Annotated in this window: 42 protein-coding genes (1 of these 42 cut by a window edge); 30 read left to right on the plus strand and 12 right to left on the minus strand. The window is 42.9% G+C overall.

Annotated features, from left to right (window positions below; translation table 11 throughout):
* The 13 genes from BLS28_RS04165 to BLS28_RS04225 all read left to right on the plus strand — a co-directional run.
* Positions 1-723 carry the end of an ABC transporter permease gene (locus BLS28_RS04165; RefSeq protein ID WP_091163043.1) on the plus strand. 1695 nt of this gene lie to the left of the window's left edge, so only the last 723 of its 2418 coding nucleotides appear in the window; its start codon lies off the left edge, out of view; the stop codon is at positions 721-723.
* Positions 724-924: 201 nt separating this feature from the next.
* Positions 925-1830: a helix-turn-helix domain-containing protein gene (locus tag BLS28_RS04170; RefSeq protein WP_091163044.1), complete on the plus strand. Its 906-nt coding sequence runs from the start codon at positions 925-927 to the stop codon at positions 1828-1830.
* A gap of 51 nt (positions 1831-1881) precedes the next feature.
* On the plus strand, positions 1882-2607 hold the full coding sequence (locus tag BLS28_RS04175) for an SDR family oxidoreductase (RefSeq protein ID WP_091163045.1): 726 nt from the start codon (positions 1882-1884) through the stop codon (positions 2605-2607).
* A gap of 208 nt (positions 2608-2815) precedes the next feature.
* Entirely contained in the window at positions 2816-3367 is a 552-nt protein-coding gene (locus tag BLS28_RS04180) for an acyl-CoA thioesterase (RefSeq protein WP_091163046.1), read from the plus strand.
* Positions 3368-3417: 50 nt separating this feature from the next.
* Entirely contained in the window at positions 3418-3618 is a 201-nt protein-coding gene (locus tag BLS28_RS31675) for a YqaE/Pmp3 family membrane protein (protein ID WP_090531506.1), read from the plus strand.
* Positions 3619-3740: 122 nt separating this feature from the next.
* Entirely contained in the window at positions 3741-5087 is a 1347-nt protein-coding gene (locus tag BLS28_RS04190) for a sigma-54-dependent transcriptional regulator (RefSeq protein ID WP_091163047.1), read from the plus strand.
* Between the two features lie 465 nt (positions 5088-5552).
* Positions 5553-5630, plus strand: a complete 78-nt coding sequence (gene kdpF, locus BLS28_RS31535) for a K(+)-transporting ATPase subunit F (protein ID WP_083879072.1) — start codon at positions 5553-5555, stop codon at positions 5628-5630.
* Positions 5631-5639: 9 nt separating this feature from the next.
* Positions 5640-7355: a potassium-transporting ATPase subunit KdpA gene (gene kdpA, locus BLS28_RS04200; protein ID WP_091163048.1), complete on the plus strand. Its 1716-nt coding sequence runs from the start codon at positions 5640-5642 to the stop codon at positions 7353-7355.
* 2 nt (positions 7356-7357) lie between these two features.
* On the plus strand, positions 7358-9388 hold the full coding sequence (kdpB, locus tag BLS28_RS04205) for a potassium-transporting ATPase subunit KdpB (protein WP_091163049.1): 2031 nt from the start codon (positions 7358-7360) through the stop codon (positions 9386-9388).
* A gap of 109 nt (positions 9389-9497) precedes the next feature.
* The gene (locus BLS28_RS04210) at positions 9498-10064 is read left to right on the plus strand and encodes a K(+)-transporting ATPase subunit C (protein WP_091163499.1); all 567 of its coding nucleotides are present in this window, start codon (positions 9498-9500) and stop codon (positions 10062-10064) included.
* A 128-nt stretch (positions 10065-10192) separates the two neighbouring features.
* Positions 10193-11239 (plus strand): outer membrane beta-barrel protein, encoded by a 1047-nt coding sequence (locus BLS28_RS04215; protein WP_091163050.1) that lies wholly within the window; start codon positions 10193-10195, stop codon positions 11237-11239.
* A gap of 125 nt (positions 11240-11364) precedes the next feature.
* Positions 11365-12495, plus strand: coding sequence for a histidine kinase (locus BLS28_RS04220; protein ID WP_091163051.1), 1131 nt, complete (start codon positions 11365-11367; stop codon positions 12493-12495).
* A 2-nt stretch (positions 12496-12497) separates the two neighbouring features.
* Positions 12498-14219, plus strand: a complete 1722-nt coding sequence (locus BLS28_RS04225) for a HAMP domain-containing sensor histidine kinase (RefSeq protein ID WP_091163052.1) — start codon at positions 12498-12500, stop codon at positions 14217-14219.
* Positions 14220-14240: 21 nt separating this feature from the next.
* Here the strand turns inward: BLS28_RS04225 and BLS28_RS04230 are convergent, their stop codons facing one another.
* Entirely contained in the window at positions 14241-15002 is a 762-nt protein-coding gene (locus BLS28_RS04230) for an NUDIX hydrolase (RefSeq protein ID WP_091163053.1), read from the minus strand.
* A gap of 189 nt (positions 15003-15191) precedes the next feature.
* Here BLS28_RS04230 and bglX point away from each other — a divergent pair, with 189 nt between their 5' ends.
* The 9 genes from bglX (at position 15192) to BLS28_RS04280 (ending at position 36145) form a co-directional block, all read left to right on the plus strand.
* Positions 15192-17498: a beta-glucosidase BglX gene (gene bglX / locus BLS28_RS04235; protein ID WP_218134350.1), complete on the plus strand. Its 2307-nt coding sequence runs from the start codon at positions 15192-15194 to the stop codon at positions 17496-17498.
* 936 nt (positions 17499-18434) lie between these two features.
* A complete protein-coding gene (locus tag BLS28_RS04245; protein ID WP_091163055.1) occupies positions 18435-21683 on the plus strand; it encodes a SusC/RagA family TonB-linked outer membrane protein in 3249 nt (1082 codons plus the stop codon).
* A gap of 27 nt (positions 21684-21710) precedes the next feature.
* Positions 21711-23480: a RagB/SusD family nutrient uptake outer membrane protein gene (locus tag BLS28_RS04250; RefSeq protein WP_091163056.1), complete on the plus strand. Its 1770-nt coding sequence runs from the start codon at positions 21711-21713 to the stop codon at positions 23478-23480.
* 77 nt (positions 23481-23557) lie between these two features.
* Positions 23558-27172 carry a VCBS repeat-containing protein gene (locus BLS28_RS04255; RefSeq protein WP_091163057.1) on the plus strand — a complete coding sequence of 1205 codons (3615 nt, stop codon included), beginning with the start codon at positions 23558-23560 and terminating at the stop codon, positions 27170-27172.
* Between the two features lie 10 nt (positions 27173-27182).
* Entirely contained in the window at positions 27183-28505 is a 1323-nt protein-coding gene (locus BLS28_RS04260) for a vanadium-dependent haloperoxidase (protein ID WP_091163058.1), read from the plus strand.
* 15 nt (positions 28506-28520) lie between these two features.
* On the plus strand, positions 28521-30086 hold the full coding sequence (locus BLS28_RS04265; RefSeq protein ID WP_091163059.1) for an FG-GAP repeat domain-containing protein: 1566 nt from the start codon (positions 28521-28523) through the stop codon (positions 30084-30086).
* A gap of 16 nt (positions 30087-30102) precedes the next feature.
* Complete coding sequence (locus BLS28_RS04270) at positions 30103-31656, plus strand: FG-GAP repeat domain-containing protein (RefSeq protein WP_091163505.1); 1554 nt, start codon at positions 30103-30105, stop codon at positions 31654-31656.
* A gap of 169 nt (positions 31657-31825) precedes the next feature.
* Positions 31826-34615: a glycoside hydrolase family 2 protein gene (locus tag BLS28_RS04275; protein WP_091163060.1), complete on the plus strand. Its 2790-nt coding sequence runs from the start codon at positions 31826-31828 to the stop codon at positions 34613-34615.
* Positions 34616-34825: 210 nt separating this feature from the next.
* Positions 34826-36145 carry a flavin monoamine oxidase family protein gene (locus BLS28_RS04280; protein ID WP_369596619.1) on the plus strand — a complete coding sequence of 440 codons (1320 nt, stop codon included), beginning with the start codon at positions 34826-34828 and terminating at the stop codon, positions 36143-36145.
* A 28-nt stretch (positions 36146-36173) separates the two neighbouring features.
* On the opposite strand, the gene BLS28_RS04285 is transcribed toward BLS28_RS04280, so the two are convergent.
* Both BLS28_RS04285 and BLS28_RS04290 read right to left on the minus strand, forming a co-directional pair.
* Positions 36174-37424 (minus strand): family 8 glycosyl hydrolase, encoded by a 1251-nt coding sequence (locus BLS28_RS04285; protein ID WP_091163062.1) that lies wholly within the window; start codon positions 37422-37424, stop codon positions 36174-36176.
* A complete protein-coding gene (locus tag BLS28_RS04290) occupies positions 37378-38328 on the minus strand; it encodes a LysR family transcriptional regulator (RefSeq protein ID WP_176844368.1) in 951 nt (316 codons plus the stop codon). The genes BLS28_RS04285 and BLS28_RS04290 overlap by 47 nt, the downstream gene beginning before the upstream one ends.
* An 89-nt stretch (positions 38329-38417) precedes the next feature.
* On the opposite strand from BLS28_RS04290, the gene BLS28_RS04295 reads away from it, so the two are divergent.
* The 3 genes from BLS28_RS04295 to BLS28_RS04305 are packed head-to-tail and all read left to right on the plus strand — an operon-like array spanning position 38418 to position 44205.
* Entirely contained in the window at positions 38418-39821 is a 1404-nt protein-coding gene (locus BLS28_RS04295) for a TolC family protein (RefSeq protein WP_091163507.1), read from the plus strand.
* Between the two features lie 18 nt (positions 39822-39839).
* Positions 39840-43085 carry an efflux RND transporter permease subunit gene (locus BLS28_RS04300; protein ID WP_091163064.1) on the plus strand — a complete coding sequence of 1082 codons (3246 nt, stop codon included), beginning with the start codon at positions 39840-39842 and terminating at the stop codon, positions 43083-43085.
* Complete coding sequence (locus BLS28_RS04305) at positions 43078-44205, plus strand: efflux RND transporter periplasmic adaptor subunit (protein WP_091163065.1); 1128 nt, start codon at positions 43078-43080, stop codon at positions 44203-44205. Before BLS28_RS04300 ends, BLS28_RS04305 begins: the two co-directional genes overlap by 8 nt.
* 224 nt (positions 44206-44429) lie before the next feature.
* On the opposite strand, the gene BLS28_RS04310 is transcribed toward BLS28_RS04305, so the two are convergent.
* From BLS28_RS04310 to BLS28_RS04345, 8 genes are all read right to left on the minus strand, one after another.
* Entirely contained in the window at positions 44430-45860 is a 1431-nt protein-coding gene (locus tag BLS28_RS04310; RefSeq protein ID WP_091163066.1) for a serine hydrolase domain-containing protein, read from the minus strand.
* Between the two features lie 75 nt (positions 45861-45935).
* Positions 45936-46475 carry a hypothetical protein gene (locus BLS28_RS04315; RefSeq protein WP_143020688.1) on the minus strand — a complete coding sequence of 180 codons (540 nt, stop codon included), beginning with the start codon at positions 46473-46475 and terminating at the stop codon, positions 45936-45938.
* A 15-nt stretch (positions 46476-46490) separates the two neighbouring features.
* Positions 46491-47423, minus strand: coding sequence for an aspartate carbamoyltransferase catalytic subunit (locus BLS28_RS04320; RefSeq protein WP_091163068.1), 933 nt, complete (start codon positions 47421-47423; stop codon positions 46491-46493).
* A 147-nt stretch (positions 47424-47570) separates the two neighbouring features.
* Positions 47571-48119: a bifunctional pyr operon transcriptional regulator/uracil phosphoribosyltransferase PyrR gene (pyrR, locus tag BLS28_RS04325; RefSeq protein WP_090531558.1), complete on the minus strand. Its 549-nt coding sequence runs from the start codon at positions 48117-48119 to the stop codon at positions 47571-47573.
* A gap of 360 nt (positions 48120-48479) precedes the next feature.
* Positions 48480-48875 carry an ACT domain-containing protein gene (locus tag BLS28_RS04330; RefSeq protein ID WP_091163069.1) on the minus strand — a complete coding sequence of 132 codons (396 nt, stop codon included), beginning with the start codon at positions 48873-48875 and terminating at the stop codon, positions 48480-48482.
* Between the two features lie 11 nt (positions 48876-48886).
* Positions 48887-49219 carry a hypothetical protein gene (locus BLS28_RS04335; protein ID WP_091163070.1) on the minus strand — a complete coding sequence of 111 codons (333 nt, stop codon included), beginning with the start codon at positions 49217-49219 and terminating at the stop codon, positions 48887-48889.
* A gap of 77 nt (positions 49220-49296) precedes the next feature.
* On the minus strand, positions 49297-51264 hold the full coding sequence (rpsA, locus tag BLS28_RS04340) for a 30S ribosomal protein S1 (protein WP_091163071.1): 1968 nt from the start codon (positions 51262-51264) through the stop codon (positions 49297-49299).
* A 243-nt stretch (positions 51265-51507) separates the two neighbouring features.
* The gene (locus tag BLS28_RS04345; RefSeq protein WP_091163072.1) at positions 51508-52182 is read right to left on the minus strand and encodes a hypothetical protein; all 675 of its coding nucleotides are present in this window, start codon (positions 52180-52182) and stop codon (positions 51508-51510) included.
* 210 nt (positions 52183-52392) lie between these two features.
* Between BLS28_RS04345 and tyrS the strand changes: the two genes are divergently transcribed.
* The 3 genes from tyrS to BLS28_RS04360 all read left to right on the plus strand — a co-directional run bounded on the left by tyrS (position 52393) and on the right by BLS28_RS04360 (position 54791).
* Entirely contained in the window at positions 52393-53676 is a 1284-nt protein-coding gene (tyrS, locus tag BLS28_RS04350) for a tyrosine--tRNA ligase (protein WP_091163073.1), read from the plus strand.
* Between the two features lie 168 nt (positions 53677-53844).
* Positions 53845-54339 (plus strand): Xre family toxin-antitoxin system antitoxin, encoded by a 495-nt coding sequence (locus BLS28_RS04355; RefSeq protein ID WP_223266164.1) that lies wholly within the window; start codon positions 53845-53847, stop codon positions 54337-54339.
* Positions 54339-54791 (plus strand): RES family NAD+ phosphorylase, encoded by a 453-nt coding sequence (locus BLS28_RS04360; protein ID WP_091163074.1) that lies wholly within the window; start codon positions 54339-54341, stop codon positions 54789-54791. Before BLS28_RS04355 ends, BLS28_RS04360 begins: the two co-directional genes overlap by 1 nt.
* Before the next feature lie 130 nt (positions 54792-54921).
* Here the strand turns inward: BLS28_RS04360 and BLS28_RS04365 are convergent, their stop codons facing one another.
* A complete protein-coding gene (locus BLS28_RS04365; RefSeq protein WP_090466905.1) occupies positions 54922-55782 on the minus strand; it encodes a sigma-70 family RNA polymerase sigma factor in 861 nt (286 codons plus the stop codon).
* A gap of 228 nt (positions 55783-56010) precedes the next feature.
* Between BLS28_RS04365 and BLS28_RS04370 the strand changes: the two genes are divergently transcribed.
* Both BLS28_RS04370 and BLS28_RS04375 read left to right on the plus strand, forming a co-directional pair.
* Positions 56011-56658, plus strand: coding sequence for a DUF2975 domain-containing protein (locus BLS28_RS04370; RefSeq protein ID WP_091163075.1), 648 nt, complete (start codon positions 56011-56013; stop codon positions 56656-56658).
* Positions 56659-56661: 3 nt separating this feature from the next.
* A complete protein-coding gene (locus tag BLS28_RS04375) occupies positions 56662-56862 on the plus strand; it encodes a helix-turn-helix domain-containing protein (RefSeq protein WP_091163076.1) in 201 nt (66 codons plus the stop codon).
* Positions 56863-56915 lie beyond the last annotated feature (53 nt).

The raw sequence follows: 56915 nt of genomic DNA on the forward strand, positions 1-56915 counted from the left end.
CATAAAGTGATATTCACCAAAAAAGGGGTTGAACAGTTAGGCTTTAGCAAACCTGCCGATGCCCTTGGCAAACGCATCGATTTTTGGGGACAGGTTTATGAGATAATAGGAGTGGCCGATAATTTTCACCAGCAATCCTTACATGATGCCTACGATTCCATGATCTTCCGTTGTATCCCCGATGTTCGGGGACCGGTATCTGTGAAAATCAGCACCACCAATTTGCCGCAAACCATTGCGGAATTAAAGAAAACCTGGGCTGCCTTTTTCCCCGGCGACCAGTTTGATTATTTCTTTTTAGATCAGCATTTTAACGAGCAATACAAAACCGATCAACGCTTTGGGCAGGTGTTTGGCGTATTTACGGGCATCGCCATTTTTGTGGCCTGTTTGGGATTATTTGGCCTCGTATCGTACACCATTGTACAGCGCACTAAGGAAATTGGCATCCGCAAGGTACTGGGAGCTTCGGTAAACAGTATTTTAAGATTGTTGTATAAAGACTTTGCCCTGCTTGTAGCGGTATCGTTTGTGATTTCGGCACCAATAGGCTGGTACGCTATTCATCAATGGCTGCAAACATATGCTTTCAGGATGGATATCAACCCCTTCCTGTTTGTTGTTCCATTCTTCCTGGTATTGCTGGTTGCCTTTGCAACGGTTTCGTTTTTGAGCGTGAAAGCAGCGCTGATGAACCCTGTAAAGAGCTTAAAGACGGAGTAGTAAACAAGAAACACGTCATTGTAAGGTACGAAGCAATCGTACGAAAGTACGGTCACGCTGTATAGCGTGCGATTGCTTCGTCGTTCTTCTTATAATGACATATTTTTATTTCAAGGCGAGGGATTTTGGCGGGGCAAAACATTTACAATCCGCTGTTGGTAGGCTATTTACACAGTATCAATTAATTGCGTACTTTGCCCTATGCCTGTTTTAACTGTAGCCGAAAAAACTCTTATCCCAACTTTTACCTTGCAGCAAAATAACGAGCGGGGTAATACTATGATAGATGTGCGCGAGGCCGGCGGGCAATGCGGCGAGTTTAGGCTTGACCCTGCTTTTCTGCAGCCTCACCGTAAGGATTACTACTTTTTTGTACTGGTTAAAGGCGGTGCTAACCGCCACTGGATAGATTTTGTACCCTATACCGTAAAGCCCGATACCTTTTACTTTACTATTCCTCAGCAGGTGCACCTCAAAGAGCATTCGGCCCCAATGGAGGGCTTAATGATGAGCTTTACCAACGAATTTTTGCAGCTGGAAGATAATCGCATACTTCAACAACTTCCCATTATTCAAAACCCTGCCGCCGCGCATGAAATAAAACTTAGCCCTGTCGATCTGGCTTTTATAGAGGATACCATGCGCAAAATGCTGACTGAGTTTAATGCCGATGGTACCTGGCGCAACCAAATGCTTACCTCGTGGCTGCGGGTGCTGGTGATATACCTGAGCAGGCTGTACAGCGAGCAGTACAATGAAACCTGCGTTACACTAAACTATTGCCTTCTTAAAAGTTTTCAGGCACTTATTGGCGAGCATTATGCCAGCCAGCATGACGTTGCCGCCTATGCCGAACAGCTGAATCTTACACCCGGGCATTTTACGGAAGTTATTAAACAACAAAGCGGTAAAACAGCTATCACCCACATCCATGAACGATTGATTGTTGAGGCCAAACGTCGTCTGCTGCATACCGAACTATCGGTAAAACAAATTGCCGATGAGCTTGGCTTTGAAGATGCGGCTTACTTTAACCGCTTTTTTAAACGCCTTGCCGATACCACGCCTATAGCTTTCAGAATGCAAATCCGGGAAATGTACAGTTAATGCCCTGCTATGTGCAGCGACAAAAATATAGCACCTCCGTAGCTTTGTATTATGGAAAAACAAACAGTTTTAATAACAGGGGCCAATAAGGGTATTGGCCTGGAAACCGCCCGCCAGTTGGCTACCGCTGGCTACTATATTTACCTTGGCAGCCGTGATCAGGAGAGAGGCGAAAAAGCCGTTGGGCAACTTAAAGCTGAGGGCTTAAACGATGTAGAACTATTGCTGATAGACGTAACCAGTCAGGCATCTGTACAAGCCGCTCATGACGAGGTGGCTGCCAAAATCGACCATTTGGATGTATTGATCAATAATGCCGGTATCCCGGGTCCGTTTCCCCAACCAGCTCCCAATTTGAGCGATGATGCCGTGAAAGAGGTGTTTGAGGTAAACTTTTTCGGCGTTGTCCGTACAACACGTACTTTCCTCGATCTGGTTAAAAAATCACCAAACCCAAGGATAGTAAACGTAACATCCGACCTCGGTTCATTAACTTATCATAACGATCCAAACTGGGAGCATTACCAGGTTAAGACAGGTGCTTACGGTCCGTCGAAATCAGCATTGAACGCCTATACAGTTGCTCTGGCTTATGACCTTAAAGACCAGGTTAAAGTAAACATGGTGAACCCCGGCTACACCAACACCGAATTTAATGGTAACCGCGGGCCCAAACCCGTTGAAGATGGTGCAGCACCAATTGTAGCGTACGCCATGATAGGTGCTGATGGCCCGACAGGTAAATATGTGAGCGATTATGGCGAAACGCCCTGGTGATTAAGGAGTAAGATTTAAGAAGTCAAGAATCAAGATCCGGGAAGTTAAGATTTAAGATAACAGGCCGGAGATTTTCCAGCTTTTTTCTGTTTTATTAATATCACCACCCTCGTAGCTGCAAGGTACTAATCAATTAGCCTCAGCCAACCCCCCAAAAGAGAGGTTGGCTGAGGTTTTTTCCTATCTTTGCCCCAAAAGCAGACTGAATATGACCGGAAAATCGCCGCAGGAATCATACACCATCATGAACGAACTGGTATTGCCCAATGATACCAACACTTTAAACAACCTGATGGGTGGTCGTCTGTTGCATTGGATGGATATTGCCGCTGCTATTTCGGCACAAAAGCACTGTAACAGGATAGTGGTGACCGCTTCAGTAGATAACGTATCGTTCCAGTCGCCGATAAAGTTGGGTGATGTGATCAGCATTGAAGCAAAGGTTACCCGCGCATTCACTACGTCGGTTGAGGTAAGGATGGATGTATGGGCGCAAAACATTCCATCAGGCACTAAAGTAAAAAGTAATGAGGCCTATTACACCTTTGTTGCTTTGGATAAAGATGGGCAAAAGACAGCTGTGCCCGAGCTGGTACCTGAAACGGATAAAGAGCGCGCATTGTATGAGGGTGCGCTTCGCCGCCGCCAATTGAGGTTAATATTAGGCGGAAAAATGAACCCCAATGATGCTACTGAACTGAAAGCCTTGTTTTTTGGGGATCAATTGCCACCCAATCTTGGTGAAGAAATAAAGCAGTAACAAATTTCCAGGTGTATCGTCTAAATGGTTTAAACATTAAAACTACTGCGATGCGATATTTTCTGTGCTTTTTACTGCCACCGCTTGCCATACTTACTACTGGCAGAATAGGTGCATTTATATTGAATATATTTTTAACCCTTTTCTTCTGGATCCCGGGGGTGATCCATTCCATCCTGGTAACCAGCGATTATTATGAGGCTAAACGCCACAGGCAACTGATGCGGGCGACAAGGCGTTACCGTTGGTAGCCTTGATTCGCATGATTATGGGATTCCCTGAGGTTTTGAATGAGATTATTTAGGACTATTCTATCAAGAAATCCTTAAATCCTAAAAATCAAGGTTCAAAATAAATTACCATATTTGCCACGATGCAAAAAGGTAAGCTATTAATTATCGACGACGAAGAACGCCTCCGTAACTTGCTGGCGCGCATTCTGCAGTTGGAAGGTCATGAGGTAATAACCGCAGGTTCCGGCAAAGAGGGCCTTAAAAAATTACAGCAGGATACTATACATGTGGTATTAAGCGATGTAAAGCTACCTGATATTGATGGCATCACCCTTTCTGAAACCATCAAAAAAAACTATCCCAGCACCGAAATCATCGTATTAACGGCTTACGGGACTATCAATGATGGCGTAAAGGCAATAAAAGCCGGTGCGTTTGACTATATCACCAAGGGCGATGATAACGAAAAGATCATCCCGCTGGTAAGCAAGGCCATGGATAAAGCCCTGCTGCAGCAAAAGGTTGCCGAATTGGAAAGCAAGCTGAATGATAAGTTTGGTTTTGACAGGCTCATCGGTAAATCAACGGCTATCAGCGATGTAATTAAGCTTGCCCAAAAGGTTGCCCTTACCGATACAACTGTATTATTATTGGGCGAAACCGGCACAGGTAAGGAGATTTTTGCCGAAGCCATTCACCAGGCCAGTAACCGCAGCGCTAAATCATTTGTGGCTGTAAACTGCAGCGCTTTCACAAAAGAATTATTGGAAAGCGAATTGTTCGGTCATAAAGCCGGTTCGTTCACGGGAGCAGTTAAAGATAAAAAAGGCCTGTTTGAAGAAGCCAACGGTGGCACCATATTTTTGGATGAGATAGGGGAGCTTGATCATGATCTACAGGCCAAGCTGCTTCGTGTGCTTGAATCGCAGCAGTTTATTAAAATAGGAGATACCAAACCCACCCAGGTTAATGTACGGATTCTGGCAGCTACCAACCGTAATTTGCTCAACGAAATCAATGACGGCCATTTCCGGTCTGATTTATATTATCGCCTTTCAGTATTCCAGATCACGCTGCCAGCCTTACGCGAGCGTAAAAAAGATATCAAACTGCTGGCCGAATACTTTATGCAGCATTTTGCCCTTAAAGTAAAAAAGCAGGTAAATACCCTCAGCGACGAGTTCATAGAAAAACTGGAAGCCTACCCTTGGCCCGGGAACATCCGTGAGTTGAAAAATATTGTAGAACGGGCTGTTATTCTAACCGATAGCAATGTGCTTGATGAAAGCCTGCTGCCTTATGAAGTTCAGCAGCAACAGGTGAAAAGCGGTGCACCTATTTCGGCATTTGATCTTTCATCTGTAGAGAAACTGCATATTCAACGGGTATTAAACCATACCCACGGTAACCGTGCAGAAGCAGCGCACCTGCTTAATATTGGCGTGGCTACGCTGTATAGAAAGCTGAAGGAGTATAATTTGGAATGATTTCGGATTTCGGAATTTCGATTTCGGATTTAGTGAATAAAAAGTTCTTTCTACGCTGACGCCCGGCTCCAGCCGGGTGTCTACTATCAAGCGGCCTCAGGCCGCCGTACACAAGCCGGAGGCCTGGAGATATTTGCCACTCTTGAGATCATGCCTATCTGCCAAAGGTTACGTTATCGCTACTTCCTGCAGCTAAGACCTTCTTCAATCCCACTTTGATAATCAGCTATCAAAATGATAGCCCAATTCTCCTTAAATAAATAAAATAATGTTTCTGTTGTTATATAAATAATTAATAATCAGTTATTTGTATTGATAATAATTTTCTTGGCATCTGCTTGGCAAAGCCCTTTGCAAAAACACATAAAATGGATGCTTTACTCACAATCGCTTACCTGGCCACATTTGTAGTGGTATTCTGGATCTTTTTTAAATCTGTAACGTACTTCGAAAAAATCTAAAATCATGGCAGCATTATTCATCGTAGCAATAGCCGTGTTCATTTACATGGTATACGTACTTCTCAAACCCGAAAAATTTTAAAATTAAACTATGAACACTGAACTAACGGGTGTGATTTTCACCTACCTGCTCACCTTAGCCATCGCCATTCCCCTTGGCCGCTACATAGCTAAGGTATTTAAGGGCGAAAAAACCTGGCTCGATTTCCTCGCCCCGCTTGATCGCTTTATTTTCCGTTTCAGCGGCATCGACACCAAACGCGAAATGAACTGGAAACAACACCTGCTGGCCCTGCTTACCATTAACAGCGTTTGGTTAATATATGCCTTTGTTTGTTTGATGGCCCAGGGCCATTTGCCGCTTAATCCCGATGCGAATCCGGGCCAGTCGCCTGATACAGCTTTCAATACTGCCATCAGTTTTTTGGTAAACTGTAACCTGCAGCATTACTCGGGCGAAAGCGGTGCTACTTACTTTACACAGCACTTCGTATTCATGTTCCTGCACTTTGTATCGGCTGCTACAGGTATTGCTGCGCTGGTGGTTGTTTTCAGGGCCATGAAAGATAAGGTTACCGATAAGCTGGGCAACTTTTGGGAGTATTTTGTAAAATCAATCACCCGCATATTATTACCTATCTCATTTGTGATAGCTGTGATCTTCGCTTTTAACGGCATGACTACAAGCTATGCAGGTAAAGATACTTTCATAAGTATGCAAGGCGACACAGTTCACGTCTCCCGTGGACCGGTTGCTGCCATGGTTGCCATTAAACACTTAGGCACTAATGGTGGTGGTTGGTTTGGCGCAAACTCTGCACACCCTATTGAAAATCCTAATTACCTAACTAATACTGTTGAGCTGGTGGCCCAGTTGATCATCCCTATCGGTTTGGTATTTGCATTGGGCTTTTATCTCAACAAAAAGAGATTTGCCTATGTAATTTTTGGCGTAATGACGCTGGGGATGCTTTTGCTGATGATCCCGACCATCAACGCCGAGCTTAATGGTAACCCTGCCATTGCTCATATGGGCATTAGCCAGCCAACAGGAGCTATGGAGGGTAAAGAGGTACGTTTTGGGCCGCTTAACTCTGCATACTGGAGTATCATGACAACCATAACTTCTACCGGTTCAGTAAACTCCATGCATGACAGTGCTATGCCGGTATCCGGATTGTCAATGCTTTTAGGTATGATGATCAACTGCTTTTACGGTGGTTGCGGGGTTGGTATCCTTAACTTTTACATATTTGTGGTAGTAGCCGTGTTTATATCCGGTTTAATGGTAGGCCGTACACCCGAGTTTCTGGGTCGTAAGATAGAGGCGAGGGAAATGAAGATTGCTTCGTTGATTGCACTGCTGCACCCTTTTATTATATTGGTAGGCCTTGCAATTTCGTCCTACTTTATTGTACATGTTCCCGGTACCGACTGGGCTGTCAAGCCATCGGCCTGGTTAAATAATCCCGGCAACCACGGTTTTTCCGAAATGCTGTATGAATATTCATCGGCAGCAGCCAACAACGGTTCGGGCTTTGAAGGTTTGGGCGATGGTAATATTTTTTGGAACTATACAACAGGTATCGTCATGATATTGGGTAGGTTCCTCCCAATTATTGGTCCGCTGGCTATTGCAGGCTTATTGGCTAATAAAAAGAATATTCCTGAATCGGCTGGTACTTTAAAAAGCGACACCTCAACTTTTGGGTTGATGATTTTCGCGGTGATCATAATTATCGCTGCCCTGTCATTCTTCCCGGCACTTGCTTTAGGTCCTATCGCTGAATACTTTTCACTTAAATAATCATGAACTCAACTCAAAATACATTGTTCCAGGGCGATCAGATGAGGGATGCTTTAAAACAATCTTTTATCAAACTAAACCCTCGCGTCCTGTTCCGTAACCCGGTGATGTTCACCGTGGAGATAGGTACGGTTGTGATGCTCATTGTGAGCATATTTTCACTGGCCAATAAAGGCCAGGGCAGTTTTGCCTACAACTTTACAGTATTTGTTATATTGTTGTTAACCGTTTTGTTTGCCAATTTTGCCGAAGCTATAGCCGAAGCACGCGGCAAGGCCCAGGCCGAGAGCCTCCGTAAAACCCGTGAGGAAACACCTGCACGCTTACTGGTTAACGGCAAGGAAGAAAGGGTGATGTCATCACAGTTAAAAAAAGGCGACGTATTCATTTGCGAAGCCGGTGATAATATCCCAACCGATGGCGAAATCATTGAAGGTATCGCTACCATTGATGAATCGGCTATTACCGGCGAATCTGCCCCGGTAATCCGTGAAGCCGGTGGTGATAAATCATCTGTTACCGGTGGTACCAAAGTATTATCCGACAGGATCAAAGTATTGGTAACCACCCAGCCGGGCGAAAGCTTTTTGGATAAGATGATTGCGCTGGTAGAAGGCGCATCCCGCCAGAAAACCCCTAACGAAATTGCCTTAACTATTTTGCTGGCCGGTTTTACGCTGATCTTCGTTATCGTGTGCGTTACCCTGAAGCCATTTGGTGATTATTCAAATACGCCCATCACTATAGCCGCTTTTATATCGTTGTTTGTTTGTTTGATCCCTACAACTATCGGTGGCCTTTTATCGGCCATCGGTATTGCCGGGATGGACAGGGCTTTACGCGCCAACGTGATCACCAAAAGCGGTAAAGCTGTTGAAACAGCAGGCGACTTAGACACTTTATTACTGGATAAAACTGGTACCATAACCATTGGTAACCGTAAAGCAACCAGCTTTTACCCAACAGCAGGCGTAAACGAGCAGGATTTTGTAATGGCATGTGTGTTAAGTTCACTGGCCGATGAAACTCCCGAAGGTAAGTCGATTGTAGAACTTGCAGAGCAGGGCCCGCACAAATTAAAAATCTACGCTCCTACCGATTCGGTGTTTATTAAGTTTACTGCCGAAACCCGTTCAAGCGGTTTGGATACACCCGATGGCCTACGCATCCGCAAAGGTGCTTTCGATTCTATCCGCAACATGGCCATTAAAGCCGGTAACCAATTCCCTGCGGATGTGGAAGAGAATGTTAAAAAGATCTCCTCAAACGGTGGTACCCCATTGGTTGTATCACAAAATGAAAAGATCATGGGTGTAATCGAGCTGCAAGATATCATCAAAACCGGTATTGCCGAACGTTTTGAGCGCTTGCGTAAAATGGGGGTTAAAACAGTGATGGTTACCGGCGATAACCCGCTTACTGCCAAATTTATTGCCGAAAAAGCCGGTGTAGATGATTTTATTGCCGAGGCGAAGCCTGAGGATAAAATGAACTACATTAAAAAGGAACAGCGGGGCGGTAAACTGGTAGCCATGATGGGCGATGGAACAAACGATGCCCCCGCACTGGCCCAGGCCGATGTTGGCGTAGCCATGAACAGCGGTACACAAGCCGCCAAAGAAGCGGGCAATATGGTTGACCTGGACAATGATCCAACCAAACTGATCGAGATAGTTGAAATAGGTAAGCAATTATTAATGACCCGCGGTACATTGACAACCTTTAGTATAGCAAATGATGTGGCTAAATATTTTGCCATTGTTCCGGCTTTATTCATGGTATCAATGCCTGCTTTAAAAGCTTTAAATATCATGGACCTGCACAGTCCGCAATCGGCTATACTTTCGGCGGTGATATTTAACGCCATTATTATTCCGCTACTGATTCCGCTGGCTTTACGTGGTGTTGAGTACAAGCCGATTGGTGCAAGCGCGTTGTTACGCCGTAACCTGCTCATTTATGGGTTAGGCGGTATTATTATACCTTTTATAGGCATTAAATTAATTGATTTAGCTGTTTCAATTTTTATATAGATGTGAGATGTTAGATATGAGATTTGAGACTTTTTGAGTTATAAGTCACGCATTTCGTATTTAACAAAATCTCATGTCTCAAATCTCATATCTCAAATCTAAAAAAGAAATGAAAACATATTTGTTGCCATCCATCAAGCTTACCTTAATACTGATAGTATTAACAGCAGGCATCTATCCTTTAGCTATAGCCGGTATGGGTAAATTTACCCCGGGTAAAGGTGATGGTGAAACCATTACATACAAAGGCCGTGTAGTTGGCTACGCCAACATTGGTCAAAAGTTTACTAAAGACGAGTATTTCTGGGGCCGTCCATCAGCAGTTGATTACAATGCTGCCGGCTCAGGCGGTTCAAACAAAGGCCCGTCAAATCCTGATTACCTGAAACAGGTTGAAGGCAGAATAGATGATTTTCTGAAACACAACCCAGGGGTAACACGCTCACAGATTCCTGCCGAACTGGTTACGGCTTCAGGTAGCGGTTTGGATCCTGATCTTTCACCAGCAGGCGCAAAAGTTCAGGTTGCCCGTGTAGCTAAAGTTCGCGGTTTATCAGTTGATGCCGTAAACAAACTGGTTGATGAGCATACTGAACAACCTTTGTTAGGTTTGTTTGGCCCTGCTAAAGTGAATGTATTGAAGTTGAATGTGGCTTTGGATAGGGTGAAGAAGTAAAAACCAGGCTACCGCAGTTTTAGCGGAGCTCAAATCCTCGCCGGGGTTGGCAATAATTAGCAACGGCGAGGATACAAACACAATTTGGGTTACCAATAAGGAACCCGGAAATTTTAATACCTACTTAAATGAAATTTTTCCTGCTATTGATATTTTCGATGTTAACCTGTGCTTTTATAGTTAAGGCTCAGGATACGGTCAAAACCACATCCGATGCACCTTTGGTGGTTTACGGCTCGGTTGATACCTATTTTAAATATGATTTCGCAAACAGGGGATCGCAGATCCCGACGAGTTTTGCAACGGATCACAATTCAATTTCTATCGGGATGATAGATCTGGGTTTAAAGAAAAAGGTTGGCAGGGCCGCTTTTGTAGGCGAGTTATCATTTGGTCCGAGAGGACAAAGCCAGTCGATACCAAACGGATCTGATGGCGAGTCGTATCATATTCAAAACTTGTATGTGGCTTATGATGTAACAGATAAATTTGTACTTACTGCCGGATATATGGCTACTTTTATAGGTTATGAAGTTGTGAGCCCGGTTGGCAATTTTAACTACTCAACCTCTTACCTGTTTACCAATGGCCCGTTTCAAAACGCGGGTTTTAAAGCCGCATATTCGTTTTCGGATAAAGTGAACGTGATGGCCGGTGTGTTTAATGATAATTGGAATTATTACCGGTCGTCAAATCAAGTAAACAGTTTTGGCGCTCAGCTAATATTAAACCCTGTTAAGGGCTGGACCGCCTACTTAAACGTAATTACCGGAGGGATTGTAGGCACCGAGTTTGATTTAACAACTGCGTATCAAATAACAAACGCGTTTAAGCTGGGCCTGAACGCGGCCGACTTTTCGGCAAACAAAGGTGTTACCGGCGGTTTTTCGGGCGTAGCTTTGTATCCGCAACTGGCAGTTTCAAAATACGTTACACTTGGTTTAAGGGGCGAATATTTTAAGCATAAAACAGGTATTTATACCGCAATTGCAGGGCCGGCAAATGGTAAATCGGTTACAGCGGCAACGCTTACGGCTAACGTTAAAGCAGGCCCGTTAACATTAATACCCGAGGTGAGATTGGATCACGGATCGGTAGAGCAGTTTAAAGCACGCAATGGTGATTTGACAAGGTCTGCATCACAGTTTGTGCTGGCAGCTGTTTATGGGTTTTAGCAGCAATTAAATGCTTAGGTATTACAGCAGATCCAGGCATCGTGGCTAAAGCATGTGCAAAGTGAGCGGAAAGCCTGACCGGCATGGAACACCATAAAAACTAAAGGAAAATTCAAAGGCGACTTATGAATGAGGACACTAAAGAGCAATCTGTAGAGCACTTCCTGGAGCTGATCAAAAAATCGCGCCGGGGAAAGTTCAAGGTATATATAGGCATGAGCGCCGGTGTTGGGAAAACCTACCGGATGCTGCAGGAGGCCCAAACCCTGCTGCGCAATGGTATCGACGTGAAAATTGGTTACATCGAAACCCACAACCGTAAAGAAACCCATGCCTTGCTGGAAGGTTTGCCTGTAATACCCCGCCGTAAACTGTTTTACAAAGGGAAGGAGCTGGAGGAGATGGACCTGAAAGCTGTGATAAGCCTGCGCCCCGAGGTGGTTATAGTTGACGAGCTTGCCCACACCAACATTGAGGGCAGCAGCAATGAAAAACGATGGCAGGATGTACTGGAGATCCTGAATGCAGGCATTAACGTGATCAGTGCGGTGAATATACAGCACATGGAGAGCCTTAATGAAGAAGTGCAGCGGATAACCGGAGCTACCATCAATGAACGCGTACCCGATAAAGTTTTGCAGTTGGCCGATGAAGTGGTAAACATCGACCTTACCGCCGACGAACTGATTGAGCGCTTGAAGGAAGGTAAGATCTATGATGAAAAAAAGATCCCGACGGCGTTAAGTAACTTTTTCCAGGCAGAGCGGATTTTGCAGCTGCGCGAGTTGGCCCTGCGTGAGGTGGCCCACCAGGTAGAGCGGAAAATTGATATTGAGGTGCCTAAGACAATTAAGCTAAGGCCCGAGCTTTTTTTGGCTTGCATCAGTACCAATGATGAGTCGGCTAAGATTATTATCCGTAAAACGGCAAGGCTATCATCATACTATCGCTCCAAATGGTATTTACTATATGTGCAAACCTCGCGCGAGAGCAGCGATAAGATTAACTTAGCCGCGCAAAGGCACCTTATCAATAATATGAAGCTGGCCACGCAACTGGGAGGGGAAGTGCTGAAGGTAAAAGATGATAATGTGGCCCGTACCATTTGGGAAACGGCCGAAAAATATGATATCACCACGATTTGCATTGGCAAGCCGCGGTTTAAATTTTACCAGCTTATCATGAAAACAGCGGTGTTTACACAGCTACTAAATAAAATGTCGAAAACTGATATTGACCTTGTAATACTTTCATAGCCATGACAATAAAAAATAAACTCCGGGCAGGGATAGGTTTCCTGTTTGTACTGGCAATAATTTGCTGCGGAATGTCGATATATTTCCTAAACCGGTTATCTGCCGATGCAGGAGCCATATTGAAAGATAACTATAAAACAGTAAAGTATATGCAAAATATACTTACCGCTATTGATTCGCGTACCGACAAACTATCGGCCGACCAACAAAAAACGATAAATGACAATTTGGTATTGCAGGAGCACAATATCACTGAGGCAGGTGAGCTGCAACTTACAGATTCCTTGCGGGCTGTTTTTGAGAGTTTAAAGCACGGGAGCGATAATAAAATAGCCGAAAGCGACTTACGTAATCGCTTGCACAAGCAGGTGTATGGAATAATGAAGCTCAACATGGATGCTATCGCACGGAAGAATGATAAAGCTAACACAACTTCAAAAAGAGGGTCGTTGCTGGTGGCATTTTTAGGCGCGTTTTTGTTTTTAGTAGCATTCAGTTTCGCAGTTAATTTCCCGGGATACATTGCCAACCCAATTAAGGAGCTTACTGCCCGCATTAAAGAGGTATCAAACAAAAATTATCACCAGCAAATTCATTTTGAATCGGACGATGAATTTGGCGAACTGGGCCAGGCTTTTAATAACATGACGCGCAAGCTTGATGAATTTGAAAATAGTAACCTGGCCAGCATCCTGTTTGAGAAAAAGCGAATTGAAACTATTATCAACTCCATGCATGATGCCATTATTGGCCTTGATGAAAAAGGTGTTATCATTTTCGCCAACCAAGTGGCCTGCAACCTGATTGGTATGAAAGCCGACCAGCTTAATGGTAAATATGCGCCAGATATTGCTATTGAAAATGATCTGATGCGTAAATTGCTTGTTAATGACCAGGCAAAGCTTCGGATCTTTGCTGATGAGCGCGAAGGTTTTTATTCGCGCGAATCCTTATCGGTAAGCAGCAGGGATAAAGTGATAGGTAAAGTGATTATTCTGAAAAACATTACCGAATATCAGCAACTGGATGAGGCCAAAACCAATTTCATTGCTACCATATCGCACGAGTTGAAAACCCCCATCTCATCTATAAAAATGAGCTTGAAGTTATTGGAAGATGAGCGCATAGGCGAAGTAAATGCCGAACAACGCCAGCTGATAGGTAATATTGACGACGATACTCGTCGCCTGTTGCTCATCACAGGCGAACTGCTTGACATGGCACAGGTTGAAACCGGCAAGCTACAGCTTAACTTCGGCAGTACGCACCCTCAAAATATTGTGGATTATGCCGTAAAAGCCATTAAGTTTATAGCCGACCAAAAGCATGTGGAAATTAAAGTAAAATGTGATGAAAGTTTGCCAAAGGTACATGCCGACCTGGATAAAACTACCTGGGTACTCATCAACCTGCTCTCCAATGCCATAAAATACAGCCACGAAAAATCAACAGTTGAGCTGGTGGTTAAAAAACGTAAGAACGATGAGATAGAGTTTTCGGTAACCGATCATGGTAAGGGGATAGAAGAGCAATATCTGCCCCGTTTATTTGAGCGTTATTTTAAGGTGCCTAATGCTACATCCGAGCAAAGCGGAACGGGTTTAGGCCTTGCCATAGCCAAGGATTTTATTGAGGCACAGGCTGGAAAGATTAGCGTGGACAGCGAAATAGGTTCGGGCAGTACATTTTATTTTACATTAAAACGGGCGATAGCTGCGGCGTAAGCCATCGCCATTTTAACATAATTACCATCCGCCTTTAAACCCTTCGGTTAAGGCGTTTTGGTAATTTTTCATATCAAATGAGTATAGGTACGGCGCCTTATGCGCGCCGCCTTTACGTGGCTCTTCAGATCGGTTCAGGATGCCGAATGCTAAGATCCTGCGTTGAAAGTTACGCCTGTCTAACTTTTTACCTAAAATTGCTTCATACAATTTTTGCAACTCGGGCATGGTGAATTCTCCCGGCATCAGGTTGTAACCTATCGGTTGATAGTTAAGCTGCAGGCGTAAGGCATCTAATGCACTTTTATAAATATTTTCATGGTCGAGTTGCATTTCGGGCATGTCATCCAGGTCGCGCCAGGCACAAAGCTCCGAAAACTGATCGGGGTGGGGTATAACGCCAAAAAAGTCGACCAGCGCATAATAGCCTATAGATATAAACCGGCCTGAAAACCAGTTTTGTTCTTTTGGCAGCATATCGGCATACATATCGTTATGAACTTTTGAACGGTCGGGATCGCCAAATACACGAAACTGCTGTAGAAATATTTTATCTAAACCGGTACGTTCCTGCAAGATCCTTACAGCGGCGTTATCTATCGGTTCTTCCTTAAGTACAAAACCGCCGGGCAGGTACCACTTCTCTTCGTCATTGGTTTTTAATAGCAGCACTTTCATTTGCCCTTCGTGAAATCCAAATACAACACAATCAATAGAAATGTGGTTTACATAGTTTTTGCGGGCATCCTCGCTGTACTGAATAAGTTGCTGTTTGCTTAACATTTGTGCTATTGTACAAATAAAGTTTGATTTTTTAATTATAATATTTACAATTGTGTACTTAATACACTATGCGGAATGCCATAGCATATCGCTTTAAAAATCATCAAAAATATTTAAGGGTACAATGAAATACCCTGATTATTAGTCATATTTGTTAACCAATTATTTACTACCCATATAACTTAAAAAATGAAGAAGTATTTTTCAAGCCGGCTTGTCATAGCCGTGATGCCATTTTGCGTGGCATTGACACCCTTTAACAAGGTGCTGGCACAGGCTAAAACCGAAGATGCGAAAATGAACGCCTATGTAAAAGGCCTGATGAGTAAAATGACCCTTGATGAAAAAATAGGGCAGCTAAACCTGGTAACCATCGGAGCAGCAACAACAGGATCGGTAGTAAATAAAGGGGTTGAAGAAAATATTAAAAATGGATCAATTGGTGGAGTGTTTGGTGTTTGGGGTACAACGCAAACCCGCCAGATCCAGGATATAGCCGTTAAAAACTCAAGGCTGCACATTCCGCTTATTTTTGGTTTGGACGTGATCCACGGTCACCGTACTATTTTCCCTATCCCGTTGGGCATGTCGGCAACGTGGGATATGGGCTTGATCAAACAATCGGCACAAATTGCAGCTAAAGAAGCAACCGGCGAAGGTTTGAACTGGGTGTTTTCGCCAATGGTTGATATTGCCCGCGACCCGCGCTGGGGCCGTATTTCTGAAGGTTCGGGCGAAGACCCGTGGTATGGCTCACAGGTGGCAAAAGCTATGGTGCAGGGTTATCAGGGTACCAATATGAAAGATGCCGATGCCGTGATGGCCTGTGTTAAACACTTTGCACTTTACGGTGGTGCAGAAGCCGGCCGTGAGTATAACACAGTGGATATGAGCCGCATTAAAATGTACCAGGATTATCTGCCGCCATATAAAGCAGCGGTTGATGCCGGTGCGGGCAGCTTTATGAGTTCATTTAATACAGTTGATGGTGTGCCTGCAACGGTTAACCAATGGTTGTTAACCGATTTGTTAAGAAAACAATGGGGTTTTAAAGGTTTCGTGGTATCTGATTATACCGCAGTAAACGAAGTGACAGATCACGGCCTTGGCGATTTGCAAACGGTATCTGCCCTTGCCCTGAAAGCCGGTTTGGATATGGATATGGTAGGAGAGGGGTTCCTGAAAACATTGAAAAACTCGCTTACACAAAAGAAAATAACCCAGCAGGAAATTGATCTGGCCTGCCGGCGTGTATTGGAAGCTAAGTACAAATTAGGTTTGTTTGATAACCCTTACAAATCAATGGATGCCGGTAAAGAAGCTAAAGAAGAGTTATCGACTGCGAACCGCGCTGCTGCACGGGAGATCACTAAACACTCCTTTGTATTGCTAAAGAACGATAATCAGACACTTCCGCTTAAAAAAGGCGGCAGTATTGCCCTGGTAGGTCCGTTGGCTGATAATCACCGCGATATGCTGGGCACCTGGGTTATTGCCGGCGAATGGCAAAAATCGGTAAGCGTAATGGAAGGCATCAAAAATGTGGTAGGTAACAATGTTGCCATTAACTATGCCAAAGGTGCCAATATAACCGAAGACAGTTTGTTTATTAAAAGGCTGAACTTTGGTCCCGGAATGGTTTCTTTAGATGCTAAGCCGGCCGACGAATTGTTGAAGGAAGCAGTTGATGCCGCCAAAAAATCGGATGTGATTGTGGCTGTGGTTGGCGAATCGCAAAGTATGTCGGGTGAATCGTCAAGCCGCTCGGATATTGATATTCCCGAAAGCCAGAAAAACATGCTGAAGGAACTTTCAAAATTGGGCAAACCAATGGTGATTGTGCTGTTTAACGGTCGTCCGCTTACCTTAACCTGGGAAGATAAACATGCTAACGCGATACTTGACGTTTGGGCGCCCGGCACCGAGGCCGGTAACGCCATCGCCGATGTATTATTTGGCGACTATAACCCGGCCGGTAAATTGACTGCTACATTTCCGCGCAGCGTAGGGCAAATACCTATTTATTATAACCACAAAAACACGGGTAGGCCATACAAAGGCGGTCCTTCAAAATTCAGGTCCAATTACCTTGATATTTCAAACGATCCGCTTTATCCGTTTGGTTACGGCTTAAGCTATACCACCTTTAACTATAGCGCTGTTAGCGTAAGCAAAACCAAATTAAAAGGTAATGAAACTTTAAAGGCTACTGTTACGGTTACCAATACCGGTAAATATGCAGGCGAAGAAGTAGTACAATTGTATATAAGTGACCCTGTGGCAAGCATCAGCCGTTCGGTAAAAGAACTTAAAGGTTATCAAAAAATAAGCCTTCAGCCGGGAGCATCAAAGCAGGTTAGTTTTACTATTACTCCAGAGCAACTGAAGTTTTATAATACGCAGCTTAAGTATGACTGGGAAGCAGGCGAATTTGTAGTTGAAATAGGAACCAACTCGGCCGATACGCATAATGCATCGGTTTGGTGGGCTAAATAGTGCCATTTAAAGTGTAATACATTTTTAGCACTTTGTTAAAAATGGTAAAGGTATTTTTTGACGCACGAAAATATCTGAACGGCACCGGTAAGTAAAATTCACCGGTGCCGTTTTGTTTTGGAAAAAATGTGTAAAATGTTGTATAAAGGCGTGAAATCGATTGTAATAAATGTAATCTGAACATTTATTGTTTGGAAAGTACTGCTTTGGTAAATGTATATTTAACATTTATTATTGCATAATTAATAATAAATGTTGACCTGACAGTATTTTCAAAGTATAATGATATTTTAACACTTTGGTAAATTATGGCAGGGAGGGCCCGCACATTAAACTAAGGGCAAAATATTTAAGATAACAGCTCGGTTGCGTTAATATTTATTGTTTTAACAACTTTTTTGCACCGGTTACAGAATAATAGCAACATTTTTACAATACGATATTTTTAAAAAAGTATGACATGTGTTAGCAATGTATTAATGAAAGATTCTCAATTTGTAATTTTAGTGGATAAATCGACCTATAAATAATTAATTTGTAAATCTACCTATTTTACTTGTGTATACAGTACACACTAATTACATTAGTTCCATAGCCAATATAAATTTCTGTTTTGGCAGAAATCGTTCAAAATCTAATATTATTATAACATTTTAACTTTAATGTTGCTTCATTAGCAGGAGCATAAAAAAGGTGATTACACGGATAAAAAAGTTAAAAAAAATATACGAGAGAAGTTCATATGATAAAACTTTTACATTTTTTACTTTCCAACACTTCATCTCCCATTAATCTGTTTAACAGAGCTTATCTCACAGTCGCTCGGTTAAAACAGGCTACCTGTAAGTGTGCAATTTTCTATTTTAAAACTTAGCAACACCAATTATCGACTTAAAAGCTTAAATCAAATATATTAATCAACTAAATCTCAATCTCATGTTTAAAAGTTTACTCCTAAAAGGAAGATACTTGGGTTTGCTGCTATGCTGCCTGGTATCTTCATTGGTAGTTACAGCCCAAACAAAGTACAAAGGTAAGGTTATCGGCTCGGACGATAAGTTACCTGTTGTTGGCGCTTCCATACGCGTCAAAGGTACAAGCACTGGTACTGTAACTGATGTTAATGGTGAATTCACCTTAAGCCTTAGCCCGGGCAATACGCTGGTAGTATCTTACATCGGCTATCAAAGTACCGAAGTTAAGGTAGGTACTGATGTAAACCTTCGGGTTACACTACAATCAGGTAGCAGTACACTGAATGAGGTGGTGGTAACCGGTTATACCGCTCAGCGTAAAAAAGATATTACCGGTTCGGTATCGGTGGTTAACGTTGCAACCATGAAAACAGTACCTGCATCAAACACAGCCAGCTTACTTCAGGGTACTGCAGCAGGTGTTACTGTAGTTAACTCAGGTAACCCTGGTGCTAATACTACAGTTAACGTACGTGGTGTGGGCTCTATCTTCAGTACAGCGCCCCTTATTGTAATTGACGGTGTTCAGGGCTCATTGAACGATATCAACCCTAACGATATCGAATCAATGCAGGTATTGAAAGACGGTCAGGCATCAATTTACGGTGTGCGTGGTTCAAACGGTGTTGTGGTAGTAACAACCAAAAAAGGAAAAAGTGGTGCTGCAACTATTAGCTATGATGCTTACTATGGTACGCAAAGGCCATTAAAAGATGGTTTTAAACTGGCCGATACCAAAACGTATGTAGAGGCCATTTATCAATCATACAAAAACAGCCCCAACGCTGACGGTTCAAGCCCTCTGGCAGGAGGTAACCCACAATATGATCCTGGAAAAACAGGTACCTGGACAATTCCAGACTATATTACACCAGCCGGAGCTCACGTAGGTGACCCAAAAACCGATCCATCAACTTATCTCTTAAATCCGTTTACTACAGATAACCAGATCACCCGTGCCAACAAACAAGGTACCGACTGGTTTCATGAGGTGTTTAAGCCAGCTCCGATACAGAGCCATAATATTACAGCAAGCGGCGGTAACGATAAATCAACTTACCTGATGTCAATAAGCTATCTTAATCAACAAGGTACTTTAATTGATACCTACTTCAAAAGGTATGCTGCCAGGATTAATACAAATTTTGCTGTTGGACCTCATATCCGTGTAGGTGAAAATGCTTATATTTTTTATAAAAGAAGCCCTAACCTTAGCAACAACCAAAACGAAGGTAACGCTATTTCATACATCTATCGTGAACCACCTATTATCCCGGTTTATGATATTATGGGCAACTTTGCGGGCACTCGTTCTGGCAGTTTAGGTAACTCAAGTAACCCGGTTGCAGTTCAGGAGCGTTCAAAAGATAACAGGAACAATAACTGGGATATAACAGGCAACGTTTATGCCGAAGCTGATTTTCTGAAACATTTCACCATCCGCACCCAATTTGGTGGTACGGTCGATAATTACTACTACTACTACTTTACTAAACCTGCATATGAAAACTCAGAAGGTAATACTTCAACCAACGGTTTTACTGAAGTAGCAGGCTACAACAGCCAGTACACCTGGACTAATACCTTAAACTATAAACAGCAGTTTGGTAAACATAGCGTTAATCTATTAGCTGGTTCTGAGGCTATAACTACTTACAGACGCGGTATCCGTGCAGGTGGAGGTAACTACAATATCTCATTTGACCCTAACTATGTAACCGTAGCCAACGGTGCTAACCCACCGAGCAACGGTGTTGATCAGCTTTTTGATTCAGGTTTGCTTTCGTATTTCGCAAAATTGGACTACCAGTTTAACGATAAGTATATCTTAGGTGCAACAGTTCGTCGTGACGGTTCTTCATATTTTTCTCCAGGTCATCAATGGGGTACTTTCCCTTCAGTAACCGCTGGTTGGAGGATTTCCAAAGAGGCATTTCTGAAAGATGTTAGCTGGCTTAATGACATGAAGATCCGCGCAAGCTATGGTAGTCTTGGCTCACTTGCCGGCGTTGAAACCCGCTTAAGTAATGCTTACAGCTTATACGCCCAGTCAAACGGTAATGCCAATTATGACATCACTGGAACTGGTAACTCAACTGTTACAGGTTTGTACAGGATACAACAAGGTAACTTAGCTACGTCATGGGAAACTGATAAGATCAAGAATATTGGTTTTGACGCTACTTTGTTTAACAATAAATTCGATTTCACATTTGAATATTTCCAGAAATCGGTTACAGGTTTGTTATTCCAATCAGGCGATCCTTCAATAGCACTTGCTCCCGCTGCCGTTGCAAACTTACCTTATGTTAATGGTGGTAACATTAAAAATAAAGGTTTTGAAATTGTTGCCAGCTATCATGGCAATGTCGGCAGCGACTGGAAATATGATCTGAGCCTGAATGCAAGCCATTACTCAAACCTTGTTACCGATTTGAATGGCCTTAAATACCAGGATCGTAACAGCGATGGCTCAACACGTATCCAAAACTTTGTAAGGTTACAGCCAGGGCAGCCTGTGGGCGAATTTTACGGATATAAAGTTATCGGCTTATATCGTGATGCTGCTGATATAGCTGCTTCGCCAACCGATGTTAACGCAAGGCCGGGTTTATTTAAATATGCCGACGTTAACGGTGATGGAAAGATCACCTCTGATGACAAAACATTTATAGGTAACCCTAACCCCAAATTTACAGGTGGCTTTACATTCAACGTTAGTTACAAAAACTTCGATCTGAATGCCTTTCTTTATGGTTCATTTGGTGGCAAGATCTTTAATTACATTAAATACTGGACTTATTTCCCACAAGTATTTACCGGTAACGTAAGTGCTGATATATTAGGCCCTAAAGTTTGGAAACCAGGTGCTGATAACAGCCAGGCAACTATCCCTGTATTAACCCGTACAGCTAACGCTGATAACACGGGTGATCCAAATTCATGGTACCTTGAAAGCGGTACCTATGTTAGGTTGAAATCATTGACATTAGGTTATACCGTTCCAAATTCGCAAATCAAGGCTTTGGGTATTAAGAGATTAAGGTTTTATTTGTTGGCTAACAACTTGTTCACTATTACGAAGTACACTGGTTTAGATCCTGAGTTACAGCCATCAAACCTAAATAACAATACCAGTTTTGGTATCGACTTTGGTAACTACCCTGCCGGGCAGAAGATATATAACATTGGTGTTAACGCCTCTTTCTAATATTGAGAAATTTTTAATATAAAAGTTATGAAAAAAATTCAAATAAAACTGATCATACCAATAGCGTCGCTGTTGGTGTGCCTGGTGTATGCGTGCCGTAAGGATATGCTAAACAGGCCCATCCTGCAAAGCTTAAGCCCGAACATCGTTGCTAACAAAACTGGTGTTGAAAGCTTACTAATTGGTACTTATTCACTGTTGGACGGTGTAGGTGGTAATGGCGGCGGTATAAACGCAGCCGGTTCAAACTGGTTATTTGGTAGTGTTACTGCTGGTGATGCCTATAAAGGTTCAGAGCCATCGGATGGTGGTAACGATATCTTGCCGGTAGGTAATTTTACTTATTCTACCTCGAATCCGTACATCAGAGACAAATACCGACTTTGTTTTAACGGTGTTAGCCGGGCTAATGACGTTTTGCGCACACTTCCGTTAGCAAAAGATATCAGTGCCGATGATGTAAAAAGGATTACCGGTGAAGCTCGTTTCTTAAGAGGATATTACTACATGGAACTTAAGAAAATGTACAACATGATCCCTTACATTGACGAAACGCAAACAGATGCCAACCAGCCTAATGATAAGGATATCTGGCCGAATATAGAAGCTGACTTACAGGCAGGTATAGATAATATTCCTGCCCTTCAATCGCAAAAAGGCCGCGCGAACAAATGGATAGCTATGGCATATCTCGCCAAAGCAAAAATGTTTCAACACAAATTTGCCGAAGCTAAAGCGTTATATGATAACCTTATACCTAATGGTACCAAACCAAGCGGCGACCACTTTGCATTGAACGATAACATGCAGAAGAACTTTAGCCCTCAGGCTGGTCAAAAAAACAGTGTAGAATCGGTATTTGCTGCACAATCATCAGTTAATGATAACTCAGGCGGTAACAACGGTAACACCGGCGATGAGTTGAACTTCCCTTACAACAGTGGGCCTGGTGCTTGCTGCGGTTTCTTCAACCCATCGCAATCATTAGGTAACTCATTTAAAACAGATGGTGACGGCTTACCATTGTTTACCACTTTCAATTCGGGTAAAAAAGTAAGCGGTAAAACTGATCCTTACACTGGTACTTTAGATCCTCGTATTGATATCACCATGGGGCGTCCTAACATTCCTTATCTTGACTGGGGCAATCCTCCGGCAAGTTGGATCCGTGACCCTACAGATGGTGTTTTCAATCCACGTAAAAACGTTTATTCATCTGCCGAAAAAGGTACTAATTCAAGTACTGAAAACTACTGGGCAGCCAATGAGGTTACCTCAAACAACATTAACTTAATGCGTTGGAGCGATGTCTTACTGATGGCTGCAGAAGCTGAAGTAGAAGTTGGAAGTACTGATAAGGCTTTAGAATATGTAAATATGGTTCGTAACCGTGCTGCAAATCCTGTTTGGTGGGTATATAAAAATTCAGCATACGATCCGTCAAAATCGGAGTATACTACAAAGACAACCCCTGCTGATAATTATTTGGTTAAACCATATCCTGCCGGTGCATTTGCCAATAAAACTTATGCCCGTACAGCTATCCATTTCGAGCGTAAACTTGAATTGGCGATGGAAGGTCAGCGTTTCTTCGATTTACAACGCTGGGATCAAGGTACAGGCAGCATGGCTGATGAAATCAACGCTTTCTTCGCATACGATATTAACGTTAACTCACAGCTGAACGGTGCTCACTTTACTAAAGGTAAAAACGAATATTACGCTATACCTCAAAGCGAGATCGACCTTTCTGGTTCAAAAGGGGCCTCAAAACTTAAACAAAACCCTGGTTATTAATTAACCATTGATTTTAAATATTTAACTTTAGGTGGAGATAATTATCTCCACCTTTTTTTATAGTTTACTAACCAATAATGAAGTATACCCTTGCCCTTATATACCTGGTTGCCGTTTTACTTAGTGCCTGTAAAAAAGCTACACTTTTTGAACAGGTTCCTTCTTCGCACTCGGGTATTACCTTCAATAATAAAATTGTTGAAAATGATGCCATAAACCCGCTTACCAAACTTAATCTGTACAATGGCGGCGGTGTGGGCATAGGCGATTTTAATAATGATGGCTTGCAGGATATCTACTTTGTTGCCAATACCACATCAAACAAACTTTACCTTAACAAAGGTGATATGAAGTTTGATGATGTTACTTCAACTGCGGGGGTTGGCGGCAGCGGCGGATGGGGCCGGGGAGTGGCTGTTGTTGATATTAACAACGATGGCCTTATGGATCTTTATATATGTTATACTTTACTTGATGATGCGGTTAAGCGAACTAACCTGCTTTATGTAAACCAGGGAGTGGGTAAAGATGGTATACCGCACTTTAAAGAAATGGCCAAGGAGTATGGTCTTAATGTAAGGCTCCACTCAACTATGGCATCGTTTTTTGATTATGATAACGATGGTGACCTGGATATGTACCTTACCGTTAATGAGGCTGTTGCCGGCGATAATCAAAGTACTTTCAGGCCGATAATAACTAATGGAAGTCACCGGAGTACCGGGCAGCTTTACCGCTGCGATTGGGATCCGGCGCTAAAACACCCGGTTTATACCAACGTATCCAAACAGGCAGGCATTGGGACCGAAGGCTATGGACATGCTGCCACCATTGTAGATATTAACCGAGATGGCTGGAAAGACATTTACGTAACCAACGATTTTTTAACCGATAACATTTTATACATCAATAACGGCGACGGCACTTTTACAGATAAAGTGAAGGAGTATTTTAAGCACACCGCCTTCAGCTCCATGGGGCAGGATATTGAGGATGTAAACAACGATGGTCTTGCCGATGTTTTCGAGGTCGACATGAACCCCGAGGATAACTACCGTAAAAAGATGTTCATGCCGCCCAACAATTACCAGATATTTCAAAATTTCGACAGGTATCAATATCAATATCAATACACCCGTAATACTTTACAATTAAACAACGGCCCGCGAATTGGCGGTAATGATTCTATTGGCGACCCCTCATTTAGCGATGTGGCTTTTTTAAGTGGTGTTGGACAAACAGACTGGAGCTGGGGACCCATGATAACCGATTTTGATAATGACGGGTATCGCGATATTGTAATAACCAATGGCTATCCGCGCGATGTAACCGATCATGATTTTATAACTTTCAGGCAAATGGCCTATTCGGTAGCGTCAACCCAACAGGTGCTTGACCAAATCCCGATTGTGAAAATACCCAACTATGCTTTCCGCAATACCAATGGTGTGCAGTTTGAAGATGTAACCCAAAGCTGGGGGCTTGGTGCTCCTTCGTTTTCAAACGGATGTGCCTATGCCGATCTGGATAACGACGGCACCATGGATATGGTTATTAACAATATTAATGATGAGGCATTCATCTACAAAAATACTTCCCGTAAAAGCGCTATAAACAGTAGTAACTACTTCCACATACAATTTCATGGCGGCCCCAAAAACCTGAACGGTCTTGGTGCTTTTGCCGATATTTATTACGATCACGGCAAACATCAATATTATGAAAATACACCTTACCGTGGTTATTTATCAACTATACAGGATATTGCCCACTTTGGCCTGGGTAACATATCTCTGCTCGATTCGGTAGTTATCCGCTGGGATAACGATAAAAAACAGGTGCTTACCCATGTTAAAACTAATCAAACACTCCAGGTTAAAATTAGCGATGCGAAGCTTGATTATACCAATAAACAGCCCTCTGTTGATAATACCGCATTGTTCAAAGAGGTCACTCAATCGGCAGGAATAACCTATAAACATAATGATCAGGATTATATCGATTTTAATGTTCAGAAACTGCTTCCGCATAAACTGTCGGAATATACGCCGGCCATAGCGGTTGGCGATGTAGATGGCAATGGTTTGGACGATATGGTGGTTGGGGGTACTACAATGTATCCCGCTCAATTACTATTGCAGCAGGCCAATGGCAAATTTATTCAGCGCGATTTAGTGCCTCAGCCTAAAACTATAGTCCCGGTTGGAAATCCCAACGATATGGCACATATGATATCCCCTGTAAGAGTGAAGGACGAAGGCATGCTGCTTTTTGATGCCGACGGCGATGGCGACCTTGATCTGTACGTTGCCAGCGGCGGTTATGAAAGCGAGCCCGGTTCATCAAATTACCAGGACAGGCTTTATGTTAACGATGGTAAAGGCAACTTCAAACTGCAACCCGATGCCCTGCCTAAAAACTTTACCAGCAAACTGTGTGTAAAAGCAGCTGATGTAAACCGCGATGGCAAAATGGACTTGTTTATATCCGGCCGTGTGGATCCCTGGAACTATCCTAAGCCGGTTTCAAGTTTTATTTTGCGTAACGATAGCAAGAACGGCGTTATCAAATTTACCGACGTATCCTCATCATCGGCAAAAGAGCTGAATAATATAGGCCTGGTTTGCGACGCCACCTTTACCGATTTTAATAATGACGGATGGCCCGACCTGATTCTTACCGGCGAATGGATGCCGATCACATTCCTTAAAAACGATCGTGGCATATACAAAAATGTAACGCAAAGCACCGGAGTTGAAAATAAGCTTGGTTGGTGGAATACAATTGCCTCCGGCGATTTTGACCACGACGGCGATACAGATTACATTGTAGGCAATACCGGTCTCAATACTTTTTATAAAGCAACCGATCAATACCCGATTTATATTACTGCCAAAGATTTTGATAAGAATGGCAGCTACGATGCTTTCCCTTCTGTTTTTCTGAAAGATCAGCAGGGCCAATTGCAGGAATTTCCGGCTTTCGGGCGCGACGATATTGTGAAGCAAATGATCAGCATGCGTATCAGATTCCAGAATTATAGGTCATTTGCAACAGCGACAATGGATTCGGTGATAACCCCAAAAATGCGTGAGGGGGCATTGCGTTTAAAAGTGAATTACCTGCAATCGGTATACTTACGCAATGACGGGGGAGGGAAGTTTACGGCTATTCCGCTGCCGGTTGAAGCGCAAATGTCTGAACTATGCGGCATTACTATTGATGATTTTGATGGAGATGGCAACCTTGATGTTGCACTTAACGGCAATGACTACGGCACTGAGGTTGCAACCGGCCGTTACGATGCTTTTAATGGTTTATTACTAAAGGGAGATGGCAAGGGAGGCTTTAAACCGCTCAGCATTATGCAAAGCGGTATTTATATTCCGGGCGATGGCAAGGCTTTGGTGAAGCTTAAAGGAGCCCGTGGTAACTACCTGTTGGCAGCTACTCAAAATCGTGACAGTATGAAATTGTTTGAGCTGAAACGGCCAGTTAAAACCTATAATCTGGAGCCGCTTGATGCATTTGCAACCATAAAATACAAAAATGGTAAAACTGCTAAACAGGAGTTTTATAATGGTAATTCTTTCTTGTCGCAATCGGGCAGATTCATTAATATTGATGATAACATGGCATCGATAACTGTAACCGATAGTTATGGCCATCAACGTAATGTACCAATTAAATAAACTATTATAAATGAGATGCTTTAAAATATTTATAGCCGTTGCGGGTTGTGCCCTTGTTTTAGGTTGCGGTAGTAAGCCTAAAAAAACACCGATGATGAAAGATGCTGATGTTATACATAACAACATTGATCAGCTTACGCAGGTTATTATTTATGATGTGTTCAGCCCTCCCGTAGCAAGCCGTATTTATGGATATACCTCGCTGGCTGCTTATGAGGCAATACGTTATTCTAATCCCGGATACAATTCAATTACAGCTCAGCTGTGGGGCTTTGGTAAACCTCCCGAACCAAAGGCAGGGGTAAAGTATAATTATACGCTTGCGGCTACATCAGCGTTTTTTGCAGTAGCTCATAAGGTTACCTTCTCTATCGATTCGCTCAAAAAATATGAGGCCAAGGTTTACGCCATGTATAAAGACAACATGGATGATTCAACCTATGCCCGCTCAATGGCATTTGGCGAAAAAATTGGCAAGTACATATTAAAAAGAGCAGCAGTTGATAATTATCCGCAAACCCGTGGCAAGCCAAGGTTTTTAGGGAACGATAATCCGGGTAACTGGCATCCCACTCCTCCCGATTACCTGGATGGTGTTGAGTTTTGCTGGGGTACTATGCATACTTTCGCAGTTGACACCTCAACCATGTTTCCTTTGCCGCCGCCACCTGCTTTTAGTGAGGATAAAAACAGCGAGTATTTTAGACAAACAATGGAGGTGTATAACCAAAGCAAAAACATTACGCCAGAGCAAAAAACTATTGCAAAGTTTTGGGACGATAATCCTTTTGTTATTGAGCATAATGGCCACATGATGTTTGCCAACAAAAAAATCACCCCTGGTGGTCACTGGATCGGCATAACCGCAATTGCCTGCAAGCAAACCCATGCCGATGTTGTAAAAACTGCGCAGGCTTATGCGCTTACCTCAATAGCTTTGTTTGATGCTTTTATTTGCGGCTGGCAGGTTAAATATGAAACTAATTATATAAGACCGGTAACCATTATCAATGATAAAATTGACCACGACTGGCTGCCAATGCTGCAAACACCACCATTTCCTGAGTATCCGAGCGGCCACAGCGATATCAGCGGTGCATCTGCAGTGGTGCTTACTCATTTATTTGGAGATAATTTTGCCTATCAGGATACCAGCGACCTGCGTTATATAGGTATGCAGCGCCATTTCGATTCATTTTTGAAAGCTGCCGACGAAACTTCAATAAGCAGGTTTTACGGCGGTATCCACTTCCTCAACAGCGTTAATCAGGGCGCTGTACAAGGAAAACAGGTAGGCGAATACATTTGGAAAAAATTAAAACTTAAAAATTAAGGGCTGAGCTATTTTATGAATTTTAAAAAAAGCTTATTAACCATATCATACCTTTTTTCATTTTCTGCAATATTAGCTGGTTTAACGCTCATTAATAGCTGCAAGCGTAAACCGGCATATCAACCTTATAAGTTTACCGGCGATGTGATAGTTGATGGTAAAAAACTGGTACAATTAAAGTGTACCCGCTGCCACTCGTTAGTGCCTGTTGATGCATTACCGAAAGATGTGTGGCTTAACCATACACTGGTGAATATGGCGCCGTTACTGCACATTTCAACATATGGAGGTTCATCGTACTATAAAAATGATCCGCTTGATACTACCGGCGCTACTATTGCCGAATGGACAGCCATTTTGGAATATTATAAAAAAGCTGCACCCGATACATTGATGCCGGCTAAAAAACCAATCCCATTAATAAATGATTGGGCTGGTTTTACACTTAGAAAGCCTGCACGGGTAGGTTATACCGCTTTTACTACTATGCTTGCTGCCAATGTAACTACAGGGCGTATGTACAGTGCCGACGCCGTGGATGAAAAATTGTATGCCTGGGACAGTAATTTAAAAATGGACTCCCTCGCCAAATTTCCATCAGCCGCGGTTGGGGTTAGTTTTGACAAAGATAGTGCCGGGAATAATATAGGCTTTTTCGCCTGTATTGGGCGTATGGCACCAGTTGATTTTCCGAATGGCAAAGTAGTTAAAGTAAACCTTGATGCGCAGCACGTTAACAACGAACAAACTTATATTGCATCTGATTTGCCCCGGCCTGTTGGCACAATAACAGGCGATTTTAACAAGGACGGTTTGCAGGATGTTGTAGTTTGCGGTCAGGGCAAGTTTAAAGGAGGTGTTTACCTGCTTAAGCAAAATAAGGATCATACGTATGAGCAACAAACCATTTATGACAAGCCGGGCGCTGCACAAGCTTTAGCCGGCGATTTTAACAACGATGGCTGGACAGATGTAATGCTGTTAACCGGAAGCGGCGATGAAGGCCTTTGGTTGTTGTTGAATGATCAAAAAGGAGGATTTACAACCCGGAACCTGCTGCATTTTCCGCCGGTTTATGGTTCAAGCAGTTTTCAATTGGTTGATATGGATCATGACGGCAAACTTGATCTGGTACTAACCTGCGGCTACAACTACCGTGATTCGAGGATCCTGAAACCTTACCACGGCTTATACATTTTTACCAACACGGGCGACTGGAACTTTAAACAACGCTGGTTTTACCCTATAAATGGTTGTACTAAAGCCATTGCCACCGATTTTGACGGTGATGGAGATATCGATATTGCTACGATAGCTTTCTTTGCCGATATGAAAAATACGCCTGCCGAAGAGTTTGTTTACTTTGAACAGGCTAAACCTTTAGATTTTAAACCTCATGCTTTGCCGATTAGTAACCTTGGCCATTGGATGTGTATGGAAATGACCGACCTGAACAAGGACGGCAAACCCGACATTGTATTAGGTAATTATGCAGATGGTTTTATGTTCCAGGATGGTTTTAAACCTAATTGGGACCAGCACCTGCCATTGATAATGCTTGAAAATCACACCAAAAAGTAAAGCGATACCGAACTGTATGAGTAAAGCAGGAGGGGTGAGCATAATAAAACGAAACGTATTGTTGCTGATTATAATATTCGCAGCTGTTGTTATTGCCGCATTGAATAGTTGCGGCGATAATGAACCGAGCGACGAAGAGCTTTTGGCCGACGCTAAAAAAACGGCGTTCAAACATTGCGGCAGCTGTCATGAACCGCCCGATGCTTCTGTACTGGATAGTGCCACCTGGGACAAGCACATATTACCAGCCATGGGAGCAAAACTTGGCATGCGCCCTTTTATGGACCAGTATATAGCCGGTCCAGGGGCCGAGCTCTCTCTTGCCGATTGGACAAAGATTGTTGTTTACTATAGGTACGCCTCGCCCAAAAAACTAAAAATTCCTAAACCGGATGCCCTGCTCGATTCGGCTATATTTTCGGTGAAAAGGCCTGCTAATGTTGATACTACATCTGGGGAGGCCATGACCACCATGATTAAGTTTAATGACGTTGATAAGCACTTTTATACAGGAGATGCCGGCAATAAGCTTTACCGCTGGAGTAGTGATCTTACAGCTACCCTGGTCAAAAAATTCCATTCGCCAATAACCGATGCTACCTTTTATCAGTCGGCAACCGAACCTAACAGCGCCGTAGTTACCTGCATCGGGATCCTTCCGCCTAATGATCAACTCAAAGGAACCTTAACACATATTAATCTCGACAAAAAATCAAAAGATACCACCCTAATGGCCGATAGTCTGCCACGCCCGGTTAAAAGTGCGGCGGCCGACTTTAACAAAGATGGCCTGATGGATTATATTAGTTGCGGTTTTGGCCGCGACCGGGGTGGTTTGTTCCTATTACAGCAACAAACTAATCATACATTCAAAAGAAAGATCATCCGTGCAGTTCCTGGTCCTGAAATAGTTTGTACCGGCGATTTTAACGGCGATGGCTGGCCTGATATTGCCTGCCTGTTTGCCCAGGCCGATGAAGGGATCTGGCTGTTTCTGAACGATAAAAAGGGAGGATTTACTACCCAAAATATCATACGTTTTCCATCGGTTTACGGGTCGAGCAGTTTCCAGTTGATGGATGTTAACCACGATGGTAAACTTGATATAGTTTACACCTGCGGAGATAACAATGATTACTCGCCTATATTTAAGCCCTATCATGGAGTTTATATATTTACCAATCAAGGCAACTGGAAATTTATACAAACCTACTTTTACCATATCAACGGCTGCTCCAAAGCAATAGCCGCCGATTTTGATAAGGACGGAGATCTTGATCTTGCTGTAATAGCTTTCTTTCCTGATTATAAATATCATCCTACCGAAGGTTTTACCTATCACGAGCAGGTTAGCCCGGGCAAGTTTGAAGTACACGAGGTTCCCGTTAATTTATTAGGTCGTTGGATTTCGATGGAAGCCGGTGATATTGATGGCGATGGCGATACTGATCTGGTTTTGGGCAATTTTTCGGTAGGGGCCCAGGGCCTCATGAACCAAAAGGATTATAAACCTAATTGGGACATGTACGAGCCGATTATTGTACTGCAGAATAAAACGATTAAAAAGTAGGGTTTCATTAACCGTTTTAATAAGGACAGAGGTTGTCTTGATAAGAAACTGGTAAATTGATTACTAAAGCCCCAAAACGTATCATTTGTACAACAAATTGATAAATAAGTACCGCTGTATCTGGTTGTATGTTAAGTAGTTTTACCATACTTATTTATTGATATACTAAATGAACAAAAGTATCTGCTCAGCTTTAGGTGTTATAGCTGCCTGTATTTTACCTGCCTTTGTTTTGGCACAATCAGGAGTTGTAAAACAAGTTAAATTAAGCAATTTCGATTTGCAATCATCGGCCTTGGTAAATGCAACAGGCACTGAACTTTCCAATACACAATACCACTCGCCGGTGTATTGGTTTCCCGTAAAAGTACCATCAACAGTACTTACCGGACTGGTGGCCAATCACATCTATCCAGATCCATACCAGGGTCTTAATAATATGCTGATCCCCGATGCCTCCGATCAGTTTAATAAAGAATATAACCTGGAACAATATAGTCATCTGCCTAATGACCCTAACCCATGGAAAAAGCCTTATTGGTACCGCACTACCTTTAAAGTGCCGGCTGCAGATAAAGGCCGTCGTTTTCAATTGATCTTTAAAGGTATTAACTACCGGGCAGCTGTATGGCTTAACGGCAAGCAAATTGCCGACAGTACCCAGATGGCTGGTATGTTTGCTGAACATAACCTTGATGTAAGCAATATAATTAAAGCTGGGGCTGAAAATGCCCTCGCCGTGAAAATTTACCCGCTTGATTATCCGGGATATCCTGCAAAGGAGCAGTTGAAAGCCCTCGGCCCGTTTTATGAAAATGGCGGCCCAACGGGTGATATCGGCAAAAACGTAACTATGCTTTGTTCATCAGGATGGGATTGGATCCCGCCCGTGCGCGACCGTAATATGGGGATCTGGCAGCCAGTGTTTTTACGCACAAGTGGCGCGGTAACTATCGGCAGGCCAAAGCTGATTACGGATTTGCCAAGCCTGCCTGATACCGGTACAGCCAAGCTTTCATTAAACCTGACATTAACCAATAATACAACTGCAACACATGGCGGTAAACTAACCGTCAGCATAAAGCCCGAAAATTTTGCAGGCGCACCGGTTCAGTTTAGTCAGCCAGTCGTTGTACTTGCTGGTGCCGAAAAAGCGGTTGAGTTAAACGCTGATAAGATTAGCCAGCTGATAATCCATCAGCCTAAATTATGGTGGCCAAACGGTTACGGTAAGGCAAACCTGTACCGGATCCGTATGCAGTATGCTGAAGGGAATACTGTAAGTGACGATACCACTTTTGTTTTTGGCATCCGCAAGGTGGCTTCAAAAGCCGAAACTACAGCCAATGGTTTTGTGCGCCGTAAGTTTTATGTTAATGGGAAGGAAGTGCATTTGGTAGGTGGCGCCTGGGTACCGGATATGATGGTGAACCGCGATTCGGCCCGTTACGATTATGAGATGCACCTGTGCCGTAACGCCAACGTAAACCTGGTACGTATCTGGGGAGGTGGTGTTACCGAGCCGGATGCTTTCTGGAATGCTGCCGATAAATACGGGCAGATGGTATGGTCAGACTTTTGGATTACCGGCGATACCCAGGGTGAATTTAAAGGTTCGCCTGATTGGCCGCTGGAGGGTAACGTATTCATCAAAAACGTAGAAAGTACCATCTACCGCATCCGCAACCATCCAAGCTTATTGGTATGGACAGGTGGCAACGAAGGCCATGCCCGTAAAGAGCTATATGATATAATGCGTAATGATATTATCACTTTAGATGGTACACGTCCCTTCATTCCAAGTTCGTCGGGCTTTGCCAAACTGCCGGAAGGCTGGAAGGGTTCGTGGCCTGATGATATGCCGTCGGGCGTTTATAGTGGTGGCCCTTATGAATGGAAAGACCCCAAAGACTATTATAAACTGGCCGATGCTGCTAAAGACTGGGTGTTTAAAGACGAAACCGGCCTACCGTCACAACCACCATATACAACTCTGCCGAAGATCATCCCTAATTTGGTTTGGGATACCAACTTGCCTTTTCCGCTTAATAATTCATGGGGCTACCATGACGCGGCAACCGGAGCCGGTAAATATGATAAGTATTATGAAGAAATGACCAAAAGGTATGGCAAGCCAAGTAGTATCGTTAATTTTTCGGACAAGATGCAGCTCATGAACGCCTTAGGTTACCAGGGTATTTTTGAAGCTGATGGCCATAAACTGAACGAAACCGGCGGCGTAATGCTCTGGAAGTTAAATGCGGCTTTACCAAGTGTAATATGGCAAATTTACGACTGGTACCTTGAACCTAATGCCGGCTACTATACTATGCAAAATGCCTGCGAGCCTATCCACATCCAGTATAATTATGATAATTCATCAATAGCAATCATCAACCGTACACACCATGCCACCGGAAGCTTAACTGCTACGGCCGATATTTATGATATCAACAGTAAGCTGATTAAATCAGAAAAGGTTGGCAATGTAGGATTGGCGCAAACTGGTGTTAAGGAAGTGATTCAGCTCAAAGATGCACTTGCCGCTACCAAAGGCGTAAGTTTTGTAGTGTTGAACCTGACTAATGCGGCAGGTAAAACCGTATCACATAATGTTTACTGGCTATCGGCCACTGATGACTTTAAGTCATTGAACGATATGAAACATGCACAGGTACAGGGAAAAGTGATCAAAGCTGAAAAAGGATTAAGCGAAAATAAGTGGACTATGCAGTTTACCAATAACTCCAATCAACTGGCATTCTTTGTCCGCCCGCAATTGATGAAAAACGGCGAGGAGGTTATGCCAAGTTATTGGACTGGTAATTACTTTAGCTTGGCACCACATGAAAGGATTATAGTATCGGTAAGCGCCCCGGTAGCCAAATTAGGCGCGGCAAAATCAACCGTATTACTCGAAGGCTGGAATCTGGATAAGCAGGTGATAACATTGCCCTGAAATTTTTAAAACTTAATATGTTCGCAAAGGCGCGAAGACGCAAAGTTTTTTCTTAGCGGCTTCGCGCCTTTTTTGCTATAATATTAATAACAAAACCGTAAGCTTTAAGCTTTGTGCATTCAGCTTTTAACTTTTTTTAAGTTAAATTTTGTTTAAGAATGACTTACCATACAGGTTCTGTTTTGAAAATCTGCTTATCTTGCTCAACGCATTTTACATATGGAAAATACAGATGTAATTATCATAGGAGGGGGAGCCGCGGGTTTGATGGCCGCCCGTACGCTTGCCAAAGCAGGTAAAAATGTTGTGCTGCTTGAAGGCCGAAACCGGCTTGGCGGTCGCATTCACACACTAGAGCATGGCACATCATTAGAGCCTGCTGAACTGGGTGCTGAGTTTATTCATGGCGATTTGCCCATAACCCAAAGCTTGCTTAATGAAGCTGACATTAAATATACCCATGCCTCCGCCTCTATGTGGAAATATGAGGATGGAAAGTTTATAGCCGAAGGGCACGTTATTGAGCATTGGGACGAATTTCTGGAAAGCATCATGCAACTGAAGCATGATATGAGCATTGAAGCGTTCATGCAGCAGGAGTTTTCGGGCGAACGATATGGAGGGCTCCGGGAATCGGTGCGGGGCTATGTATCGGGATATGATAATGCCGATCCTAAAAAAGCCAGTGCCTTTTCTATCCGTAAAGAGTGGCAAAATGAGCATGAGGATGCGCAGTATCGTGTAGAAGGAGGTTACTGTACGTTAATCAGCTATTTGGCAAATGAGTTTAAACAGGCAGGTGGGCATATTTATCTTAATGCCGTTGCAAAAGATATTGACTGGGGCCAACATCATGTTACAGTAAGCACTGATATTGGGATAACCTACCAGGCCCGGCAGCTATTGATTGCCGTACCGCTCGGAATTTTACAGGCTGAGGTCGGGTTGAAGGCTACACTGAGTTTTGACCCCCCGGTTGATTATTATATCAATGCCTTAAAATCGCTTGGCTTTGGAGCGGTGATCAAGGTGTTACTTGAGTTTGACGAAGCATTTTGGTATAGTGATGAAACCCGGCAAATGACCGGTGCCGATCTCGAAGATATGGGCTTTCTGTTTTCAAATAAAGCAATCCCCGTTTGGTGGACCCAAATGCCGGTACATCGCCCGCTGCTTACCGGTTGGCTTGGTGGACCACCTGCTGCCGCCCGTATAAATACCAGCGACGAGGATGTTTTGATAGAAGCACTCGGCTCCATCTCCAATATTTTTAAGATAGATATCGCGAAACTGAAAGAAAAACTCCTTACCTGGAATGTAATCAACTGGACTGTCGATCCGTTTTCGAGAGGTTCATATAGCTATGATACCATAGAAACAGCCGAAGCACGAAAGATCCTGAGCCATCCTATTGGCGATACCTTATTTTTTGCAGGCGAGTATCTGTATGAAGGAACGGCAATGGGAACTGTTGAGGCGGCTTTGACGAGTGGGTTGAGGGCTGCGGAGATGTTGTTGGACTATGAATAAAAAAATGTCAATGACATGATTGTAGATGCTATTGTCCCTTCCAGTAATTTCCACTCACAATAATCATATCCAACATTTTGATAGTATTATCGTAATAATCATAATCCTTCAGTTTAAAGGCTATTAGATAATCCCAGACTTTATTAAGCCACTGCTGATTACTTTTGTCAACCATGGCCGATACCGTAAATGGCGCTATAAAACTTAAAGCTTCGAAGTATCTGCCTTTAATATCATTACCTTCAAGCGTATATCCTGCCGAAATATTATCCGGATTGCCATCAGTAGTTTGCGTGATCCATTGATTTATTGGACTAACAAAGCCTTTAGCGCGTTTATCGCCATATAATAAATAATCGGTAGCTATGCGCCACGGTACCCTACATGCATTGTAATTATAATAACCATCATACTTTGATTCCATGTAGTTGGGCTGAGCAGGCCGGGCTTTAGTCTTTATTCCTCTGATAAAATCGGGCACCAGGCCTGCGCCCGGGCTGTAGTTTTTTTGCAGATAGTTAAATAAGCGATAGTTTTTATCAATAGCTTTTTGCCATTTACCGGTTTTTGAGGCGCTTTCAAATGCTTTGAAATTGGCAGGCATAAAATCAGATGAGCGCATATCATAATAATCTTCGCTATCTCCGTCGCTGCCATCGCTTAATAAAACAGAAAACGTTTTAGGATTGATTTCGTAGTGCATAATTGCCGCCATAGCGTTCCTGGCTTCCTGCAGGTAGTTGATATGGCCTCTGCTTCCCCATTGCTTATCAGCTAACAGAAGGGAGTATGCTATATCTATATCGCCGTCGGTGGCGGCATCCCGGTCGTGGTTTTTACAGTTCTTTAGCTGGGCCCAGGCCATTAAATAAGGAGATGCTTTGGCTGGATGGGTTTTATAATATTGATATAAACCATCATAAACGGTTTTTGCCTGCTTATCGTACCCGGCCATCAGTGCGGTAATCACCATGCCATAGCCTTGCCCTTCGGATACGCATTCTTTACCTGGCTTTTCAAACCAAACATAAAATTGATTTTTATCGCAGCCGGGTTTAATGTACCTGTGTTTCCATTGATCGTAAAAAGAGGTTACCTGTCTATCAAGCTGTTGCTGATTGATGTGATTGGGTTTTATTGTACCGGCAGTATACCGGCTATGTTGCGGAAACGGCCTTAATGCAACCTGTGCATGAAGGCCGTTTAGTATAAATAGCGAAAATAGCAGCAGGCTATATCGCACGTAGTTCGGGGTAAGCAGCAACCTCTTCAACATCATTGCACAATAACTCAGTTTTGCAGAAATGGTTCTTAAGGCAGCTCAAAAAGTTCTGAATTGCCGGTGTATCCTTACAGGTAGCGGCATACCACGTGCGTTTTGCAATACTGTGGTGCAACGGTTTTGTAACAATGTGTTTACCGGGCAGGTACGGCTTCACAATCCAGTCGGCCATAACGCTTATTCCGAGGCCCGCGTTTACCATCTCAATAGTGGCATCTGTGTAGTGGATGCGACTCAATGTTTTGGGCTTTACATGCTGTTCTTGGATGAGTGTTTCGATGACCGGAGTTTCCTGGTATGAGGGGTCATAAAGAGCCAGGATTAACTCCTGATCCTGGAAGTCGCAGATGTCAATAACGGCCTTTTTTGCCAGGGGATGATCGGCCGGTAAAATACATATCAGGCGGTCTTCAAAAATGGGTTCATACACTATCTGAGTATTCACCATTTGGGTGCGCACAATACCCAGGTCAAGGTCGCCCCGCATGAGGTATTCAAGTGGTCGGCGACTAGCATCTGAAACTATATTTATGTTAATATCAGGCCATTGGCTTTTGAAATCTTTAATTACGCCGGGTAACCAATGGTATGCAGTATAGCATTGCATACTAATATTAAGCTTACCGGTTTTGCCATTTTTATAGTTGTTAATATCTTCTTCAAGGGTGCGTATTTCGGCCAATATTTTTTCCGAACTTCGTAGGAAACGATAGCCCACTTCGGTTAGCTGAAGCTTCTTTCCCTGGCGATGGAACACCTCTATGTCCAGTTCTTTTTCCAGTTCTTTTAACTGGTGGCTCAGGGCCGATTGGGTTAGATGTAAAGCACTTGCTGCTTTGGTCAGCGAACCCTCTTTTGAAATGGTATCAACTAACCTGAAATGATGTAATGCAATATTCATTATTAGTTTTGCTAATGATTTACACAAAATTAATTCATTTTTTTCATGAATCATATAGATATACATTTGCTGTGTATAAAATACACCTCATGTTAAACACAACTTCAAAAAAATTACTCCTGTTTTTTTTGAGTGTTTCATATGTCTTACACGTACAAGCTCAGCAAAAAGTCCTTTCCATTAAGGATGCTGAACAAATGGCCCTTGCTAACTATGCTTCTATTAAGTCGAAGGCAAACCAGCTTAACGCCTCTAAGGCATATCTCAAAGAAACAAAAACGGAGTATCTGCCGGATGTAAATTTCTCCGCGCAGCAGGACTACGGAACAGTGAACGGCCAAAACGGACCCTCGTATGGTTATCGTGGCCTGTCGGTGTCCTCATCGGGGCCAGCTTTGGCCAAACAGAACTGGAACGCTGCATTCGGCGCTCTGTATTTAACTAACGTTAGCTGGGACTTTTTCGCCTTCGGCAGATCGAAACAAAGGATCGGCGTACAAAAAACCATCGTATCGCGCGATGAAACTGATCTTGCACAGGAGCAATTTCAGCACCAGGTACGCGTTGCAGCCACGTATTTAAATCTACTTGCTGCACAACAGCTTGCCAAGGCGCAGCAGGATAACCTTAACCGTGCTATGGAATTGCAAAAAGTAGTCGTAGCCCGCGTAAAGAACGGCTTAAATCCGGGTGTGGATTCATCCTTGGCCAACGCCGAAGTATCTAACGCCAAGATCGCGCTTACCAATTCGCAGCAAACGGTACAGGATCAAAGTAATCAGCTATCTATTTATTTAGGAATTCCCGCCCAGGAATTTCAATTGGATAGTGCTTTCATTACCAGACAGCCCAATAACCTGGAGACTTTGAGCGCTGTTGCCGCAACCGATCACCCAACTTTGAAGTTCTATCAAAACAGGGTAAACGTGAGCGATCAACAGGCTAAATACCTTCGCACTTTCGCCTTGCCAACCTTTAGCCTTTTTGGTGTTTACCAGGGCAGGGGCTCAGGCTTTAAGCCGGACTACGGCACTAACCAGGATAGCTACACCGGCAGCTACGGCGCAGGTGTTGACCCAACCCGTTACAACTACCTGTTTGGAATAGGTATGATATGGAATTTTACCAGCGTTTTCAGGACCCACTATCAGGTACAGTCGCAAAAGTTTACCTCAGCGCAATTGAAAAACGATTACGAATTGGTTGATAAGCAACTGGAAGCACAGCGCAGCCTTGCCGAAACACGCATAGGCAACGCTCTTAAAAATGTAAACGAAGTACCGGTTGAAGTTTCGGCCGCTAATAACGCTTACATTCAAAAATATACACTGTATAAAAACGGACTATCAAACATAGTTGATTTTACACAGGCGCTTTATACCCTTAACCGGGCCGAGGTTGACAAATATATAGCATTGAATAACGTATGGCAGGCACTGCTGTTCAAATCAGCAGCTACAGGCGATTTCGGGATATTCATCAATAATTTTTAACAGTTACACACATATACAATGGGAATGATAAAAGGGGCGCTGCAAAAACCAATTACCATATTGGTTATAGTAGCCGGGCTGTTCTTCTTCGGTATAAATGCGGTACGGACTATCAAGATCGATATATTTCCCGATCTGAACCTGCCGGTTATATATGTATCGCACCCATACGGCGGTTTCACCCCAAACCAAATGGAGGCTTACTTTGGTAAGCAATATGTTAACCTGTTGCTTTTTGTATCGGGTGTAAAAAGCATCGAAACAAAAAACATACAAGGCTTAACGTTAATAAAAGTTACTTTTTACGAGGGTACTAATATGGCCCAGGCCGCGGCGGAGGTCACGAGTTACACCAACCGCGCCCAGGCCAGCTTCCCGCAGGGGTCGCAGCCGCCCTTTATTTTGCGCTTTGATGCCTCAACGCTGCCGGTTGGTCAGTTGGTGTTGAGCAGCGCCACTCGTAGCAATAACGAATTGCTGGATTATGCATTGGTTTACGTGCGTTCGTCATTTACCTCCATCCCGGGCCTTGTTGCGCCTGCACCTTTTGGTGGTAACCAACGTACTATCCTGATTAAAGTCGATCCAAACCTGTTGCGCTCGCACAATTTAACACCCGACCAGATCGTGGCTGCCCTGCGCGAGAATAACCAGAACACCCCTGCAGGTAACGTGCGTGTAGGCGATTACAACTACCTTGCACCTTCAAACACCACCATAAAGAAAATCCCGGATTTTGGAGATATCCCGCTTTATAAAAATGGGATTCAAACCGTATTTATGAAGGATGTTGCCACTATAGAAGATGGCGCCGATATCACCAACGGCTATGCACTTATTAATGGTAAGCGTTCGGTTTACTTGCCAATCACCAAATCGGCCACGGCCTCAACCTGGGAAGTAGTGCAAAACCTGAAAAAAGCATTGCCAAAATTCCAGGCCTTACTACCCGATGATGTGAAGCTGTCGTTCGTGTTTGACCAGTCGGTTTATGTGATTAACGCTGTAAAAAGTTTGGCCGAAGAGGGCGCGATAGGGGCGGTACTTACCGGGCTTATGGTATTGCTGTTTTTAGGTGATAAACGCGGAGCGCTTATCGTGATCCTTACTATCCCCACCTGTATTATCTCGGCTATATTCTTCCTGTCGCTGGCACACCAAACCATCAATATCATGACGCTTAGCGGGCTTTCGCTGGCAATAGGTATTTTGGTGGATGAGTCGACGGTGACAATTGAGAATATTCACCAGCATTTTGACATGGGCAAGCCGAAAGCTTTGGCTATCTGGGATGCCTGTAAGGAGATCGCGTTCCCTAAATTGCTGATCCTGTTCTGTATCCTGGCGGTGTTTGCACCTGCATTTACCATGAACGGGATTCCGGGAGCATTGTTCCTGCCGCTGGCGCTGGCTATCGGTTTCTCGATGATCGTATCTTACTTCCTGGCGCAAACCTTTGTACCAATCATGGCCAACTGGATCATGGTAAACAAACATGAAGACCACAGCCATAAAGATGGGTTTGCACTGGAGGATGAAGGTGAGCCATGGGAACAAAAAGAAAAAGCCATGAAGGCTGCCCTTGAACATACAGGCGACGAGGTAACCCGCTTTGACAAATTCAGGGATAGCTTTATGCGCCTGATGGACCGCATGCTGCCTAACCGCAAGATACTGGTAACGGTTTATGTAATCGTTGCCTTTGGCCTTGCTTTCCTGTTATTCAATATCATAGGCCGTGACGTATTGCCTAAGGTAAACTCAGGTACCTTCCAGGTACGTTTGCGGGCTGCTGATGGTACCCGTTTAGAGCGTACAGAACTAATAGCTGTTAAGGCGCAACACATATTGGGCGATATTGTGGGTAAAAACCACATAGCTATAACTTCGACATTTGTTGGTTCGCACCCTTCATCATTCTCAACCAACCCTATCTATCTGTTTATGGCTGGTCCGCAGGAGTCTGTGATGCAGGTGAGTTTAACGGAGGATTATAAGGTTAATCTTGATGACCTGAAGGAAAAGTTCAGGCATGAGATGGCAAAACAGCTACCCAACGTTAAATTATCATTTGAGCCGATTGAATTGACTGATAAGATCCTGAGCCAGGGTTCGCCAACTCCTATTGAAGTAGCCATCACCGGTAAAAACAAAAAGCAAAATGTTGAGTATGCCTTTAAGGTTATCAATAAACTGAAAGATATCAAATACCTGCGCGATGTGCAGATAGGCCAGTCGTTCAATTATCCAACTATCGATATTAATATCGACAGGCAACGGGCCGCACAGCTTGGGGTAGGTTTAAATGATATTTCTCGTTCGCTTGTGGCATCAACTTCATCATCAAGATTTACAGAAAAGAACAACTGGATTGATGAAAAATCAAACTTGAGCTACCTTGTGCAGGTACAGGTGCCGGAGTATCAAATGGCCAGCCTAAACGATGTGAAGGAGATTCCGGTACTGGCAAATCAGGCACGCCCTGTTTTGGGAGATGTGGCCGATGTTAAAACTGGTACAACCTTCGGTGAAAACGATAACGTAGGTGCAGTGCCAACATTATCGGTAACGGCAAACATCAACAAAAAGGATTTGGGTACTGCAACCAATGATGTGCAGAAAGCCATTGACGAATTAGGCAAACCACCGCGCGGTTTAACAGTTGAGATGCATGGCATGAGCCAAACCCTTACCGATACGCTTAATAGCTTACAATCGGGCTTATTGGTAGCCGTATTGGTGATATTCTTGATGCTGGCTGCAAACTTCCAGTCGTTCAAAATGTCGATGGTGGTATTATCAACTGTGCCGGCTGTTTTGTTTGGTTCATTGCTGCTGGTAAAAATCACCGGCGCTACGCTTAACCTTCAATCATACATGGGTATGATTATGTCGGTGGGTGTATCTATTTCCAACGCAGTGCTACTGATTACCAATGCCGAAGAGTTGCGTAAACACAACGGCGATGCACTGAAGTCGGCCCGTGAAGCTGTAGCGTTACGTCTTCGTCCTATCCTGATGACCAGTTTGGCCATGATTGTAGGTATGATCCCGATGGCTTCCGGCTTAGGTGAAGGTGGTGATCAAACATCACCATTAGGTCGCGCTGTTATTGGCGGACTTATCGCTTCAACTTTTGCAGCGCTCCTGATATTACCATTGGTTTTTGCCTGGGTACAAGGTAATGCCACAACTCAATCTGTTTCATTAGACCCGGAAGATAAAGAAAGTAAATTTTATGTCCCTTTGCACCACCATGAATAAGCTAAAAAATAAATCGATATTGCTGTTTGCCGTTTTAGCAATGGCAATAGGCTCATTGAGTGCCTGCCACTCGGATGATAAAGAAAAGAAAGAACAACAGGAAGAGCAGGAGCAACAGGAAGCTGTTGAAACGCCCACTGTACAAATTGTGCCGGTAACCAAAGGCAGGTTAAGCAGCAACATCACCATACCTGGTGAGCTGATCCCTTACCAACAAGTTGACCTGTATGCCAAAACCAACAGCTATGTTAAAAAGCTTTTGGTTGATATCGGTTCAGAAGTTAAGCAGGGCCAGTTATTGGCTGTGCTTGAAGCGCCGGAAATTAACTCGCAATTGGCTGCGGCGCAATCTCGCATCAAACAATTTGAAGCGGTTTACTTTGCCAGCAAAGCTACTTATGACAGGCTGGTAAGCACCAGCAAAACCCCGGGTACCGTTTCTCAAAACGACCTGGAGCAGGCTGAAGCTAAAAAGAATGCTGATGAGGCTAATATTGACGCCGCTAAATCCGGCTTAAAAGAAGTATCAGCTAATTTGGCTTACCTTGAGATCCGCGCCCCGTTTGACGGTGTGATCACCAGTCGTAATGTTAACCTGGGGGCTTATGTTGGTCCGGGTGGTAAAAGTACCGATCCGCTGTTTACCGTTCAGGATCAGGGTCGTTTACGTTTAGTTGTATCAGTGCCCGAAATTTACACAGGTGCATTAAGCAGCAAAAGTGAAGTTAACTTTACTGTTAGAGCCTTGCCAAGCCAAAAGTTTACCGCCCAGGTAAAGCGCATAGCCGGCGCGCTTGATGAAAAATTGCGTGCCGAGCGCCTGGAGATGGACGTTTACAATAAAGACAAAAAGCTGCTTCCCCACATGTTTGCCGAAGTAAGTGTACCATTGCCTGCCGGCGATAGTACTTACGTGGTGCCTAAAACAGCTGTAGCAACTTCAACCGAAAAGGTTTTTGTGATAAAAGTGGTTGATCATAAAGCCGTTTGGGTTGATGTTAAAAAAGGCCTGAGCAATGGCGATAGCATCGAAATCTTCGGTGGCGACCTGAAACCTGATGATAAGCTGGTAAAAGCAGCATCAGATGAGATAAGGAACGGATCGACCTTGAAATATTAATAAATTGAAGGTCGATTAGATTCGGCCTGATGGATAGTGCGAAGGGATAAAAGAGCCCGAAAACTGAGAAGTTTTCGGGCTCTTCTTATATAAAATTATGTCATTGCGAGGAGCAGAAAGGGAAATGAGCCTGGGTGCGACGCGGCAATCCCGTAGCTATACAGAGCGGAAACGCATTGGTTACAAGATTGTCGCGCTTCGCTCAGCAGTGACATGGTTTTAAATTATTTAACCTCCGCTTGCAACTTCTTAATAATGCCCGTCCCCACAGCATCCGTACTTTCAGCAGCGTTTGATAATACAATCACAGCAAGCTTTTTATCGGCATTAAAAGCGAGGAAGCTGCTACTGCCGTAAGTGCCGCCATTATGGAAAATGTATTCTACGCCATCAACCAAGATGATATGCCAGCCAAGGGCTATTTTGGCATCTTTGCTGTAGGTGATCTGGTGTGTTAGTTCAAAAGCCTCTGATAGCTTATCAGTGCCATTAGCCATGTTAGCCTTTGCATATATCAGCAGGTCATTTACCGTTGAATGCAGGGCTCCGCAAGCGGCAAGGGCGTTAAAATCCCAGGCTACTGTTGCATCACCGTATTGACTGTATACTTTAGTAAAGTGGGAGGTTTGTAAAGCGCTTAAATGCTGTACGGTATTTTTCATCCCCAAAGGACCGCAGATTACTTCCTGCACCATCTGATCAAATGTTTTTCCACTTATTTGTGATAATATCGTTCCTAATAAACCCACTCCTAAATTAGAATATGCATATTGTTCTCCCGGCTTGCTATTGAGTTTGCAGGTTTTTAGATAACTAAACAGTAGCCGTTTACTATAACTTTTATAAGGATTTGCCGCGCTGGCCGAATCAAACTGAAGGTTCTCCGGGATCCTTGCCAGGCCGGATGTATGATTGCTTAGCGTTTGCAAGGTTATATCATTCAACGCCGCATTGGTTTTTACCGAATCGGGCAGGTATTTGGTAATTGGATCGGTTAATTTTACTTTGCCCTCGTTGGCGTAATAAGCCAGCAGGGTAGCTGTAAATGTTTTGGTAATAGAGCCAATTTCGAACAGCGTATTGGCAGTTGGTAGCTGGTTGTTGCCGCGTGCGGTTTCTCCGTAATTGTAGGTGCTGATCTGGCCATCTTTTAATACGCCTATACTAAGGCCTACTGTATTTACTTTTTGAATATACGGGCGGGCAATTTCATCAACCTGTTTGTCCATTGTGTTGAGTAGTTTGTTGGATGTAGGTACCTGTGTGGTCTTATCGGCATTAATGTCTTTATAGGGCTGAAACAGGAAGAGCTCAATTTTATTCCCTGCATCGAGGCTCATAAGCAGCTGCAATGTTGCCGATTGAAATACCAGTTTGTAAGTACTTACCTTGTTGTTAACAAAGCTGATCACAGTTGAACCTTTTATTTCATTTAAGGGGAACAATTGTTGTTCGGTGAGGCTGCGGAACTGGCCCGCGCTTACAGCATGCCTGAAGTTTGGTCCGGTTAAGGTATAGATGGAGTCGGCCTGTTTGGCGTTGAAGAATTTTTTCACCAACACAAATACCGAATCAGTTTTAAATTGCTGATGGCTTTGGGCAAATGTTACGCCCGGGGTAAATAAAAGTAAGATAAAACAGAACCTGAGTTTCATGAAAAGTAATTCGTGTTTAATTAAATGTCGTTTAGTCTTTAGTCTGAAGAAAAAAATAGACTTACGACTACTGGCTTAAATGTCCTGGTAATCTTTGGCAAAGTAATTATCAGCCAAAGGATCAGTTAGGCGCACAAAACGTTTCTCGTTGTGTTTCCATTTCATGCGGAATATGATAACGGCAATACTGGCCCCGATGATATAATTATAACCGATAAAAGCGAACATATCGCCGGGTTCGGCAAGCAATGTGTGCATGTCCTTGCCTTTAAGAATTAACCAGGCAACACTTGTGATGAGGGATATAGCCAACCCGAAAATAAATCCGCCGTCGATAATGCAGTAATTCCACATGCCACGTTTGCGCGAATGCTCCCACTTTTTTACGAAGCTAATGTTGTCGATGTCTTCTTCGGTGAGACCACGGGCTTTGAGCTTTTCGGCCTGAGTTAGTTTGTATTGATAGCGATAATAGCCCTGTACAAACGAGAATGGGAAAAATAAAAGGAAAATGAGATTGCTATGGTCGTAAAAATACAACGTAACAATAACGGCAAGATAAACCAGTTCGGTTTTATAAGTATGTTTCAGATATGTTTTAAAATTGAATTTCATATCTGAAACATGCACTTATATGGTTGGTGTTTGTCCGGCCAGCAGGTAAAGCACTGCCATACGTACGGCAACACCGTTTTCTACCTGGTCGAGAATGATAGACTGTTTGCTGTCGGCTACATCGCTGGTGATCTCCACGCCGCGGTTGATAGGGCCGGGGTGCATTACAGTGATTTCTTTATCTAATGAGTCGAGAATGGTTTTATTAAGACCGAAAAGCATGGTGTATTCCCTCAGAGACGGGAAATATTTAATATCCTGACGTTCCAGCTGAATACGAAGCATATTGGCAACATCGCACCAGTTAAGCGCTTTGATGAGGTTGTGCTCAACTTTTACACCCAATGAGCCAATGTATTTAGGAATAAGCGTGGTTGGCCCGCAAACCATAACCTCGGCGCCTAATTGTTTAAGACAAAGGATGTTGGAAAGTGCTACGCGCGAGTGAAGGATATCGCCCACAATCACCACTTTTTTTCCGGCTACATCGCCGTATTTTTCACGGATAGAGAAAGCATCAAGCAAAGCCTGGGTAGGATGCTCATGTGCACCGTCTCCAGCGTTTACAATCTGTGCTTTTACGTGTTTTGACAGAAAGATCCCGGCACCTGCGTACGGATGACGCATTACAACCATATCAACCTTCATGGCCAGGATGTTGTTTACTGTATCGATCAAGGTTTCGCCCTTGCTTACAGATGATGACGATGCCGCAAAGTTGATCACATCTGCCGAAAGCCTTTTTTCGGCCAGCTCAAATGATAAACGGGTACGGGTTGAGTTTTCAAAGAAAATATTGGCGATGGTAACATCCCGTAACGACGGCACTTTCTTGATCGGCCGGTTTAAAACAGATTTAAAAGTATCGGCAGTTTCAAATATCAGCTCAATATCTGCCCGGTTCAAATCTTTTATACCCAATAAGTGTCGTGTGCTCAGTCCTGCCATCTCAGTTATTTTCCTGTTATATTTTATTCCTTGTTGTATTATTAGTTATGTCATTGCGAGGTACGAAGCAATCGCGAACTATGCAGGTTGCTCTGTATAGTATGCGATTGCCGCGCTATCGCTCGCAATGACATATTATTAATTCTATTACTCCTGTACTTCCGATACCAGCACTATCTTATCCTCTCCATCAGTATCCTTCCAGCTAACCACTACTTTTTGTGATGCGATAGAATCAACCTCGATGCCAACATAATCCGCAGACACTGGGATGTGGCGCGAATAGCGGCGGTCAACTAAAGCCAGTAGCTCTATCTTTTCAGGCCTGCCAAATGCCTGCATGGCATCCATTGCGGCGCGAATGGTGCGGCCGGTCCACAGTACGTCATCCATCATGATCACTTTTTTACCTTCAATAATAAAATCTATCTTGGTTTGATTAGGTACGAGTTGTGACTCGCGGCGGCGGAAATCGTCGCGATAAAAAGTGATATCGAGGTCGCCTTGCAGTATATTTTTATCAGGAAGGATCTTTCTTAATTCTTCGGCAACGCGTTTGGCCAAATAAATGCCACGTGGCTGAATGCCAATTAATACTGTATTTGAAAAGTCGTTATGATTTTCAATTAACTGGCGACATAAACGTTGTATGGTAATTTGAAACTTTTGTCCGTCGAGCAGTGTTAGATTTTGCATCGTATGGGTGGATTTGGGCAAAAGTAATAATTTGTTTTCAGTTTTGGAGGATGAGTTTTGAAAGTGGGGAGTTTGAGATTTATCATCCTGAGGAACGAAGGGTCTTCTTCGCCCTGGATAGGCGCACTGTATCTTGCAGAAGATTCTTCGCTATCGCTACCCATGACATAATAAGAATCAAGGTCATGCTGAACTTGTTTCAGCACCCCACTCGCTAAGCGGGCATGTTAAGCAAAGCGGCCACCTGTCCTATGGGATGCCGAAATAAATTCGGCATGACGGTAGGCATATGTTATCTTTCCTTCAAAGGTCGCGGATTTAATTTAATCAGAATGACAGGTGGCTTTTTGAATAAAGAAATTATTTCGATAATTTCTCCAACGCCAACATCGCCCTTTCCGCATCTTTTTTTGCCACAAAAATATGATCATGATAATAAGCTGCTACTACATTACAACTGATATTCTCTTTAGCCAACGCGGTCGCAAAAGCGGCTGTAAGGCCGGTGGCTTCCAGCGATGAATGTATGGTTAAGGTGATCCAGGAGACAATATAGATGTATTCAAGATTTAGCGTGTCGGCTGTTTCTTTTTTTAGGATGAGGGTTACCGCTTCCTGTTCTTTAAAAAAGGCTATGATGTCATCGGTATTGATGTTGTTTAATGATGTAGTTGTGCAATAAACATAATCGCCTTCATTAAGCACAGGTGTCATGTTTTTTATCAGGGTGTTGAGGTTGGTTTCTCCGGTGGCCATTATTTATTATATTATCGTGGGTAATTTAAAGCTGGCAAAACCATTCCTACAGCTATGAATACAGAAAATCCAAATAATAGGCTTAGTACGGTAAGATGCATAGAGCTATCGTCCTTTGGCGATTTTGAAAATGATTCCCTTAAATAAATTATTCTTACTATAAATCCTGTGTAGCCTAAGGTGGCTATTACAAGAGAAAATGAAATAACACTCACATAAATAGCGAAAGGAATCATCATACGATTGAAGTTTAGACCAAACATGATAAAAACAATAAGTAACGTTAATAAAAGTAAGATACGGGTGGTTTTAAACGTAAATGTATTTATGATAAAGGTTTTCATCCTATAAATATAAAATTAATAGAGCAAAAAAAGCCCCTCCGGATAACCGAAGGGGCTTATATAAGCTTAAGCTAAAATTATGCTTCTTCTTCAGAGCTGTTAGCAGCAGGTGCAGCCTTGCGGGCTTTGTTTTCTGCACCTTCCATTTGCTCTTTTAATTGAGCTAATACGCTAAGATCGCCTAAAGTTGATTTTTCAACAGAGTCTTTCACTTTTTTCACCGCGTTAGTAGCAGCTTTTGCTTCTTTTTTACGGTTTTCAAATTCCTGTACGCGGGCATCAGCGCGGGCTTCTTCCCAGATACGTGAGTGTGAAATAACGATACGTTTGTTTTCTTTGTTAAATTCAATGATTTTGAATTCAGCAGCTTCTTCAGCTTTTAAGCTCTTACCGTCTTCTTTAACCAGGTGTTTGGTTGGCGCGAAGCCTTCAACACCGTAAGGTAAAGCTACGATAGCACCTTTGTCGGTTACTTTGATAACAGTACCTTCATGGATCGAGTCGATAGTGAAGATAGTTTCAAATGTATCCCAAGGGTTTTCTTCAAGCTGTTTGTGGCCTAAGCTCAGTTTGCGGTTTTCAACATCAAGTTCAAGTACAACCACGTTTAATTTTTCACCAACTTTAGTGAATTCGTTAGGGTGGTTAACTTTTTTAGACCAAGAAAGGTCAGAGATGTGGATTAAGCCGTCGATGCCGTCTTCCAGTTCAACAAACACACCAAAGTTGGTCATGTTTTTAACTGTAGCTACGTGCTGAGTACCAACTGCGTACCTTTCAGCAGCGTTTTGCCATGGATCAGGAGTTAATTGTTTAACACCTAATGACATTTTACGCTCTTCGCGGTCTAAAGTCAATACTTGAGCTTCGATCTCGTCACCAACTTTCAGGAATTCCTGAGGGTTACGCAGGTTTTGTGACCATGACATTTCTGATACGTGGATCAAACCTTCAACACCAGGGATGATTTCAAGGAATGCACCGTAATCAGCAACGGTAACGATTTTACCTTTAACTTTTGAACCAACCTGAATGTCTTCAGAAAGGCTTTGCCAAGGGTGAGGGGTTAATTGTTTCAAGCCCAGAGCAATACGTTTTTTCTCATCATCAAAGTCAAGCACAACAACGTTGATTTTTTGATCCAATGATAAAATTTCGCGTGGGTGCTCAATACGGCCCCATGAAATATCTGTAATGTGCAGTAAGCCGTCAACACCACCAAGGTCAATGAATACACCAAAGTCGGTAATGTTTTTAACGGTACCTTCCAATACCTGACCTTTTTCAAGGCGAGCAACAATTTCAGTTTTTTGGTTTTCCAGATCGTCTTCGATAAGCACTTTGTGCGATACCACAACGTTCTTGAATTCGTGGTTGATTTTAACAACTTTGAATTCCATAGTTTTACCTACATACACATCGTAATCCCTGATAGGTTTGATATCGATCTGTGAGCCAGGTAAGAAGGCTTCAACGCCCATAATGTCAACAATTAAACCACCTTTAGTACGGCTCTTAACAAAACCGGTGATGATTTCATCGTTATCAAGGGCTGAATTAATGCGCTCCCATGATTTTTGAGTTTTTGCACGTTTGCGTGAAAGTACTAACTGACCGTTAGCATCTTCCTGCGATTCAACAAAAACGTCAACTTTGTCACCGATCTTCAGATCAGGTGTGTCACGGAATTCTGATACTGATACTAAACCGTCTGATTTGAAACCTACGTTAAGTACAACATCTTTGTTGTTAACGTTAACAACAGTACCGGTGATGATTTCGCCTTTGGTGATAGAGCTGAAAGTTCCATCATACAATTTCTCAAATTTCTCACGGTCGTCATCGCTGTAGTTACCAAATTTTTTGTCGTCAGCATCCCAGTCGAAATCTTCGCTTGGTGTAGCTGCAATTTTTGATTTGATCTCTTCGATAGAGATTGAATCAGCTTCTGATTCAATAGTTTCCTTTTCGCCAGACGCGTTCACTGTACCCAGTTCAGCTTCTTTCGCTTTTAATTCTTTTTCTGCTTCTTGTTTTTTTGCCATTAAATAATTTTTCTCCTTTTCCCAATTTGTTAATTGGGACTGCAAAGGTACGGATATATTTTATTGAAAAAAGAAATTTTTTAATGTTAATTGCTTATATTTTAGGTGTTTTTATAGGGTTTTAGGATTGTTGAGCAAGTGAAAGTTAACTTAAGGAGGGATTTTACGTTGAGTAAACCATTTGATAACATCGTTTGGTGTGTTATCTGCGCTATAAATTAATGAGTTATAGCAAGTAAAATTTTACGCCTTATCACTCAATTTACCATCTATCTCTTCAAAAATCTGCATAAAATCATTCAGCATTTCTTCGCGGTAACTGCTCAATATTTCGTCCATTATCACCTCTTGCTCTGGTGTGAATGGGTTTTTCCAAACGCGCATACAGATCCGTTTTAACGCGTAGGCAATCTGATGGGTTTCGGCATAGGTATGCAGGTACTGACTTTTTTTAAAGCCTTCGTAAAATTTAAAGAAAACGGCAGTATCCTCAAGCCCGGCAAAGGTTAAAAAGCTTCTTATTTTATCTTCCCGGCAACCGGCTAAATGATCGTAAAATTCGGTAACGCTGATTTTGCCGGTGGTAAGCAGCAGGTTATCGATAATCAGCTCAAGTGCAATATGCCCTAAAAAAAATGGTTTTACCGGCGAGTTTATCAGGGCAGGGGCCAACAGTTTTTTGAGCTCATGCGAACGGGTGGTAAAAAAAGCAGATAAGTGAAAATACCGGTCGACATCAAGGTGCTTGTTCCATCCGGATATGATCGAATTGACCTCGTTATCAGTATGGTGCAGCTTTTCGGGATGAAGGATAATGTTTTTATCGGCATTCTTCAACAAGTCGGGCAGCACCGTTCCCAGCACGTGGTAACAGTTGGTAGTATCCCTGTCGAAATAAAAATGCGATAAAAAATTCATAAGCCTTGCCTTGCAAAATACCCGGTTTTGCTCAAGATACAAAATATAAGTAATTATTTGAAACAGATTTTACCTGTAGTTAACCTGTTATAGGCACCAATCTTTTCATGTAGCAGACAATTAGATCGAATTGCACGAGTTTTTCAGAGGGTGTCTAAATTAGTGTATCAATTTCATTTATATTTGCACCTTTTTGAAACAGAACTTGATATGAACTTTGTTGAAGAATTACGCTGGCGCGGCATGCTGCATACCGAAATGCCCGGAACCGAGGATATGTTAAATAAAGGTATGGCTTCGGGGTATATCGGGTTTGATCCAACTGCCGATTCATTGCATGTTGGTCACCTTACCCAGATTATGACCCTGATCCACTTTCAGCGCGCGGGCCATAAACCTTATGCTTTGGTTGGTGGTGCTACCGGTATGGTAGGCGATCCGTCGGGCAAATCGGCCGAGCGTAATTTATTATCAGAGGATGTGCTGCAGCATAACCTGGAAGCCGTAAAAAAGCAGCTTACCCGTTTCCTTGATTTTAATACCGGCGCCAACAGTGCCGAAATGGTAAATAATTACGATTGGTTCAAAAACTTTACTTTTCTTGATTTTATCCGCGATGTAGGCAAACACATTACGGTTAACTATATGATGGCCAAAGATTCGGTGAAGAAACGTTTGGAAGGCGACACAGGTATGTCGTTTACCGAGTTTACTTACCAGTTGGTACAAGGTTATGATTTTTACTACCTGTGGAAGCACCATAACTGCTCGTTACAAATGGGTGGCAGCGATCAATGGGGAAACATTGTTACCGGTACTGAGCTAATCCGTCGCAAAGACAGCGGCGAAGCTTTTGCCCTAACTACTAATCTGATCAAAAAAGCCGACGGCACCAAGTTTGGTAAAACAGAAAGCGGGGCAGTGTGGCTTGATGCCGAACGCACCTCGCCATACCAGTTTTACCAGTTTTGGTTAAACACTACTGATGTTGACGCCAAATCATACATCCGCATTTTTACCTTGCTTGATCGTGAGGTTATTGAAGCCATGGAAGTTGAGCATGATGCGGCGCCGCATACCCGCGTATTGCAGAAAGCACTGGCTAAGGATATCACCATCCGTGTGCATGGCGAGGCTGAATACGAGAAGGCAATAAAATCATCAGAGTTTTTATTTGGGAATATCGGGATTGAGTTTTTGAATGAGCTTAGCGATGCGGAAGTGTTAGACTTATTTGCCGGTGTACCTAATTATAATATAGCGTTGAGTGAACTGGAGCAGGGCATTAATGCTGCTGATCTTTTAGCTGCTAAAACAGCTGTTTTTGCCTCAAAAGGCGAGGCTAAAAAGATGATACAAGGTGGTGGTGTTGCTATCAATAAAGTTAAAATAGGTACTGCCGATGATGTTTATAATGCAGATGCTTTGATTGGCGGTAAATTCATCGTAGCTCAAAAAGGTAAGAAGAACTATTTTTTGATAATAGCAGAATAAACTCTTAACCAGACTTACGAAGTTTCCAAAACTTCGTAAGTCTTAAAATTACAGGTCAATGACTTAATGAACAATGACCCCGTGATAAAAAGCGATAGGCTAAAACTTATCGCTTTTTTATTGTCTTTGGTATTGTAAATGCGACAAATGGTAATTATATTTGTACATATGTCGTACAAATCAAAGCCGGATGCTAAAAATGAGGTTAACGAGCCCATGGCAGCTTATGTTGTTCAGGGAGCTATGCCTTCGTTTTATAGTTTATTGAATGGCTCAAAACAGGTAAAAGCATCCTCTGATTTTGATATCATCAGTCTGGCGCGTAAGGGCTTCCCTAAAAGTGCCTTACTTTCCCTGGCAAAAAAAATCTCCCTTAATATCCAGGAGCTTGCCAATATACTACATATCTCCGAGCGTACCTTACAGCGTTACGAGGATGATGCCATCATCAGAACCGAATATGCCGAAAAGGCTATTGAGCTTGCACGGCTTTATACCCGTGGTGAGGAGGTTTTTGAATCGATGGATAAATTCAAGATCTGGATCAAAACGCCGTCGTTGGTTTTCAGAGGTGAGGCGCCGGTTACTATTCTGGATACATCTGCCGGCTTTGATATGGTTTTCAAGGAGCTTGGCCGTATTGAGCACGGTGTTTTTGCCTGATGATACTTTACCGCATTGCCAAATGCAATTACGCTGCCGATCTGAGCGGCACCGGAGCACGATTATATGGCGGTCGCTGGAATAGCGAAGGTAAACCGATGCTTTACCTTGCTTCCTCCAGATCATTAGCGGTGCTTGAGGTGTTAGTGCATTTGGATCCGTTGATAATTCCGGGTAATTATTGTATAACCGAAATTGAAGTGCCGGATAGTAAAATAATCACTGTGGAGGCTGAGCAATTACCTGAAGACTGGCGTGATTTATCCGGTCCGGTAATTTTGCGCCAACTTGGCGATGCCTTTCTTAAAAAACAGGAGTATTTATTAATGAAAGTACCATCGTCAATTGTCCCTGCCGAATATAACTATCTGCTTAACCCCTTGCATCCCGATTCTTTTGGAGTGAAACTTTTAAAAAGAGAACCTTTTAGTTTTGACAGGCGGCTTATTTAGCCATTAAGTCATTTTGATAAATCGTCATTAGTCGTTGAGGGGCAGTCATTACATCGCAGCTAACCATACCAAAGAAAAAAGCCACCAGTTATATAACCAATGGCTTTTAATATCTCTTTTTAGATTGTGATTAACCTAAATATGATTTCAATATCTTGCTCCTTGAAGTATGGCGCAAGCGTTGCAGTGCCTTGTCCTTGATCTGACGCACGCGCTCGCGGGTTAAATTAAATTTCTCACCAATTTCCTCTAATGAAAGCGGGTGGTTAGTTCCTAAACCAAAGAACAATACAATGATCTCGCGCTCGCGCTCAGTTAAGGTTGATAGTGAACGTTTGATCTCTTCAGATAATGACTCATTGATCAGGATCGAATCGGTGTTTGGCTCCTGGTTTTCCAGTACATCAAGCAATGTATTCTCTTCACCCTGTACAAACGGTGCATCCATTGATACATGACGGCCCGAGTTACTCAGTGTGTCGGAGATCTTATCAACAGTGGTCTCTAATATATCAGCAAGTTCTTCGGGCGATGGTTCGCGCTCGTACTCCTGTTCAAGCTTTGAAAAAGCCTTGCTGATCTTACTTAACGAACCTACCTGGTTAAGTGGTAAACGCACAATACGCGATTGCTCGGCAATAGCCTGCAATATCGACTGACGGATCCACCATACAGCATATGATATAAATTTAAAGCCTTTGGTTTCATCAAAACGCTTGGCGGCTTTAATCAGGCCGAGGTTGCCCTCGTTAATTAAATCGCCCAGTGTGAGGCCCTGGTTTTGGTATTGTTTAGCAACAGATACAACAAAGCGAAGGTTAGTTTTGGTTAAACGCTCCAATGCCGCCTGGTCGCCCTCGCGGATCTTTTGCGCTAAAATTACTTCTTCTTCGGCGGTTATTAGGTCTACCTTACCAATCTCGTGAAGATATTTATCAAGCGATTGCGACTCGCGATTGGTAATGGACTGCGTTATTTTGAGTTGTCTCATCTATTTAATAAACCTCTCTATTCGTTATATTCTGAATAGAACGTGCAAAGCTAATATTTTGTTTCTAAAATAAAACATATAAATCAGAAATAGCAATACCAGTGTAAAATTTTATATTTAAAATTTTAAATTTATGTATATCGCATAAAATTTATTGTAAAACAATAAATTTATTTTGTTATTTAATAAATATTGTTTTTATTTGAATTGAATTAATATCGTAGTGTAATGAAAAAGGTACGTGCCCTGCAAATACTTGTTTATATAGTGTTTGGTTTGTTTGTTTTTCAGAATATGGCTGCCGATTTCTGGCAGGGGTTTAAGGATGGATACAATGATGGAATGGGTACAATACATGGCGCTAAAAGATACGGGCCAACATTGCAAGTCACTATTGACGGAAGCTTCATTTCGCAAAAAAATGGGGGCGAATTGAAGATAGGTGAAAACTATACTTTAAAGAATATAATTATAAACAGTGATATAGTAGTTAATAATGATAATATATCTGTAAGCTGGCCATTAAACGCGGTTGAAACTGGGCTGATACTTATTACAACTGTGATAGTAATAAGAATAGCCTATCTTATTAATAAGGTTATTGTAAATATTGTAGAAGGTACTTTATTTGAGCAGCGATGTATTAGGCTGATCAAAAGCACAGGGATGCTGTTATTGCTGTTTACATTGACTGATTATATAGGGCAGCAAGTATCCTATCAGGTGTTAATAGCTAAATTGCATGTGCCGCTAAAAATCATCAATACATCGGCATTTAATTTTGGCACGCTGGTATTTGCTATCTTGATATTTATCCTGGCCGAAGCATTTAAGCAAGGGGCGAGGCTTAAAGAGGAGCAAGCTTTAACTATTTAAGTCATGCCGATAATAGTAAATCTTGATGTGATGATGGCAAAACGAAAAATGTCATTAAATGAACTGAGCGACAGGGTAGGGATCACCATATCAAACCTTTCTATCCTAAAAACAGGCAAGGCGAAAGCCATCCGTTTTGAAACACTCGAAGCCATATGTAAGGCGCTTGACTGCCAGCCGGGGGATATTCTGGAATACAAGTGAAAGGTGAAAGGTGAAAGGTGAAAGGTGAAAGGTGAAAGGTGAAAGGTGAAAGG

The organism is Mucilaginibacter gossypii (assembly GCF_900100945.1).
In the GTDB taxonomy this organism is placed as follows: domain Bacteria; phylum Bacteroidota; class Bacteroidia; order Sphingobacteriales; family Sphingobacteriaceae; genus Mucilaginibacter; species Mucilaginibacter gossypii.

What these genes read in the sequence shown, in the direction of transcription:
- BLS28_RS04170 (WP_091163044.1), top strand. Translation starts at nt 925, where the DNA reads ATGCCTGTTTTAACTGTAGCCGAAAAAACTCTTATCCCAACTTTTACC.
- BLS28_RS04175 (WP_091163045.1), top strand. Translation starts at nt 1,882, where the DNA reads ATGGAAAAACAAACAGTTTTAATAACAGGGGCCAATAAGGGTATTGGC.
- BLS28_RS04180 (WP_091163046.1), top strand. Translation starts at nt 2,816, where the DNA reads ATGACCGGAAAATCGCCGCAGGAATCATACACCATCATGAACGAACTG.
- BLS28_RS31675 (WP_090531506.1), top strand. Translation starts at nt 3,418, where the DNA reads ATGCGATATTTTCTGTGCTTTTTACTGCCACCGCTTGCCATACTTACT.
- BLS28_RS04190 (WP_091163047.1), top strand. Translation starts at nt 3,741, where the DNA reads ATGCAAAAAGGTAAGCTATTAATTATCGACGACGAAGAACGCCTCCGT.
- kdpF (WP_083879072.1), top strand. Translation starts at nt 5,553, where the DNA reads ATGGCAGCATTATTCATCGTAGCAATAGCCGTGTTCATTTACATGGTA.
- kdpA (WP_091163048.1), top strand. Translation starts at nt 5,640, where the DNA reads ATGAACACTGAACTAACGGGTGTGATTTTCACCTACCTGCTCACCTTA.
- kdpB (WP_091163049.1), top strand. Translation starts at nt 7,358, where the DNA reads ATGAACTCAACTCAAAATACATTGTTCCAGGGCGATCAGATGAGGGAT.
- BLS28_RS04210 (WP_091163499.1), top strand. Translation starts at nt 9,498, where the DNA reads ATGAAAACATATTTGTTGCCATCCATCAAGCTTACCTTAATACTGATA.
- BLS28_RS04215 (WP_091163050.1), top strand. Translation starts at nt 10,193, where the DNA reads ATGAAATTTTTCCTGCTATTGATATTTTCGATGTTAACCTGTGCTTTT.
- BLS28_RS04220 (WP_091163051.1), top strand. Translation starts at nt 11,365, where the DNA reads ATGAATGAGGACACTAAAGAGCAATCTGTAGAGCACTTCCTGGAGCTG.
- BLS28_RS04225 (WP_091163052.1), top strand. Translation starts at nt 12,498, where the DNA reads ATGACAATAAAAAATAAACTCCGGGCAGGGATAGGTTTCCTGTTTGTA.
- BLS28_RS04230 (WP_091163053.1), bottom strand. Translation starts at nt 15,002, where the DNA reads ATGTTAAGCAAACAGCAACTTATTCAGTACAGCGAGGATGCCCGCAAA.
- bglX (WP_218134350.1), top strand. Translation starts at nt 15,192, where the DNA reads ATGAAGAAGTATTTTTCAAGCCGGCTTGTCATAGCCGTGATGCCATTT.
- BLS28_RS04245 (WP_091163055.1), top strand. Translation starts at nt 18,435, where the DNA reads ATGTTTAAAAGTTTACTCCTAAAAGGAAGATACTTGGGTTTGCTGCTA.
- BLS28_RS04250 (WP_091163056.1), top strand. Translation starts at nt 21,711, where the DNA reads ATGAAAAAAATTCAAATAAAACTGATCATACCAATAGCGTCGCTGTTG.
- BLS28_RS04255 (WP_091163057.1), top strand. Translation starts at nt 23,558, where the DNA reads ATGAAGTATACCCTTGCCCTTATATACCTGGTTGCCGTTTTACTTAGT.
- BLS28_RS04260 (WP_091163058.1), top strand. Translation starts at nt 27,183, where the DNA reads ATGAGATGCTTTAAAATATTTATAGCCGTTGCGGGTTGTGCCCTTGTT.
- BLS28_RS04265 (WP_091163059.1), top strand. Translation starts at nt 28,521, where the DNA reads ATGAATTTTAAAAAAAGCTTATTAACCATATCATACCTTTTTTCATTT.
- BLS28_RS04270 (WP_091163505.1), top strand. Translation starts at nt 30,103, where the DNA reads ATGAGTAAAGCAGGAGGGGTGAGCATAATAAAACGAAACGTATTGTTG.
- BLS28_RS04275 (WP_091163060.1), top strand. Translation starts at nt 31,826, where the DNA reads ATGAACAAAAGTATCTGCTCAGCTTTAGGTGTTATAGCTGCCTGTATT.
- BLS28_RS04285 (WP_091163062.1), bottom strand. Translation starts at nt 37,424, where the DNA reads ATGATGTTGAAGAGGTTGCTGCTTACCCCGAACTACGTGCGATATAGC.
- BLS28_RS04290 (WP_176844368.1), bottom strand. Translation starts at nt 38,328, where the DNA reads ATGAATATTGCATTACATCATTTCAGGTTAGTTGATACCATTTCAAAA.
- BLS28_RS04295 (WP_091163507.1), top strand. Translation starts at nt 38,418, where the DNA reads ATGTTAAACACAACTTCAAAAAAATTACTCCTGTTTTTTTTGAGTGTT.
- BLS28_RS04300 (WP_091163064.1), top strand. Translation starts at nt 39,840, where the DNA reads ATGGGAATGATAAAAGGGGCGCTGCAAAAACCAATTACCATATTGGTT.
- BLS28_RS04305 (WP_091163065.1), top strand. Translation starts at nt 43,078, where the DNA reads ATGAATAAGCTAAAAAATAAATCGATATTGCTGTTTGCCGTTTTAGCA.
- BLS28_RS04310 (WP_091163066.1), bottom strand. Translation starts at nt 45,860, where the DNA reads ATGAAACTCAGGTTCTGTTTTATCTTACTTTTATTTACCCCGGGCGTA.
- BLS28_RS04315 (WP_143020688.1), bottom strand. Translation starts at nt 46,475, where the DNA reads ATGAAATTCAATTTTAAAACATATCTGAAACATACTTATAAAACCGAA.
- BLS28_RS04320 (WP_091163068.1), bottom strand. Translation starts at nt 47,423, where the DNA reads ATGGCAGGACTGAGCACACGACACTTATTGGGTATAAAAGATTTGAAC.
- pyrR (WP_090531558.1), bottom strand. Translation starts at nt 48,119, where the DNA reads ATGCAAAATCTAACACTGCTCGACGGACAAAAGTTTCAAATTACCATA.
- BLS28_RS04330 (WP_091163069.1), bottom strand. Translation starts at nt 48,875, where the DNA reads ATGGCCACCGGAGAAACCAACCTCAACACCCTGATAAAAAACATGACA.
- BLS28_RS04335 (WP_091163070.1), bottom strand. Translation starts at nt 49,219, where the DNA reads ATGAAAACCTTTATCATAAATACATTTACGTTTAAAACCACCCGTATC.
- rpsA (WP_091163071.1), bottom strand. Translation starts at nt 51,264, where the DNA reads ATGGCAAAAAAACAAGAAGCAGAAAAAGAATTAAAAGCGAAAGAAGCT.
- BLS28_RS04345 (WP_091163072.1), bottom strand. Translation starts at nt 52,182, where the DNA reads ATGAATTTTTTATCGCATTTTTATTTCGACAGGGATACTACCAACTGT.
- tyrS (WP_091163073.1), top strand. Translation starts at nt 52,393, where the DNA reads ATGAACTTTGTTGAAGAATTACGCTGGCGCGGCATGCTGCATACCGAA.
- BLS28_RS04355 (WP_223266164.1), top strand. Translation starts at nt 53,845, where the DNA reads ATGTCGTACAAATCAAAGCCGGATGCTAAAAATGAGGTTAACGAGCCC.
- BLS28_RS04360 (WP_091163074.1), top strand. Translation starts at nt 54,339, where the DNA reads ATGATACTTTACCGCATTGCCAAATGCAATTACGCTGCCGATCTGAGC.
- BLS28_RS04365 (WP_090466905.1), bottom strand. Translation starts at nt 55,782, where the DNA reads ATGAGACAACTCAAAATAACGCAGTCCATTACCAATCGCGAGTCGCAA.
- BLS28_RS04370 (WP_091163075.1), top strand. Translation starts at nt 56,011, where the DNA reads ATGAAAAAGGTACGTGCCCTGCAAATACTTGTTTATATAGTGTTTGGT.
- BLS28_RS04375 (WP_091163076.1), top strand. Translation starts at nt 56,662, where the DNA reads ATGCCGATAATAGTAAATCTTGATGTGATGATGGCAAAACGAAAAATG.